Annotated in this window: 38 protein-coding genes, 2 tRNA genes and 1 pseudogene (1 of these 41 only partly in view); 25 read left to right on the top strand and 16 right to left on the bottom strand. The window is 65.6% G+C overall.

Annotated elements, in window-relative coordinates; translation table 11 throughout:
• The 8 genes and pseudogenes from G481_RS0110260 to G481_RS27030 form a co-directional block, all read left to right on the top strand.
• Nucleotides 1-223 (top strand): DUF2924 domain-containing protein (locus G481_RS0110260; protein WP_028029948.1); only part of this gene is annotated, 223 nt, incomplete at its 5' end.
• Nucleotides 220-1545 carry a recombinase family protein gene (locus G481_RS0110255; protein ID WP_028029947.1) on the top strand — a complete coding sequence of 442 codons (1326 nt, stop codon included), beginning with the start codon at nt 220-222 and terminating at the stop codon, nt 1543-1545. The genes G481_RS0110260 and G481_RS0110255, both read left to right, overlap by 4 nt.
• On the top strand, nt 1542-1922 hold the full coding sequence (locus tag G481_RS0110250; protein ID WP_028029946.1) for a hypothetical protein: 381 nt from the start codon (nt 1542-1544) through the stop codon (nt 1920-1922). Before G481_RS0110255 ends, G481_RS0110250 begins: the two co-directional genes overlap by 4 nt.
• Nucleotides 1923-2058: 136 nt before the next feature.
• Nucleotides 2059-4668 carry a Z1 domain-containing protein gene (locus tag G481_RS0110245; protein ID WP_211235195.1) on the top strand — a complete coding sequence of 870 codons (2610 nt, stop codon included), beginning with the start codon at nt 2059-2061 and terminating at the stop codon, nt 4666-4668.
• Nucleotides 4661-5674: a PD-(D/E)XK motif protein gene (locus G481_RS0110240; protein WP_028029944.1), complete on the top strand. Its 1014-nt coding sequence runs from the start codon at nt 4661-4663 to the stop codon at nt 5672-5674. Before G481_RS0110245 ends, G481_RS0110240 begins: the two co-directional genes overlap by 8 nt.
• Nucleotides 5671-7524 carry a hypothetical protein gene (locus tag G481_RS0110235; RefSeq protein ID WP_028029943.1) on the top strand — a complete coding sequence of 618 codons (1854 nt, stop codon included), beginning with the start codon at nt 5671-5673 and terminating at the stop codon, nt 7522-7524. Before G481_RS0110240 ends, G481_RS0110235 begins: the two co-directional genes overlap by 4 nt.
• Nucleotides 7521-8429 carry a hypothetical protein gene (locus G481_RS0110230; RefSeq protein ID WP_028029942.1) on the top strand — a complete coding sequence of 303 codons (909 nt, stop codon included), beginning with the start codon at nt 7521-7523 and terminating at the stop codon, nt 8427-8429. The genes G481_RS0110235 and G481_RS0110230 overlap by 4 nt, the downstream gene beginning before the upstream one ends.
• Nucleotides 8426-9130: pseudogene (locus tag G481_RS27030) on the top strand (DUF6339 family protein); the annotation flags it as partial. The gene G481_RS0110230 and the pseudogene G481_RS27030, both read left to right, overlap by 4 nt.
• A 293-nt stretch (nt 9131-9423) precedes the next feature.
• Here G481_RS27030 and G481_RS23490 read toward each other — a convergent pair.
• On the bottom strand, nt 9424-11064 hold the full coding sequence (locus G481_RS23490) for a DNA cytosine methyltransferase (protein ID WP_051294454.1): 1641 nt from the start codon (nt 11062-11064) through the stop codon (nt 9424-9426).
• Between the two features lie 67 nt (nt 11065-11131).
• Here G481_RS23490 and G481_RS0110215 point away from each other — a divergent pair, with 67 nt between their 5' ends.
• Nucleotides 11132-11599 (top strand): very short patch repair endonuclease, encoded by a 468-nt coding sequence (locus tag G481_RS0110215; protein ID WP_028029941.1) that lies wholly within the window; start codon nt 11132-11134, stop codon nt 11597-11599.
• A gap of 326 nt (nt 11600-11925) precedes the next feature.
• Here G481_RS0110215 and G481_RS0110210 read toward each other — a convergent pair.
• Nucleotides 11926-12015 (bottom strand) — tRNA-Ser (locus G481_RS0110210).
• A 167-nt stretch (nt 12016-12182) separates the two neighbouring features.
• Between G481_RS0110210 and G481_RS0110205 the strand changes: the two genes are divergently transcribed.
• From G481_RS0110205 to G481_RS0110190, 4 genes are all read left to right on the top strand, one after another.
• Nucleotides 12183-13148: a metal ABC transporter solute-binding protein, Zn/Mn family gene (locus G481_RS0110205; RefSeq protein WP_035025774.1), complete on the top strand. Its 966-nt coding sequence runs from the start codon at nt 12183-12185 to the stop codon at nt 13146-13148.
• Nucleotides 13145-13903 carry a metal ABC transporter ATP-binding protein gene (locus G481_RS0110200; RefSeq protein ID WP_028029939.1) on the top strand — a complete coding sequence of 253 codons (759 nt, stop codon included), beginning with the start codon at nt 13145-13147 and terminating at the stop codon, nt 13901-13903. Before G481_RS0110205 ends, G481_RS0110200 begins: the two co-directional genes overlap by 4 nt.
• A gap of 283 nt (nt 13904-14186) precedes the next feature.
• Entirely contained in the window at nt 14187-15296 is a 1110-nt protein-coding gene (locus G481_RS0110195) for a metal ABC transporter permease (RefSeq protein ID WP_028029938.1), read from the top strand.
• Nucleotides 15297-15503: 207 nt separating this feature from the next.
• Nucleotides 15504-16625, top strand: coding sequence for a metal ABC transporter permease (locus G481_RS0110190; RefSeq protein WP_028029937.1), 1122 nt, complete (start codon nt 15504-15506; stop codon nt 16623-16625).
• Here the strand turns inward: G481_RS0110190 and G481_RS0110185 are convergent, their stop codons facing one another.
• The 3 genes from G481_RS0110185 to G481_RS0110175 form a co-directional block, all read right to left on the bottom strand.
• On the bottom strand, nt 16626-17963 hold the full coding sequence (locus G481_RS0110185) for a TrkH family potassium uptake protein (RefSeq protein WP_028029936.1): 1338 nt from the start codon (nt 17961-17963) through the stop codon (nt 16626-16628).
• Between the two features lie 18 nt (nt 17964-17981).
• Nucleotides 17982-18644, bottom strand: a complete 663-nt coding sequence (locus G481_RS0110180; protein ID WP_028029935.1) for a potassium channel family protein — start codon at nt 18642-18644, stop codon at nt 17982-17984.
• 100 nt (nt 18645-18744) lie between these two features.
• A complete protein-coding gene (locus G481_RS0110175) occupies nt 18745-19164 on the bottom strand; it encodes a Fur family transcriptional regulator (RefSeq protein ID WP_028029934.1) in 420 nt (139 codons plus the stop codon).
• 165 nt (nt 19165-19329) lie between these two features.
• On the opposite strand from G481_RS0110175, the gene argE reads away from it, so the two are divergent.
• Both argE and G481_RS0110165 read left to right on the top strand, forming a co-directional pair.
• The gene (gene argE, locus G481_RS0110170) at nt 19330-20493 is read left to right on the top strand and encodes an acetylornithine deacetylase (RefSeq protein WP_028029933.1); all 1164 of its coding nucleotides are present in this window, start codon (nt 19330-19332) and stop codon (nt 20491-20493) included.
• Nucleotides 20490-21833 carry an NAD(P)/FAD-dependent oxidoreductase gene (locus G481_RS0110165; protein ID WP_028029932.1) on the top strand — a complete coding sequence of 448 codons (1344 nt, stop codon included), beginning with the start codon at nt 20490-20492 and terminating at the stop codon, nt 21831-21833. The genes argE and G481_RS0110165 overlap by 4 nt, the downstream gene beginning before the upstream one ends.
• Here G481_RS0110165 and G481_RS25130 read toward each other — a convergent pair.
• Nucleotides 21828-22310 carry a hypothetical protein gene (locus G481_RS25130; protein ID WP_051294453.1) on the bottom strand — a complete coding sequence of 161 codons (483 nt, stop codon included), beginning with the start codon at nt 22308-22310 and terminating at the stop codon, nt 21828-21830. The two genes, G481_RS0110165 and G481_RS25130, sit on opposite strands and share 6 nt — an antisense overlap.
• Nucleotides 22311-22556: 246 nt before the next feature.
• On the opposite strand from G481_RS25130, the gene G481_RS0110155 reads away from it, so the two are divergent.
• From G481_RS0110155 to G481_RS23475, 3 genes are all read left to right on the top strand, one after another.
• On the top strand, nt 22557-27014 hold the full coding sequence (locus G481_RS0110155) for a M10 family metallopeptidase C-terminal domain-containing protein (protein WP_028029931.1): 4458 nt from the start codon (nt 22557-22559) through the stop codon (nt 27012-27014).
• 218 nt (nt 27015-27232) lie between these two features.
• Entirely contained in the window at nt 27233-28621 is a 1389-nt protein-coding gene (locus G481_RS23480; protein WP_051294452.1) for a nucleotide sugar dehydrogenase, read from the top strand.
• 44 nt (nt 28622-28665) lie between these two features.
• The gene (locus tag G481_RS23475; protein ID WP_051294451.1) at nt 28666-30078 is read left to right on the top strand and encodes a calcium-binding protein; all 1413 of its coding nucleotides are present in this window, start codon (nt 28666-28668) and stop codon (nt 30076-30078) included.
• Nucleotides 30079-30137: 59 nt separating this feature from the next.
• Here G481_RS23475 and G481_RS0110140 read toward each other — a convergent pair whose 3' ends face one another.
• Nucleotides 30138-31742 (bottom strand): glycosyltransferase, encoded by a 1605-nt coding sequence (locus tag G481_RS0110140; RefSeq protein WP_035025731.1) that lies wholly within the window; start codon nt 31740-31742, stop codon nt 30138-30140.
• Nucleotides 31739-33064 carry an HlyD family secretion protein gene (locus G481_RS0110135; RefSeq protein ID WP_028029929.1) on the bottom strand — a complete coding sequence of 442 codons (1326 nt, stop codon included), beginning with the start codon at nt 33062-33064 and terminating at the stop codon, nt 31739-31741. Before G481_RS0110135 ends, G481_RS0110140 begins: the two co-directional genes overlap by 4 nt.
• A 321-nt stretch (nt 33065-33385) precedes the next feature.
• On the opposite strand from G481_RS0110135, the gene cysS reads away from it, so the two are divergent.
• The 7 genes from cysS to G481_RS0110100 all read left to right on the top strand — a co-directional run bounded on the left by cysS (nt 33386) and on the right by G481_RS0110100 (nt 41721).
• Nucleotides 33386-34855 (top strand): cysteine--tRNA ligase, encoded by a 1470-nt coding sequence (cysS, locus tag G481_RS0110130; protein ID WP_028029928.1) that lies wholly within the window; start codon nt 33386-33388, stop codon nt 34853-34855.
• Nucleotides 34856-35008: 153 nt separating this feature from the next.
• Complete coding sequence (gene cimA, locus G481_RS0110125) at nt 35009-36628, top strand: citramalate synthase (RefSeq protein WP_028029927.1); 1620 nt, start codon at nt 35009-35011, stop codon at nt 36626-36628.
• On the top strand, nt 36625-37620 hold the full coding sequence (locus G481_RS23470) for an alpha/beta hydrolase (protein WP_051294450.1): 996 nt from the start codon (nt 36625-36627) through the stop codon (nt 37618-37620). Before cimA ends, G481_RS23470 begins: the two co-directional genes overlap by 4 nt.
• Complete coding sequence (locus tag G481_RS0110115; protein WP_028029925.1) at nt 37617-38393, top strand: squalene/phytoene synthase family protein; 777 nt, start codon at nt 37617-37619, stop codon at nt 38391-38393. The genes G481_RS23470 and G481_RS0110115 overlap by 4 nt, the downstream gene beginning before the upstream one ends.
• A 213-nt stretch (nt 38394-38606) precedes the next feature.
• A complete protein-coding gene (gene lon / locus G481_RS0110110; protein ID WP_028029924.1) occupies nt 38607-41015 on the top strand; it encodes an endopeptidase La in 2409 nt (802 codons plus the stop codon).
• Between the two features lie 303 nt (nt 41016-41318).
• A complete protein-coding gene (locus G481_RS23465; protein WP_161630521.1) occupies nt 41319-41627 on the top strand; it encodes an HU family DNA-binding protein in 309 nt (102 codons plus the stop codon).
• Between the two features lie 19 nt (nt 41628-41646).
• Nucleotides 41647-41721 (top strand) — tRNA-Val (locus G481_RS0110100).
• 73 nt (nt 41722-41794) lie between these two features.
• Here the strand turns inward: G481_RS0110100 and G481_RS0110095 are convergent.
• The 8 genes from G481_RS0110095 to G481_RS0110065 all read right to left on the bottom strand — a co-directional run.
• Nucleotides 41795-42571: a tyrosine-type recombinase/integrase gene (locus G481_RS0110095; RefSeq protein ID WP_425402459.1), complete on the bottom strand. Its 777-nt coding sequence runs from the start codon at nt 42569-42571 to the stop codon at nt 41795-41797.
• Between the two features lie 92 nt (nt 42572-42663).
• Nucleotides 42664-42972 (bottom strand): helix-turn-helix domain-containing protein, encoded by a 309-nt coding sequence (locus G481_RS26970; protein ID WP_154664581.1) that lies wholly within the window; start codon nt 42970-42972, stop codon nt 42664-42666.
• Nucleotides 42973-42974: 2 nt separating this feature from the next.
• Nucleotides 42975-43193, bottom strand: a complete 219-nt coding sequence (locus tag G481_RS0110090; RefSeq protein WP_028029922.1) for a hypothetical protein — start codon at nt 43191-43193, stop codon at nt 42975-42977.
• The gene (locus G481_RS0110085; protein ID WP_028029921.1) at nt 43190-43825 is read right to left on the bottom strand and encodes a hypothetical protein; all 636 of its coding nucleotides are present in this window, start codon (nt 43823-43825) and stop codon (nt 43190-43192) included. Before G481_RS0110085 ends, G481_RS0110090 begins: the two co-directional genes overlap by 4 nt.
• Nucleotides 43822-44238 carry an HNH endonuclease gene (locus G481_RS0110080; protein WP_028029920.1) on the bottom strand — a complete coding sequence of 139 codons (417 nt, stop codon included), beginning with the start codon at nt 44236-44238 and terminating at the stop codon, nt 43822-43824. Before G481_RS0110080 ends, G481_RS0110085 begins: the two co-directional genes overlap by 4 nt.
• A 3-nt stretch (nt 44239-44241) precedes the next feature.
• Entirely contained in the window at nt 44242-45093 is an 852-nt protein-coding gene (locus G481_RS0110075; RefSeq protein ID WP_028029919.1) for a hypothetical protein, read from the bottom strand.
• The gene (locus G481_RS0110070; protein ID WP_028029918.1) at nt 45090-45293 is read right to left on the bottom strand and encodes a hypothetical protein; all 204 of its coding nucleotides are present in this window, start codon (nt 45291-45293) and stop codon (nt 45090-45092) included. Before G481_RS0110070 ends, G481_RS0110075 begins: the two co-directional genes overlap by 4 nt.
• Nucleotides 45290-45641: the 3' portion of a hypothetical protein gene (locus G481_RS0110065; protein ID WP_051294449.1), read on the bottom strand. Its footprint extends 344 nt past the window's final position; 352 of the gene's 696 nt are visible here — the last part of the coding sequence; the start codon falls outside the window, past its right edge; it ends in the stop codon at nt 45290-45292. The genes G481_RS0110070 and G481_RS0110065 overlap by 4 nt, the downstream gene beginning before the upstream one ends.

The raw sequence follows: 45641 nt of genomic DNA, 5'->3' as shown, positions 1-45641 counted from the left end.
GAAGAAGCGCGGCACGCGCCTCGACCGTGAGCGCCCCATCACCGGCACGCGGCTGCTCCGCGAATGGCAAGGTGTCGAGTACATCGTCACCGTCACCGCCGACGGCTTTGAATGGCAGGGGCGGCCGTACAAGTCGCTGTCCGCTATCGCGCGCGCCATCACGGGCACGCGCTGGAATGGCTGGGTGTTCTTCGGCCTGAAGAATCGGAGGGCGCGGACATGACGAAGGCCCCTACGAAATCAGGAATGGTCCGGAAACTCCGCTGCGCGATCTACACTCGGAAATCCTCCGAGGAAGGGCTGGAGCAGGAGTTCAACTCGCTGCACGCCCAGCGCGAGGCATGCGAAGCCTACATCGCCAGCCAGCGCTCAGAGGGGTGGGTGCTGGTCCGCGATCAGTATGACGACGGCGGCATCTCGGGCGGCACGCTCGAGCGCCCGGGCTTGAAGAGGATGCTGGAGGACATCGAGGACGGGCTTGTCGACGTGGTGGTGGTCTACAAGATCGACCGCCTCAGCCGCTCGCTCGCCGACTTTGCTAAGCTGGTCGAAGTGTTCGACCGGAACGGCGTAACCTTCGTCTCCGTGACGCAGTCGTTCAACACCACCACGTCGATGGGCCGGCTGACTTTGAACATCCTCCTCTCGTTCGCCCAGTTCGAGCGGGAGGTCACGGCCGAGCGCATCCGCGACAAGGTCGCCGCCAGTCGGAAGAAGGGCATGTGGATGGGCGGGGTGCCGCCATACGGTTACCGGGTCGAGAACCGGAAGCTGGTGATCGACGAGGAACGCGCGGAGCACGTCTGCTGGATCTTCGCGCGGTTCATTGAGATCGGCTCGGGCACGGAACTGGCGCGGGAGGTCGCAAAGCGCGGGCTACGCACGCCCCGCGGCAACCGGATCGACAAGAAGTTTCTTTACCGGATGCTGAACAACCGCGCCTATATCGGCGAGGCAGTGCACAAGGGGCAGAGCTATCCGGGCGAGCACGACGCGATCATCGACCGCGAGACATGGAACCGCGTCCACGCCATCCTGCAGGAGAGCCCCCGGAAGCGAGCTGCCCGCACCCGCGCCGAGACGCCGGCGCTCTTGAAAGGGCTGCTCTACGGCCCGGACGGCGCGGCGTTCTCGCCCAGCCACACCCGCAAGGGCGGCAAGCTTTACCGGTACTATGTCAGCCAGACGGTGCTGAAGCATGGCGCCGGGTCATGCCCGGTCGGCCGGGTGCCGGCGGGCGATATCGAGGCCGCCGTCATCGACCGGTTGCGCGCCGTGTTCCGCCAGCCGGAGATCGTGGCGGGAACGTGGAAGGCCGCAAAAGCGCAGGGCGGCGACATCACCGAAGCAGACGCCCGCGCGGCGCTCCAGCAACTCGACCCGCTGTGGGACGAGCTCTTCCCCGCCGAGCAGGCCCGCATCGTGGCGCTGCTGGTCGAGCGCGTGGAAGTCGGCACGGACGGGCTGAACGTCCGGCTCCGCGTCGACGGGCTCGGCAGCCTCGCGCGAGAGATGCTGGCCGGCGGGATCGGAGAAGCCGCATGACCCGCGGGGCTCCGATCCCCGAGACGGTCACGCTTCACGTCCCATTCAGGATCGTGAAACGCGGCGGGAAGAAGGAAATGCAGATGCCCGAGGGCGCCACGCAACCGCGGCGGACCGACAACGCGCTGGTCAAGGCGCTGGCCCGCGCGTTCCGCTGGAAGCGGATGCTGGAGTCGGGCGAGTTCACCACCATCGCCGAACTGGCCGAGCACGAGGGCATCGCGCCCTCCTACATGACCCGCGTTCTGCGCCTCACGCTCCTCGCACCCGACATCGTGGATACAATTCTGGAAGGGCGGCAAGGGCCGGACGTGATCTTGGCCCGGCTGATGTACGGGTTCCCGGAGGAGTGGGAGCGGCAGAAGAAGTCTTTCTGACATTCTCGACACTGCCCGTCCAATCCTCGTCTTGATCCTAAAATCATCGCGTGATTGCTTGGGCTTGATCCAGTTCTCTGGAGATTGCTCGCGTTTCAGTCGGGAGGGCGTTGTGCCGGGGCCTCAAGTTGATGGATTGGTTGAACGTATCCGCCAGGCGCTGCCACGGCATGGCAATCTCGAAAGCGCGGTTGCTGCCGTTCGCGCCGAACTCGACCTCCTCTCCCCCGGGCTTGCAGCTAATCTGTCCGGCGAGATCGACGAAGCCGCCGCCATCGTTGCCCGCGAGTTCGAACAGATCGAGATACTCCACAGCCACTCGGTGATCAGGAAACGGCCGGAATGGTACTTCGGCCCGAGACCGTCGGACCTGCACTGGCCTGCCGTGAAGTCCTTCCTTCTTAACGAGAAGAAGTGGCACGAGGACGACGTGCGCGGCATTGATGACGCATCGAACGAAGTGGTCTCACTTCTTGAGAACCCGCGGGATCCGGCGAGGAGCCAGTTCTCCTGTCGCGGACTGGTCGTCGGCCACGTCCAGTCGGGCAAGACGGCCAACATGACGGCCGTCATCGCCAAGGCACTCGATGCAGGTTACGACACAGTGATCGTCCTCGCCGGTCTGACGAACAAGCTGCGCCATCAGACCCAGCTCAGATTGTATTCCGACCTCGTGCGGCGCAATCCCCTAAACTGGCAGGTGCTCACGTCGAACGAGGTGGACAGGGATTTCCGGGCTCCGCCTCAGGGCGGTTTCCTCTCCCATTCCGACAAGGCGCAGCTGGCCGTCATCAAGAAGAACGTCTCGCCCCTTGGAGAACTGCGCAAGGCCATCAGGGAGACATTGCCGGCTGTGTTGCAGCAGCTCCGGGTCCTGGTCATCGACGACGAATGCGACCAGGCAAGCGTGAACTCGGCGCGGGGCGAGCTCGACATGACGGCCATCAACCAGCGCATCCGCGAACTTCTCGGACTTCTCCCGGCTGTTACCTATGTCGGCTACACTGCCACTCCCTTCGCGAATGTGCTGATCAACCCCTACCGTGTCGACGGCCAGGAGCTCGACGATCTCTATCCACGGGACTTCATCACGGCTCTGCCGAAACCAGATCGGTACTTCGGCACCGAGCGTCTGTTCGGGAAGACGCCGGTCGACCCAGAGGACGTGCGGCCCGACGAGGAAGGGCTCGACATGATCCGCGACGTGCCGGATGAGGACGAGGCGGGGCTGCAGCCGCGCAGCAGGAAGGAGCGTGACGCCTTCCAGCCTGCCATGACGCCGAGTCTCGAGGCCGCCATCCTCTACTTCCTCGCATGCTGCGCCGCGCGGCGCGCCCGTGGACATGGGGACCAGCACATGACGATGCTGGTGCACACATCGGCCTACGTTCGTGCGCACGAGGTGGTTGCGGCGCTGATCGAGGGCTGGGTCGACGTGCACCGCAAGGATCTTGTCGATCCGGCATCCGACATAGGATCCCGGCTCGGTCGGGTCTGGGACGAGGAGCAGGGACGACTGCCGGACGACCTGACTGATGCGAAGCCGGTCACACTGGAAGATGTCTTCCGGTATCTGCCGGAAGTGCTCCAAAGCATCGAGTTCCCGGTCGAGAACGGCGCAAGCGACGACAGGATCGATTATTCCGGCGGGCCAAAGACCTACATCGTGGTCGGCGGCTCCATCCTCGCTCGGGGCCTGACCCTCGAAGGCCTGATGGTCAGTTATTTCCTGCGAACGGCAAACCAGTACGACACGCTACTCCAGATGGGACGCTGGTTCGGCTACCGGCCCGGCTACGAGGATCTTCCGCGGATCTGGATGCCGAGCGATCTCAAGCTGCGATTCAGGGCGCTTGCCTCCGTCGAACAGGAAATCAGGGAGGACATCGAGCAGTATCGGCTCCGCGACCTCACGCCGATGGACCTGGCGGTCCGGATCAGGGCAATTCCCGGCATGGCGATTACTGCGGCAAACAAGATGCGCGCCGCGAGGCGCTGTGCTGTCAGCTACTGGGGAACCCATCGCCAGACGTTCCGTTTCGCTCACACTGACGCTGGACTGCTCGAAAGGAACTGGGCAGCAGGCAGCGAACTTGTCAGCCGTATCGAGGCGCTTGGCCTGCGCGATCGGGACGCAGGGGAGCGCAAGCTCTGGCGCAACGTGCCGAGGTCGTCGGTCCGCAGATTCCTCGAGGCCTATTCCGTCGAGTCCTCCCAGGCGGACCTGCTGCCGGCCATGCTGGTCCCGTTCATCGACGGGCCGGATCCGCGCCTTTCATCATGGAACATCGGTATCGTCGAGTCCGGCCGCGGTCGCCATTCCGATGCTCCTCTCGGCACGATCGGTTCCGTCAGGACGGTCAACCGCGCAAGGTTGAAGGACACGAGCGGGATCGCGGACATCAAGGCGCTCATGTCGAGACGCGATGTGGTTTTCGACTGCGGCAACACTGTCGGAGGCAACGGAAGCTGGGAGGAACTGAAGGCGGCGAGGCTGGACTCGGTGGGACAGGTTCCGCTTCTCCTGCTCTATCCCATCGCGCGGGACTCGCGCCCCGAGCGCGAGAGCAAGGCGAGAGTGCCGCTCGATGCCGTGCATGACGTGCTCGGCATCGGGATCGTCTTCCCCGGATCGGTCACGGAGGGCGGGAACTTCGTCTCGGTGGAGCTGCAGCCGCTGTCGGCCGAGGAACTCGCCGCGATCGAGGAAGAGGAGGCCGCGCAGACGGAGGCGGCAGGTGTCTGAAAGCGAACAGGAAAGCCCGCCGCAGGGACGCTGGAACGTCCTTCGGGCAGGCCACATCGACGGAGATGGTCTCGGCATCCCCTCGCGGCCTCTTGGCGCAACGACGAAGGCGGGGCCGATCCGGCTGGCCATCGGTTCCGGCGGGGAAGCGCGGCTGCTGGTGCCGCTTGTGACGGGCGAGAAGATCGGTGCTCTCGAGACGGGCAGTGCCTTGAAGATCGGCTTGACGACTCTCACGCATGGGCAACGCGCGATCCGGTTTCTCGATGTCATCTGCATGTCGCCGGATCTCGAAGCCGTATTCGGCGAGGTCGTGGATGACATCGTCCGCCGTCTGGCCGACCGGAAGGACGGGGTCGCGGCAGTGGCAGGTGCGCTCGATGACTTCCGCGAACTTCTCGTCCCGCCAGCAGGGAGAGAGATGGACAGATCGCGGGTTGTCGGCCTCGTGGCCGAGCTGGTCGTGTTGAACCGGCTCCTTGACATCTCGCCGTCGGCCTGGCGCTGCTGGCGCGGGCCGGCCGGAGACCGGCACGACTTCCGGGCCAGAGACGTCTCGCTGGAGGTCAAGGCATCGCTCGGCGCAGGGGCCCGCGAGGTCACTATCAACGGCATCGATCAGTTGGAACCGCCTGCGGGCGGATCGTTGCACCTTGCGCATCTGGTCCTCGAGGCGGTCGAGGGCGGCCTTCTCACAGTGGCTTCGCTCGGAGACAGGGCCTTGCTGCGCGCCGACGACCCCGCGGGACTGCGGGCGCTGCTCGCTGCAGTCGGCTGCACGGACGTGCATGACGCCGCATGGAACCGTTTCGCATTCAGGGCGGAGGCAGAACGCCTCTATCGTGTCGGCCCATGTCTTCCCCGGATCGTGCCTTCGAGCTTTGTCGGAGGGATGATCCCTGCAGGTATCGTCGATGCGACCTACAGGATCGATCTCGGGCATGCCTCTGACGCAGAATGCCCGCCGGCTGAATTCGCCTCACTCCTTCAGGAATTGTCCGGATGACCTTGAGCCCGCTTGAGCTCCATTCCGAGCCTTACGGTTCGACCGGAAACATCGGCGAGAACTTCCGCCGTCTGCTCGGTGCACCAACACTCGATCCGTTGCAGACGGTCATCCGGGAATCTGTCCAGAACATTGCCGACGCCGCGCGACCGGGCGTCGGGCCCGAGATCCTGATCAGGCTGCGGACTCTCTCGGAAACCCAGCACGACATCCTTCGGAGCGTCGTCCTTGCCGAGATTCCGGAGGAGCCGCGTTCGTCCGCCACGATCTCGGGCTTCCTCGAGGCCGAAAGTGCGGTCGTACTCGAGATCTGCGACTTCGGCACTGTGGGCCTTGGCGGCCCGACACGATCAGACCGGATCCCGGTGGGAATCGAACAGACCAACTTCATCGACTTCCTTCGCAATATCGGCACAGCTCGGGACACCGAACAGGGGGGCGGCACCTACGGCTTCGGCAAGGTCGCCCTGTATCGCGCCAGCGCGTGCAGCACGATCATCGTCGATACGCTGCCCGACGGAGCCGGTCCGGAGGGGCGGCGCCTGATGGCATGCCATGTCGGCCGCTCCTTCGAAAAGCCGGAGAACGGGATGAGGAGGCGCTTCACAGGCCGTCACTGGTGGGGCGTCAGGGATCCAGCCGACGGGATCGCCGATCCGGCAACGGGTGCTGCCGCCTCAGCACTTGCCGGCCATATCGGTCTGCCGGCACGCGGACCCGGCCGATCGGGGACATCGATCATGATCCTCGGCTTCCAGACCGACGAGGGCGATCTGACGGCAACCGGAAACCGGATCATCGAGACACTGCTTTGGAACTTCTGGCCGCGGATGATGCGCGACGCCCCCGCTAAGCACCGGTTTGCTTGCAGGGTGATGGTGGAGGATCGGGAACTGCCCGTTCCGACGCCTGAAGAATTCGCCCCGTTCGATCTTTTGTGCAAGGCGATGAGCGCGGCGCGGGCCCGCAAGGGGAACGATGTTCGGCAGATCGAGTCCCAGAGGCCACAGAAGTTCCTCGGGACGCTCGCGATCGAGAAGGGCCTGCGGTCGCTCAGGCGTCACTTGACTGCAGATGAGGACGCCCGGCTTTTCCCCGAGCAGATGCACCACGTTGCACTGATGCGCCCCGTCGAGCTGGTCGTGAAGTATCTCGAGGGCAATCCGCTCCCCGACGCGCGGCTTGAATGGGCAGGCGTATTCATCGCCAGCGACGAGGATGAGGTAGAGCAGGCCTTCGCGGATTCCGAACCGCCTGCCCACGACGACTGGGTTCCCGACAACCTGCCGAAAGGGAACGAGAAGCGCTACGTCAACATAGCGCTGAAGCGCCTGAAGGAAATCGCTTCCGAGATGGGCATGGAGCCGATCTCGCGAAGGCCGGGGGACGGATCCGGCCCGCCGCTCGCCCGCCTTGCCGGGCGTCTCGGGGCTGTGCTCGAAAACGTCGGGGGCGACGGTGCCGGTCGGCGGCGAGGTTCCGGAGGTTCCGGCGGTGGGCGTCCATCGAGGGCACGGGCAAGTCGTCCCGTCTTCCAGCGTCTCGAGGCGGGCGATGCCGGGCGAATTGCCGTCTTCCTGACGGAGGTAACGCAGGACACGCGGCGAAGCGGCGCGAAGCTGATTGCCTCGGCTTCTGTCGCCGTGGAAGGGGCTACGCTCGGATCGGCCGACGACGCCGTCGGCAGGCCCGACGTCCTGTCCGTCAGGTGGCTGGCCGGAGAGGCGGAAACCACCGGCAACACGCTCGATCTCAGCGGCCGGGAGGGATGGTTCGAGATCCGTGTCCGTGTGCCGGATGACTGCGCGGTTACGGCGGATGCGGATGTCATACCAGAGGCCGCCTCATGAACCGCCGGGTCGCGTTTCCGTTCCTCACGCTTTCCGAGGCCGCCGTGGAAGCGTCGGCATGGGAGATTTCGCTGGACGGTGTCGAATGGTCCGCGTCGGGCGAGTTCCTTCCTCACTGGGACAGCGCGACCGACATCCGAGTTCGCAGGACGATTCGCCTGAACTTCGACCAGGCAGCGTCCGATCTCGGCATTCCCGTCGATCAGCTCGCCTTTGCCGCCTCGGTTAGGATCGGGACGGGTCAGGGCAGGCTGCCACGCCTGATCCTCTCCCGCACGCACCGGGACCTCCGACCGGGCGACACGTCCTGGGAGTTCGATCAGACCATCGAGGGGCGCCGGCTTTCGATGATCCTCGATCTGCAGACGGAGTTCCTGTTGGCGAATGCCCCCACAGAGGCTTCGGCGCTGTCACCCGACCATCCCGGTGACCGGCTCTGGTCGGAGACTATTCGGGTCAGGCTCGAGGGCGAGGAGCCGCGCTTCCCCATCGAGACGGTGGACCTCGCGCAGATGCTCGGTGGCGGAATTGCGGGTGCTGCGCCGTGGCACCTGCACTGGTCGCCTGGGGACTGGACGCGAGACTTCCACGGAGCGGTTCGCCTTTACCTTAACGCGAAGTCCAGCGAGACCCTTCAGCGGATCGAGGACGAGGACCCGGCCACGATCCAGTTCCTGCTTGGCGATGTCATGAGTCAGATCTGCGAGCGTTTTCTTGCCGACCCCGAAGCCGAAACGATGATGGATGCGGCAGAGCCCGGGTCACTCGGCGCCCAGGCCGCAACGTGGCTGCGCAAGGCGTGGCCCGGCAAGGACGCTTCCTTCATCCGTTCTGTCCTTGAAGGCCGTCCGGGCGTCTTCCGCTCCACGATGCTTGCGCTCGCCGAGCCGGGAGTTCCGGAATGACGTTTCTGCTTCCAAGACTGCCCGGTCCGGCCTGCGATGTCATCGTTCGCAGGTTCCTCGAGCATGGCCCGTCGGCATGGGCCGGCTTTCGCCCCGATGCCCTTCCCGATCAGGTGCGCTTTGCCGCGACCGGAGGCGCACCCGTCCCTCCAGCGTCCCTCGCAACCGTGCGGCAGGATCTCGTCGCAATTGCCCGGAAACATGGGTTTGGACAGCAAGGTGCCCGGCAGTCCCATGCCGGCTTCGATGCCGAGACCGCAGCCTGGCTTGCTCGATCCGACCTCTTCACTACCGGCGAGGCGCTTCGGGATGATGTCTGGGCGTTTGTTGCCGCTGTCATTGCCCCGGACATCACCCACTGGCGCTTCGGCAGCTCGACAGAGCGCTACGCCGGAGGTGTGCGCAATACCTTCCAAAGGCTCTGGATGCGTGGCCGTGCACTCGATCGGGGGCCGGGGCATGCCGAGCGTTGGAGATTACTGGAGGCGCTGACCGAGGATGCCCTCGTGCAGATTACCGAGCGACCGAGCATCGGGGGCGATCACGTTCTTGCCCTTGCCGTCGCAGAGGCATGGCTCCGCGCTGCGCGCCATCATGGCAAGGGGGCCATGGAGGACATCATGCGTCGCGCGATCCTCCGCATCCGGGTCCGCAACGAGATCAGGTCCCTTGCGGACCTGCCGCGGGGCGATCTCGCCAGTTTCCTCGACGGGGTTTTCGGCGTGCCCGATCAGTCCGCCCCCACTCGAGGCGGAACGTCGGGGATCCTGGACAGCCCCGACGCCGCACCTGGCAGGCGATCGGAAGACGGCAAACAGGTTGAGGTACTTGAGGCCGAGCTCTCGATGTCGGGGTCGAGCATGGCGGATGCTGCCCGGAAAGTGAGGCAGGAATCCGGGAAGCGCGGTTGGCTTTCACCGAAGTCGCAATCCGCGCTCGAAACCCTTCAGGAAGGCCACGCTACTCTTGACCGGGGAGAACGTAACGCTCTCGACTATCTCCTCGGCAAGCTCTCTGACGCGGGCGTCCTGGCCGAAGAAATCTCGCGGCTGCGAGCAGCCATTTCGGAGGCTTCGGTCCCTGGCGGTTCGCAAGACGGCGGTCCGGAAAGGCCGCGCAAGAGAAGCTGGGCGATCTGGCGGGCGAGGTAGGGCGGCACTGCATTGCCAACCTGCACGTACTGCTGCGTCCGGTTCCCGAGGAACAGGTAGTCGTCCGGGAAGGTCTGCAGGCGCGCCGCCTCGCGCACGGTCAGGCTGCGGCACTGCATGGGATCGGGGTGGATGAAGTAGTGGCCGTCCTTCGATATGTGGCTCGTGACCGTGGTCGATGGCTCGCCGGCGAGCTGGACCCGGAAGCGGTCGTTGAAGACGCCGCTGTGCCAGTTGCGGTGGTCGGGGCTGAGCGACAGCGGGAAATCGGCGGCCTTGGGGCTGTAACCGCGTACCGCGCCGAAGACGGCTGCGAACAGATAGCGCCCGAGGTCCGAGGGCATGTGCCCGCGTGTCTCGTGCTGGGCGAAACCGCGCAACGCAGGGCGCTCCAGCCAGGCGAGGAGTTCGTCGTTCGACGTGCCGTAGCCCTCGGGGCGCCATGCCGATAGACGGGGTGCCAGCTGTCCATCCTTCAGGCCCGTCGCAACGGCGAAAAAGGCGTCGCGCAGCGGCCCGTCTTCCTTGCCCCGGTGGGTGCCTGCCAGCAACCGGGCGGCCTCGACGACCTCTCGCCGCCAGCTCGCCGGGTCATCGCGACCTCGGCTCAGGCCGCTGCGCAGGTCCGGCATCATGCCGATGGCGTCATCGACAGTCCGTGTCACCCCGGAAACCGGTACACTCGTCCCGGTGGCCCTGTCCGCCAGATCTGAGCGGATGCCGACGATGATCACCCGGTGACGCCGCTGCGGCACCCCCCATTCCTCGGCGCGGACGATGAAATCCGAAGACTGTGCGGCCTCCTGCAGACTGGCCCTGCCGTCCGCCACCCGGATCGCCCGCATCTCGTAGTGATGCCCCCGCCCGGTGCCGAGCGAGGCGAGGTCTTCCATCAGCATCTCGAAGACGAGGCGGCTTTCGACCGTCGAGGACAGCATGCCCTTGACGTTTTCCATGACGAAGGCGACGGGGCGCAGGCGGTCGAGCACGCGGATGTACTCGCGGAAGAGATAGTGCCTCTCGTCCTCCTCGGGGACGTATCCGACCTTCCCCTTCGCCCGAGCGCGCCCGACAAGCGAATAGGCCTGGCAGGGCGGGCCGCCGATCAGGATGGTGTCGTCGAAATCCCGGCGCAGCGCACCGATGGCATGATCGATGGCGGCGGCAGCCGGCTCCGTCCCGAGTTCGAGGCATTGCGCCTCCGCCGTCGCATGCTGCCAGGCCGCCGCATCCACCTCGCTCCAGTCGGGCTCCGGGATCAGTCCGGCGTGGAAGTCGATGAAGGCCTTCGGCAACGCCCCGAGACGCGCCTGATACGCCCGCAGAAAGGCGCGCAACGTCAGCGTACGATGCGCCGAGGCCTCCTTCTCGACCGAGATGCCGATCCGGAACGGCGCGTGGCCGCCGACATCGAGGGACGAAAAGCCCTCGCCCAGCCCGCCAGGGCCGGCAAACAGATCGACGATGCCGAAAGTGGCTGGCAAATCAGGGGCCTCTCGAATTCGGATTACAAGCTGTATACCAGGTCCGGACGCAGAGGCCAGGAGGCAAATGGCGGACATCGTCGACAGACAGACCCGCTCGCGGATGATGTCCGGGATACGGGGCAAGGATACGAAGCCGGAAATGGTGCTGAGGCGCGCCTTGCACGCGCGCGGCTTCCGGTATCGGCTGCATGGAAAGGGTGTCCCCGGTCGGCCGGATATGATCCTCGCGAAGCACCGGGCCGTCATCTTCGTGCATGGCTGCTTCTGGCACCGTCACGAAGGCTGCCGTTACGCGACCACGCCCGCGACCCGCCCCGAGTTCTGGGCAGAGAAGTTCGCCGCGAATGTCAGGCGCGATCGTGCGGCATGCGAGGCGCTGATTGCAGATGGGTGGCGCGTGGCGACAGTATGGGAATGCGCGTTGCGAAAGCCGAACCAGGTCACTGCGACCTGCTCTGCGCTGGTCTCATGGCTGGCAACTGGCGCGCCCAGTATCGAGATCGGCGAAGGCGACATTCGCCACACGGAATGACTGGAGTAGTGCTGAAAGCAACCCGGGCTGATCTTCCGAACGCCTCGCCTCATTGGCGAAGGTTCGATATTCGTTCCATCTCGACAGGTAGCCCCTGTCGTCGAAGTCAACAGCTTTTCATCGACCGAAACGATGATATTTCAACATCTTGCATGAACTGAACCTTTGCACGTCCAGTCAACAGGTCCAGAGAATATCGGCCCTGAGAGACCGCTTCCGGGCGCCCTGGCGCAAGGGCCAGTGCTCAGCCCGACCCGCATAACCCTCGAAAACAACGGAAAAATCCGGCCGCAGCCGGATCGGGAGAAAGCTTTCACAGGGTCAAGTGGCGGACAGTGAGGGATTCGAACCCTCGAGACGGTTCCCCGCCTACACACTTTCCAGGCGTGCGCCTTCGACCACTCGGCCAACTGTCCAGCAAGGGCGTGATAGCCATGCCGACCCGGCATTGCAAGGGGGTGTCGCCAAACAGCGGTATCTCGCGAGGGGCTGTGTCCCTTGGGGACGCGCGGAAAGGCTGAACTTGGCTCTTGCTTCTATTTTGAGAATGATTATCAATCGCAACATGGCAGTGGAGAACCCGATGAAACGTGTCTGTCTTGCTGGGCTGCTGATGGGGGTCCTGGCTTTGGCTGGCGGGGCCAGGGCGGCGGATGGGCCTGTGCCGGTGCTTGCGACTGTCGGGATGATCGGGGATCTGGCGGCGACCATCGGCGGCGATTGCGCGGCGGTCGAGGTGCTGATCGGGGCAGGCAGCGATCCGCATATCTATCAGCCGCGCGCCTCGGACATCTCGCGCCTTCAGGCCGCCAGGGTCGTGCTCTATGAGGGCTTCAATCTGGAAGGCCGGCTGGGCGCTGTGCTGGATCGGCTGCGACGCGACCGTGTGGTTGTCGCGGTTGGCGAAGAGGCGGTGCCGGCCGACATCCTGCTGACCTCGCATGGGGCGGTGGACCCGCATCTGTGGATGGATGTGTCGATCTGGGCGCGGCTGGTTCCGGTCATCGCCGATGTGCTGGGGGGCGAGCGGCCGGGGTGCAAGGCCGATATTGCGGCACGCGCGGCCCGGTTGCACAGCGAACTGTCGGCGCTTCATGCCTGGGTGCGCGAGACGCTGGCCAGCATTCCCGAGGGGCACCGTGTTCTGGTGACGGCGCATGATGCCTTTGGCTATTTCGCGCGCGCCTATGGCCTGCATCAGGTCGCCATCCAGGGATTTTCAACCGTATCCGAGGCCAGCGTTGCCGATATCCGCTCTGTCGCGGCCGAGGTGGTGACGTCGGGGGTGCCTGCGGTCTTTGTCGAAAGCACGATCAACCCGCGCACGGTTCAGGCCATGCTTGAGGCGGTGGCGGCCCAGGGCGGGCAGGTGGGCCTGGGCGGCCAGCTCTATTCCGATGCGATGGGGCAGCCGGGGACGGCCGAGGGCACCTATGTCGGCATGATCCGCGCCAATGTGCGCACCATCGTCGCGGCGCTGGGGGGCACGCCGGCGCCTTGGCCGCAGGACCTGGCCGGCTGGGCCGAACGCAACGGGGTGACACCATGATTCAGGCTGGTCTGCACGAGCCGCAATTCGCGCTGCATGTCGAGGATCTGACGGTGGCGTATCGCCATGCGCCGGTGCTGTGGGACATTGACCTTGACGTGCCGCCGGGGGTGATGTGCGCGGTGGTCGGGCCGAACGGGGCGGGCAAGTCGACGCTGCTCAAGGCGGCGCTGGGGCTGGTGCCGCCGGTTGCCGGGCATGTGCGGGTCTTTGGTTTGCCCTATGCCAAGGCGCGCCAGCGCGTGGGCTATGTGCCGCAGCGATCCACAGTGGATTGGGATTTCCCGGCGACGGCGCTGGATGTGGTGCTGATGGGGCTTTACGGCCGGCTGGGCTGGTTTCGCCGCCCCGGCCGGGCCGAACGGGCGCAGGCCATGGCCGCATTGGAGGCGGTGGCGATGGCCGATTTCGCCGCGCGGCCCATCTCGGACCTGTCAGGCGGCCAGCAGCAGCGGGTGTTCATCGCCCGGGCGCTGGTACAGGAGGCGGAACTCTACATCCTCGACGAGCCGATGGCGGGAGTGGATGCGGTGACCGAGGCGGCGATCGTCGCGCTGCTGAAAGGGCTGCGCGATGCGGGGCGCACGGTGATCGTGGTGCATCACGATTTGCAGACCGTGCAGAAGTATTTCGACTGGCTGGTCATGCTGAACGTGCGGGTGATCGCGCAGGGGCCGGTGTCCGAGGTCTATACGCCGGAAAACCTGCGCCGGGCCTTTGGCGGGCGGGTCGCGCTGGTCGGGGGGCAGGGATGAGCGGCGGGCGCTCCCGCAGCCTTGCCCGGCCCGTTCCGGGCCGCACAAGGCTTTGGGCCGTGCCGGGGGGCGCTGCCCCCCGGGCCCCCTTTGTGGCGCTGATGCCGGCGCGGCGCGATCCGTGGCAAGCCGGGGCGCGCGCCGTTGCGGCAAGCGGCCGGGCCCGCCGGACTGACGCGTTCGGACCGGCATTTGGCCAGCCGCAGGGCCGTTGCTTGGCGGCGGCCGCTGGCCATGGCGGGCGTGCTGGTCTGCGCCCCACCCCCCCGATGGGGGCCGCAGCATGACCGGTGGTCTGGATCATACCCTGGGCGTTGTCGCGCTGGGGGCGGCCGTTCTGGGCGCGAGCGGCGGGATGCTGGGATCCTTTGCCGTGCTGCGCCGCCAGAGCCTGCTGGGCGATGTGCTGGCCCATGCGGCGCTGCCGGGGCTGTGCCTTGGCTGGCTGGTGGCTGGCCGGTCGGTCGTGCCGCTGATGGTCGGCGCCTTGCTGGCAGGGGGGCTGGCGGCGCTGTCGGTTCTGGCGGTGGGGCGGTTCACCCGGCTCAAGCCCGATGCCGCGCTGGGGATCGTGCTGTCGGTGTTCTTTGCAGGCGGCGTCGTGCTGCTCAGCTATGTCCAGGCGGTCGGCGGGGCAGGGGCGGCGGGCCTTTCGGCCTTTCTGTTCGGTCAGGCGGCGGCAATGCTGACGGGCGATCTGCAGGCGATGGCAGTGGTCGGGGGGCTGGCGGCCCTGCTGGTCGCCGCCTTCTGGAAAGAGATCGCCGCCGTCTGCTTCGATCCGCCCTATGCCCGCGCGCTTGGCTTGCCGGTCGGGCTGATCGAGGCCTTGCTGACGCTGCTGATGGCCATGGCCATCGTGGTGGGGCTGCAGATGGTCGGCGTCGTGCTGATGACGGCCATGCTGATCGCCCCGGCCGTCGCGGCGCGGATGTGGGTCACACGCCTGTGGCCGATGGTGGCGCTGGCGGCGGCGTTCGGCGTTGTCTCCGGCGTCAGTGGCGCAGTCCTGAGCACCGGGGCGCGGGGCCTTGCGACAGGCCCGCTGGTGGTGCTGGTCGCAACCGCGCTGGCGGCGCTGTCGCTGCTGCTGGCCCCCGGTCGCGGTGTGGTCTGGCGGCTGCTGCGCGACCGCCGTCTGGCCGGCCAGATCGAGGGGCTGCGCGTCCTTGAAACCCTGCGCGCCCTGGCCGAGGCGCATGGCGATGCCGACTATCCTGCCGAGGCCGGCATGATCGCGGCAGCCCATGGCCTGCCGGTTGCCCGCCAGCTGCAACGCCTTCAGTCCGAAGGGTTGGTCGCCCCGGTCACCCATCCGCCCGAACAGACCCCGCATTGGGTGCTGACCCCCGAGGGGCGGGCCCGACTTGACGGGCTCGGAGGGACGAGATGATGGCACCTGCCAACCGCCGCGCCCCCGCCCGCCCCGGCCAAGGCCGGCCCCCGCCCGCCTGCGCGTCATCGCGCCGCCTGTCTGCCCCTTCCCATTCATCTGTCCGCAAATATCCTCGGGGGGTGAATTGGCCGTCAGGCCAAGAGGGGGGCAGAAGGCCCCCCTGCGCCGCCACCCGCCAGGCTCGGACCGCCGGAGGACATAGCAATGCTGGCTGAGGCCCATGTTGCCATCCTGCTGACCGGGGCGCTGGTCGGCATTGCGGCGGCCCCGCTGGGGCTGTTCCTGGTGCTGCGCGGCACGGCGATGCTGACCGACGCCGTGTCGCATTCCATCGTGCTGGGCATCGTCATCGTCTGGCTGCTGACCGGCGTGACCTCGGGCCCGGTCCAGATGCTGGGCGCGGCGCTGGCCGGGGTGGTCACTGTTGGCGTGACCGGCGCGTTGCAACGATCCGGCCTTGTGCGGTCCGATGCGGCGATCGGGCTGGCCTTTCCGGCGCTGTTCGCGGCCGGCATCTTGCTGATCAACCTTCATGCCCGCGATGTGCATCTGGATGTCGACAGCGTGCTTCTGGGCGAGATCGGCTTTGTCTGGCTGGAGACCCTGCAGATCGGCGGGGCCGAGGTGCCGGTCTCGGTGGTGACGCTGGCGCTGGTCGCGCTGGTGAACCTCGCCTTCGTCGCCCTGCTCTGGAAGGAGCTGACGCTGGGCAGCTTCGATCCGGCGCTGGCCGCCGCGCTGGGGCTGGCACCTGGTCTGCTGCATCAGGGGCTGCTGGTGCTGACCTCGGTCACGGCGGTGGCCAGTTTCGATGCGGTCGGGGCGATCCTGTTCATCGCCTTTGCCATCGTGCCATCGGCGACGGCGCTGTTCCTGACCGACCGCCCGGCACGGGCGCTGGGGATTGCCATCGTGGTCGCGGTGCTGGCGGCCGCCTTGGGCGAATGGCTGGCCTTCAGGCTGGACGTGTCCATCGGCGGGATGATGGCGGTGACGGCGGGCGGGCTGTTTGCGCTGGCGCTGCTGCTCGCGCCCCGGCGCGGGGTGCTGGCGCGGCTGGCGCGCCGGCGCACCGAGGCCGCCGAGCAAGAGGCGCGCACCCTGGTCGCCCATCTCTTCACCCACGAAGACGCCCCGGATGCGGCCACCGAATGCACCGACGCCGCCCTGTCGGATCATCTGCGCTGGACGCCCGAGCGCGCGGCGCGGATCATCCTGCACGGGCTCGACCGCGGGCTTGTGGAACGCCGGGCCGAGGTGCTGGCGCTGACCGACAAGGGCCGGGCCGTTGCGCGGGCGATCTTTGACCCGCTGGGGCGCGGCTGATCAGCCCAGGTGGATCCGCCCCGCGGGGTAACGCACGCGCGGCGTCGATCGGGTGGCCAGGAAAAAGCCCAGCGTCAGCGGCCCGACCCGGCCAAGGAACATCACCACGATGATCACCGCGCGGCCGAATTCCGACAGCTCGGTCGTGTAGCCGCGCGACAGGCCCACGGTGCCAAAGGCGCTGGCCACCTCGAAACAGATGTCGAGGAAATGCCCGTCATGCGTGGCCGTCATCAGGAAGATCGCCACGAACACCAGCGTCAGGCTGATCGCGATCAGCGCCATGACCTTGAGCACCTGATCCAGCCCGATGCTGCGGCCATAGGCATGCAACTGGGTCTGGCGGCGAAAGAACGCGACGGTGGCCATCATCATCACCACGACCGTCGTCACCTTGATCCCGCCCGCCGTCGAGGCCGAGCCCCCGCCGATCAGCATCAGCGCGATGAACATCAGCGCGGTGCTGTCGTGCATTCCGGCAATGTCGGTCGTGTTGAATCCCGCCGTTCGCGTGGTGACGCCCTGGAACCAGCTGACGGTCAGCCGGGCGGTGATGCTGTCGAACTGCCCCAGCGTGCGGGGATTGTTCCATTCCAGCAGCGCGAACAGCGCCACCGACAACGGGATCAGCACGGCCGTCCCCATCAGCATGATCCGGGTGTGCAGCGACCAGCCGCCTGGCCGTGCCGGGCCGAACACATCGTGCAGCACCACATAGCCGATGCCGCCGATGATGAAGAGCGCGGGGATCACCACATTCACCACCGGATCGGTGGCATAGCGGACCAGCCCGTCGGAAAACGTCGAGAACCCCGCATTGTTGAACGCCGAGATCGAATGGAATAGCGATTCCCACAGGCCTTGCCACACGCCGTAATGCGGCACGAAGGTCAGGGCCAGCAGCATGGCCCCGGCCAGTTCACAGACGAACACCGCCTTGAGGATCGTGCGCACCAGCCGCATCAGCTGGTGCATCGTGGGCTGGTTCAGATCCTCGCGCAGGAAGGTGTGTCCGGTCAGGCCCACGGGCACGCCAAGCGCGCCCAGGATCAGCACCGCAAAGGTCATCAGCCCCAGCCCGCCCAGCTGGATCAGAAAGGCCAGCACCATTTCCCCGAACAACGTCAGCCCGGCGCCGGTGTCGAACACCACAAGGCCCGTCACGGTGACGGCCGAGGTGGCGGTGAAGATGGCATCCGACCATGTCAGCGGGATGTTGCGGGCAATCGGCAGCATCAGCGCCGCCGCACCCAGCAGGATGAACAGCGCATACAGCCCCGCAAGCATCAGCGGCGGCGGCACGCGCGCAAGGCGCCGGGCGAACGAGCGACGTTTCATGGCAGCCGCCGCCCGGACCTACAGCACATCGCCGAAATGGCGCAGCTCGGGCCGTTTGCCCAGCACGATCAGCTTGTCATCGCGCAGCAGCGGCAATTCGCGTTCGGTGGCGGAACGGAACTCGGTCCCCCGCATCACGCCCAGCAGGCGCAGATCATGGGTCGTGCCGATCCCAAGCGATGCAACGGTGCGCCCTTCCAGCCGTTCGGGGATGACGATGTTGACCACGCTGAAGCCGTTTCCAAGGCTGACGTAATCCTGAACGATCGGGTTGTTCAGCATCTGCGCGATGTGCCGGCCCATTTCCTGTTCGGGCAAGATCACCCGGTCGGCCCCCAGCTTGGACAGGATGCGATGGTGCGTGCGGTTGGATGCCTTGACCCAGATCGTCCCCACGCCCAGCATGCGCAGGTTCATCGTCGTCAGGATGCTGGCCTGAATGTCGCGGCCGATGGCGATCAGGGCAACATCATACTGGTCGATTCCCGCCTCGCGCAGCGCAAGTTCGTCCGTCGTGTCCAGAATGACCGTCGAACTCAGCGTCGGCGCCATCGAGGCCACGCGCCGTTCGTCCAGATCGACGCCGATCACCTGATTGCCGAATCGGGCCAGTTCGGCGGCCACCGCGCTGCCAAAGGCGCCAAGGCCGATGACGGCAAAGCTGCGTGTTTCCTTGGCCATGCTCTCACCCTTGTGATGGCTGCAACCGCGCAACCTCTGCCTGGTGCCAACGCCTGTCAATCCGGCTCACGGGGGGCCGGAGAGGCCAGCAAGTTTTCGCCTATGGCTTGGCAGGCTTCATCGGCACGCCATACAGTTCCAGCCGGTGGCCCTTGAGCCGGTATCCGAGGCGGGCGGCGATGCGTTCCTGCAGTTCCTCGATCTCGGGGTCGACGAATTCGATCACCTCGCCGGTCGACAGGTCGATCAGGTGGTCGTGGTGGTCGCGGGCCGAATCCTCATACCGGGCGCGGCCATCGCCGAATTCCAGCTTGTCCAGGATGCCGGCCTCTTCGAACAGCTTGACGGTGCGATAGACCGTGGCAATCGAGATGCGCGGGTCGATGGCCGAGGCACGGGCGTGCAGCGCCTCGACATCGGGGTGGTCCTCGGCCTCGCCGATCACGCGCGCGATGACCCGGCGCTGGTCGGTCATGCGCAGGCCCTTTTCCTCGCAGCGGGCGATCAGGTTATCGGTCACGGGTGCCCCCTTTGCTTGAAGTCGTGCCAGCCCATAGCGCAGGGTTGCCAGACGGAAAACCCGTTTGCACAGCGCAGTGCGGCCATCCGCGCGAACATCGGTGCAATGCCTTGACCTTTGGCGCGCCGCCCCGCAACCCTGCACCATAGTCTGACAGGAGCCGACATGCCCGCCCTTTCCCCGCGCGAGATCCTTGACCGCCTGGTCGCCTTTCCTTCGGTCAGCCGTGACAGCAACCTGCCGCTGGTCGATTGGGTCGAAGGTTATCTGGCCGACCATGGCATCGCCAGCGTGCGCGTGCCCAGCCCCTGTGGCACCAAGGCGCATCTTTATGCCCAGGTCGGCCCGGCGGTCGATGGCGGTGTGATCCTGTCGGGGCATTCCGATGTGGTTCCGGTCGACGGGCAGGAATGGGACACCGACCCCTGGACGGTGATCGAAAAGGATGGGCGCCTGTATGGCCGGGGCTGTTGCGACATGAAGGGGTTCGACGCGCTGGCGATTGCCGCGCTGGTCGAGGGGGCAGGGCGCCCGCTGAACCGCCCGCTGCAACTTGCGCTGTCCTATGACGAAGAGGTCGGCTGCATGGCCGTCGCCGATCTGGTGCGCGCCATGGTCGATGTGCTGCCCAAGGCGGCTGCGGTGATCGTGGGCGAGCCGTCGATGATGAAGGTGGTGACCGGCCACAAGGGCGGGGTCGGCATCCGCTGCCATGCCCATGGTTTCGAGGTGCATTCCTCGCGCCTGCCCTATGGTGTCAGCGCGATCATGGAAAGCGCGCGGCTGATCCAGTGGGCCAATGACCGCAATGCCGAGAACATGGCCCGCACCCCCGCCCCGCTGGCTGCGGAATTCGATCCGCCCTGGACCACGCTGCATGTCGGCATGATCGAGGGCGGCACGGCGCATAACATCACCGCCAGGGATTGCCGGTTCGTCATGGAAATGCGCGTCGTCCCCGGCGAGAACCCCGAGACCTGGCGCGATGCGGCCCTGGCCGAAGGGGCGCGGATCTCGGCCGCCATGCAGGCGATCCATCCGGGCACGGGGATCGACATGGATCCCATGTTCCGCGTCCCGCCCCTGACCCCCGAGGCGGGCGGCGCCGCCGAACGGCTGGCCCGCCGGCTGACCGGCGACAATGGCACCCATGTGGTCAGCTATGGCACCGAAGGCGGGCAGTTCCAGGTGATCGGCGGCTATTCCACCGTGGTCTGCGGCCCCGGCGACATCGCGCAGGCGCATCAGGCGAACGAATTCCTTGATGTCGCCCAGTTCGAGGCCGGCTGGCAGTTCATGCAGGGCATTCTGGACGATCTGGCCGCATGAGCGGATTTCCGATTTCCGAAGCAACGCCGGTTGCGTTTTCTGATCCCTTGCCGGCGTCCTGCGATCTGGTGATCGTGGGCGGCGGCATCATCGGGATCTGTGCTGCGATCTTTGCCGCGGATCGCGGGCTCAAGGTCGTGGTCTGCGAAAAGGGCCGCGTCGCGGGCGAGCAATCCAGCCGCAACTGGGGCTGGATCCGCCAGCAGGGCCGCGATCTGGGCGAATTGCCCATCGCGATGGAATCGATCCGGCTGTGGAACGCGTTTCAGGCCGAACTTGGCCGCGATGTCATGGGGCTGCGCTGGTCGGGCATCCTCAAGGCCTCGCGCACGGAAGCCCATCTGGCACGCAGCGAGGCATGGTTGCGGCTGGCGCGGCCCTTTGGGGTCGATACCCGTATCCTGACGCGGACCGAGATGCAGGACATGCTGCCAGGTGCTGCGGCGCCCTTTGCGGGCGGGCTGTTCACCCCGTCGGACGGGCGAGCAGAGCCATGGGTGACGGTGCCGGCGCTGGCCCGTCTGGCGCAGGCGCGCGGCGTTGTCATCCGTGAAGGCTGTGCCGTGCGGCGGCTGGAGCTGGCGGCGGGGCAGATCGCCGGGGTTGAAACCGAACGCGGCCGCATCGGGGCGGCGCAGGTGATCGTGGCCGCCGGGTCGTGGTCGCGGCTGTTTCTGGCACAGCATGGGGTGAAGATCCCGCAACTGTCGGTGCTTGCCTCGGTCGCGGCGACCGAGCCGGTCGCCGGGCTGCCCGATCTGGCGTTTTCCGATGGCGATTATGCGATCCGCCCGCGTGCTGATGGCGGGCTGACGCTGGGCCCGGGATCCGAACATGACTTTTTCATCGGCCCCGATGCCTTTGCCAGCTTCTTTCCCTATCTGCCGACGCTGCGGCGCGATTTCCGCTCGACCAACTTTCGGCCCTGGCCGCCGCGCGGCTATCCCGATGGCTGGACGACCCCGCGCCGCTGGCAAGGCGAAAGCCCCTTCGAGGCGATGCGCATTCTGGCGCCGCGTCCCAACATGGCAACGCTTGGCCGCGCCCATGCCGCGTTCCGCAAGGCCTTTCCGGCGGCAGGGCCGCTGCGCGTCCGCACCGCCTGGGCGGGGATGATCGACACCTTGCCCGATGTGGTGCCGGTGATCGACCGCGTGGCGGCGCTGCCGGGGCTGATCCTGGCGACGGGCATGGCAGGGCATGGCTTTGGCATCGGCCCGGGGGTCGGGCGGGTGCTGGCCGACATGGCCACCGGCCAGCCTCCGGGCCATGACCTGAGCCGCTTTCGCTTTGTCAGGTTCGCAGAAGGCGGGCCGCCCGATTTCGGCGCCGCGCTATAGCAGCCCCGGATCGCGGCGCGTATTGGCCACCCGCGCCAGCCGGCGCCGGCCGTCCTTGAGCACCCTTTTGCCATAAAGCGTGCCAAGTTTGCGCCCGTGATCGAGCATCGCATCGCGCAGGAATCGTGTCGCTTCGGCCGAGGGCGCCATGAAGCCGTTGATGACGGCGCAATCGGCCTCGGTCTCGGGGGCGACGGGAATGTCGTCGTGACCGGCCAGCCAGGCTTCGGCGTCGCGGCGGCGGGCAGGAAACCAGCCGCCAAAGCCGACCGGCTGGCCGTCGTCCAGCAAGATGACGTAATGCCCGCGGTTGACCTGACCGATCAGCACCCGCGCCCATGTGCCAAACCGCTGATCCGCAAAGGCGGGCGCCTTCAGGCTGAGCTGCACCATGACCGCCAGCGCAGCATCGGGCGACTTCAGGCGGGCGGCCTGATAGCGCGATCTGCGCTGCGTCGTGGGGCTGTCGCGGTCCATCGGTTTCTCCCGCTGTTTGGCCCAAGGGTGGCGCCTTGTGCGGTGGGGGTCAACGGGCTTTCCCCTGGGTCAGCTTTTCCAGACCCGGCCTCCTTTTCACTTTGCAAACAAGGCGGCCCTGTGGTGAAATCATGGCACAATTTGTCGCAGCCGGTAACGAGTTTTTCATTCCGATGTGCCCTGGCAGGCAAGACTGACTTGATGGGCCGGCGCCTGGCCCCCTTTTGATTTACAAGGACCAAAATGATGACACTATTTCCCAAGGATCTGAGCGATATGGCCGCCGCGCTTGGACAAGAGCTTGTAGAGCCAAGCGCACAAGCGACGGCAGTGCCTGCAGACGATCTTCCGGTAGACGATCTGGGCCGCGCCCTGGCCGAAGGCGAATCGATCCTTGGTGATGGCGCCTCGCCCGAGGGGCTTGCCTGGGGCGGCGCCGCGGACCGCATGCCCGGCAGCCCGGACACGTTCGAGCTGGTCGCCGCAGCCAGCCCGGGGTTTTCGCTTGGCCAGTCCTCGGGGGACACATTCGGAACGTATGGCACGGCCTCGTTCGGGCTCGAGGTGACGGTCGGATCCGACTCGGTCGCGTTCGACACCGCGCCGATGGCCGATTGCGGCTGCCCGATGTGCAACGGATTTGATCCGAACGGAACCGGCGGCACGGTGGGGGACGGGGTCGATGCCCCTGGCCCCGCGGCCTCGCTTCAGACGCTGGCGAACTATCTGCGCGACGGCTTCTGGGCGGATTTCAACGGCGGTGATCCGCGCTGGTACAACCTGACCAACGCGGGCGCCGGCGCGAACAACGGCACGCTGTATTACAACGTGACCGGATTTACCGGCACGCGTCTTGGCATGTCGGATACCAACGGCATTTCGGCCGCCCGTCAGACCATGGTGCGCGAATCCTTCAAGCTCTATGGCGAGCTGATGGGCATCAACTTCGTCGAGACCACGTCGGATGCCACGCATGTGGACTTCTTCTTCATCGACACGGTCTATACCTCAACCGGCGGCGAGCGGGCCTTTTGCTCGACCGAGCTGGTCTCGGGAACGGGCGGTGCGATCGATTACAACGTGATCAACGTCACCCCCGGCTGGAGCGGCAGCTCGTCCAACATTGGCGGCACCAACGGCTATACGTTCCAGACCTTCCTGCACGAAATCGGCCATGGCATGGGCCTGGGTCACCAGGGCATCTACAACGCCGGCAGCGGCAACCCGACCTATTCGACCGATGCCCAGTGGGTGAACGACACCTGGCAGCAGACGATCATGTCGTACTGGAGCCAGAACAACTGGGCCGCGAGCGGTGCGGAATATGCGCAGCTGGTCTCGCTGATGGGGGCGGACTGGGTCGCGCTGAACGATCTTTATGCCTCGCAGGGCTATGGATCGTCGAACGCCTTCAACGGCAACACCATCTATGGTGTGGGCACCAACATCACCACCACCGTCAGCACGGCGATGGCGAACCTGGCCGATTATGCCGATACCAACGCCTTCACCATCGTGGACGGCAGCGGTGTCGATACGGTCGATTTCTCGAACTACAATGTGGCGCAGCGCATCGACCTGACGCTGTCCTCGGCCAGCAACACGCAGGCGACCCTGTCGGATGTGGGCGGGCTGACGGGCAACATGTCGATTGCCGTCGGCACCATCATCGAGAATGCCACGACCGGCGGGGGCAACGACACGCTGACCGGCAACCAATATGCCAACACGCTCAGGGGCAATGGTGGAGCCGACCTCATCTCGGGGGTCAACGGCAATGACGATCTCTACGGGGGCGATGGCAACGACTCGGTCTATGGCGGCGGTGGCAACGACACCATGTGGGGCGAGGCCGGCAACGACTTCCTCGTGGCCGATTCCGGGGACGACTATGTCAAGGGCGGTGCTGGCGCGGATTCGCTGTATGGCGGCACGGGCGTCGATACGCTGATCGGCGACGATGACAACGACTGGATCATCCTGCAAAGCGGGCATGGCTCGTTCGCAGGCGAGACGCATTATGGTGGCAACGGGACCGACTGGTACTGGCTCTACAACGATGCTGCGGCAGCCTCGGCCACGTTCGATCTGCGCGACACGACCATGGGCACGATGGAAGCGTTCTCGCTGTCGCAGGGCGCCGACATGGACAAATACCTGTACCTGACCGGGGCACAGGTGGCATCGGACCTGCCGACCAACCTGACGATCAGCGGGAACAACTATTCCGGCTCGACGGATCTGGTCTACATCTACATGTCCCACAACGGGACCAACACCCAAGCCGTCGACCTGTCCGGCTGGAGCCTGACCGGCTGGCAGTCTGGCGGGGACCAGAATGACCGCATCAATATCTATGGCACCACGCTGGCCGACACGATCTCTGGCAGCTCGCAGAGGGACAATGTCTACGGTGGCACGGGCAACGACTCGATCCTGGGCAATGCCGGTGACGACTATATCGACGCCCTGGGGGACAACGACATCGTCTATGGCGGAATCGGCAACGATACGATCCTGGGCTACGACGGGAACGATTCGCTCTATGGCGACGAGGGCAACGACAGCCTGTCTGGCGAAAACGGCACCGACCGTCTTTACGGTGGCGACGGCGATGACACGCTGAATGGTGGCATCGGAACCGACTTCCTCTATGCGGGCGAGGGGACCGACTCGCTGTATGGGGGCGACGGGATCGGCTATTTCTACGGCGGGGTCGACAACACGGCCAGCAGCTACTTTGGTGGCACGTCGGTGGACTACTTCCACAAGAATTCGACGACGTCCGGCATCAACGACGAATCCTACTATGGTGGCGATGGCGTCGACTGGCTCTATTGGGACAATATCAGCGCCGGCAACTCTCGTGTGGTTAACCTTGCCACCGGGTTCATCACCTTCAATGGCGCAAACCGTGATGTTCTGAGCGGCATCGAGAATGTCGGCGTCTACAGTGCGGCCGGGATCATCGGCGATGCGAATGCCAACTACCTGTTCGCCTCGGGCGCATATGACAACGTCATCGAAGGCGGGGCCGGAGACGACACGATCGATGGCGGCGACGGGAACGATTCCCTCTATGCCGGCGATGGTGTCGACCTGGTCTTTGGCGGAAGCGGCCACGACGTTCTTGAAGATGGCACCTCGAACGCGCCGGGCAACGACACCTTCTATGGCGGGGACGGCAACGATATCCTGCGCAAGGCGTCGGACACCTCTGCAAGCGTGATCAAGGTCTGGGATGGCGGCACCGGGATCGACACGTTCGAGGACATCTTCGGCAACGCGGCCGGCGCCGCGCGGGTGATCAACCTGGCCCTGGGCCGGATGCTCTTCAACGGCGCCGACCGTGACATCGTGACCGGCATCGAGAATGTCACGGTCAACAATGGCTCGGGCGTCGTCGGGGACGACAATGCCAACGTGATCACCGGCGTCGGCGTGTTCTCGAACACCTTCGCAGGCGGCGGCGGTGATGACACGATCTATGGCGGTGGCGGGAACGACGCCCTGAACGGCGATGCAGGCAGTGACTGGCTGTATGGCGGTGATGGCGATGATGTGCTGAGTGTCGCAGGGGCAGAAGGTTGGGATAGCATTTACGGCGGCGCAGGGACCGACTCGGCCCAGTTTACAAGTGCCCTGAACCTGAACATCGACCTGGCTCTCGGTGTCTATACGGCCGGAAAGAGCAAGATCGCTTATGCGATCGAGGCGGTCGAGGTCGTCTTTGCCAGCGCCAAGAACGATACCGTCGTCGGCACCGCCGGAGACGAGACGATCTATGGCGGCGACGGCAGAGATCGACTCTATTCGGAGGGCGGTGCCGATATTCTGATGGGCGACGCAGGTGGCGACTACCTGTATTCTGGAACCGGCTCTGCAGGCGCATATGGCGGGGCCGACAATGACCGCATCTTCATCGACGATGGCCTGACCAGTGCCATGATCGCCGACGGCGGCGATGGGGTGGACTGGCTGGATCTGTCGCTGCAGGGCGCTGCGGTTGATGTCAATCTTGCACTTGGTACCGCTGTGGGCAGCACCTTCAGCATCACGCTTAACAGCATCGAATCCGCTCTTGGGTCGGCATATGCTGACGAAATCATCGGCAATGATCTGAGAAACAAGATCAATGGTGGCGGTGGTGACGACAGCATTTATGGTGGTGCCGGGGCTGACGTGCTGAATGGCGCCGGTGGCGATGATCACCTCGAAGGTGGCATCGGTACTGATCATCTGTCAGGCGGGATCGGAAACGATACCATCTACGGCGGCGGCGGGGACGACAGCCTCTACGGTGAGAATGCGCGGGATCTTCTGATGGGTGATGCCGGCGCAGACCTGCTGGATGGTGGAGGGGCAGCTGATACGCTGATTGGCGGCATGGGAACCGATACGCTCATCGGTGGCGATGGTGGTGACACCTTCCTGTTCAACAGCGCGGCCGAGATCGGCAACGGGGCGAACAGCGATCAGGTGCTGGACTTCACCTCGGGCACCGACATGATCGACCTGTCGGCGATTGGCGGGCTCAGCTTCATCGGGACCACCGCCTTCTCGGGATCGGCTGGCGAGGTGCGCTACTTTGCCCTTGCGGGGGTCGGGTATCTGGTCGGCGATCTTGATGGCAACCAGGTCGCGGACTTCCAGCTGCTGCTGATGAACGGTGCCAGCGTGCTTGCAGGCGATGTGATCCTCTGATCTGCAAATAAATCTGTGGTTGCATGGGCCCTCGGTAATTCACCGAGGGCCTATTGCATTTGAGACAAGATTGCGGCGTTGGGGCACAGACTTGCCATACCCCCCCCTGATGCGGTCGCAAATTACCTTTGCACCGCCTGAATCCGGCCCGCTTCGGCGGCGATTGGTTAACTCATCAGAAACCAAGACCGGACTCCGGTTCATCAGGACGATTAGCCATGCATTACAATGCCGTCCCCCATGGATTTGCGCCCTTCACCGTCGTCGAACCGCGTGCTGCGGTGTCCGTGATCGGCCTTGGCTATGTCGGCGCGGTCTCGACCGGCTGCCTGGCCAGCCTGGGGCATCGGGTGATCGGGGTGGATGTGGACCCGGTGAAGATTGCCCAGATCGGCGCCGGTCACGCGCCCCTGCACGAGGCGGGCCTTGAAGAGCTCTTGACCCAGGGCGTGGCCGACGGGCTGGTCAGCGCAACCGACGACATCGTCGCGGCCGTTGCCGATACCGATGTGACCTTCGTTTCGGTCGGCACTCCGACGGCGCCGGACGGGGGCTGCGACATGCGCCATATCGTTTCGGCCGCGCGCGGGATCGGCAAGGCTCTGGCGATCAAGGACAGCTATCATGTCGTGGTGATGCGCTGCTCGATCCCGCCGGGCACCACGCTCGGTGTGATGGTGCCGGAAATCGAGGCGGCCTCGGGCAAGGTGGCGGGCCGCGATTTCGGCATCTGCTTCAACCCGGAATTCCTGCGCGAAGGCGTTGCCATCGCCGATTTCCATGCCCCGCCGAAAACCGTGATCGGGGCCAGCGACGAGCGCGCCGCCAATATCGTGGCCCGCATCTATGAAAAGGTCGATCCCAAGATCATCCTGACCACGATCGAGGTGGCCGAGATGGTCAAGTATGTCGACAACGTCTGGCACGCGACCAAGGTCACCTTTGCCAATGAAATCGGCCGGCTGTGCAAGCCGCTGGAGGTCGACAGCCACGAAGTGATGAACATCTTCGTTCAGGACACCAAGCTGAACCTGTCGCCCTATTACCTCAAGCCCGGCTTTGCCTTTGGTGGCTCGTGCCTGCCCAAGGAAGTGCGCGCGGTCACCCATCTGGCCGAGGAACTGGGCGTGTCGGTGCCGCTGATCGGATCGCTGACGCAATCGAACCGCACCCAGGTTCAGACGGCGCTGGACATGGTGCGCGCGACCGGCGCGCGCAAGGTGGCGGTGCTGGGTCTGGCCTTCAAGCCCGGCACCGATGATCTGCGCGAAAGCCCCATCCTTGACGTGATCGCGGCGCTGGCTGACGAAGGTGTCGAGGTGGTGGCCCATGACGCGGCTGTCACCCCCGAAACCCGGATCGAGGCGCAGCTGGCCTATGTGGAACATGCGGCCCCCGGCCTGAAACGGCTGGCGCCGAAGCTGGCCGGGATGCTGGCCGCCAATGCCGAAGCTGCCGTTGCTGGCGCCGACGCCGTGATCGTGACCCATGCAAGCGATCTTTACCGCAAGGTTGTCGCCCCGTTGGCGCAGCCGGTGATTGATGTGGTGCGCCTGTTCAAGGCCCGCGCCGAACAGCCCGCCGCCCTGTGCGGCATCGGCTGGTGACCCCAAGACTGGCAAGCCCCAGGTTTTTTCGATTGGAGACAGTTATGACTGCGTTATTCACCACGTTCTGGGGCAGCGACAAGACCGATGCCATCCAGGGCAGCGACGGCGACGACCAGATCCATGGCTATGCCGCCGTGCCACCTTCGGGCGGCAAGACCAAGCCGGGCAAGGGCAACGATCCGGCCAACGACCATGACGTCCTGATGGGACGTGGTGGCGATGACACGATCTATGGCGGAACCGGCGACGACAACATCTTTGGCGGCGAAGGCACCGACGATCTTTACGGCGACGAGGGCGACGACAGGATCAAGGCCGACATCGGCAATGATCGCGCCTGGGGTGGCCTTGGCAATGACCGCATCCATGGCGAGGCCGGTAACGACACGCTCAAGGGCGGCGAGGGGAACGACACCCTCTATGGCGGCGACGATCAGGACTTCCTTGAAGGCAATGCCGGCGATGACGAACTGGTCGGCGGCGGCGGGCGTGACTGGCTGGATGGCGGCGACGGCAATGACCAGCTGTTCGGCGGCACCAACAAGGACACGCTGTTCGGCGAGTCGGGCGATGACAGCCTGGTCGGCGGTGATGGCGATGACCAGCTGTTCGGTGGCAGCGGCAATGACCAGCTGTTCGGCGGCTCGGCCAATGATCTGCTGAACGGCGGGTCGGGCGATGATGAGCTGGTGGGCGGCACCGGCACCGATACCTTGCTGGGCGGGCAGGGCAAGGATGCGCTGTTTGGCGGCGATGGCGATGACAGCCTGGATGGCGGCTCTGGCGATGACTGGCTGGAAGGCGGATCGGCCAACGATACGGTCCTGGGCGGATCGGGCAATGACAGCCTGTTCGGTCAAAAGGGCGATGACCTGCTGTATGGCGGCGCCGGCGATGACAGTCTTGATGGCGGCGATGGTGCCGATCTGATCTGGGGCGACAGCGGCAACGACACGATCAACGGCGCGGCCGGCTGGGACAGCCTGCATGGCGGCGAAGGCGATGACATCGTCAACGGTGGCGGCGGCTTTGACAGAGTCTATGGCGGGCGCGGCAACGACACGCTGAACGGTGACGCTGGCAACGACCTGCTGGACGGCAGCCATGACGCGGACGTTCTCTATGGCGGCACTGGCACCGACACGCTGATCGGCGGCGAAGGCAGCGACATCCTGTATGGCGGGGCAGGGTATGACACCTTTGTCTGGCGCACGCAGGATGTGGATGCCTGGACCGATACGGTTGCCGATTTCGAGGCCGGGCGCGACAGCATCGACCTGACGAACCTGTGCCTGCTGGACAAGGGCTGGACGGCCGACAGCTTCCTGTCGGATGCCATGAGCCTGACCGGCGCCGGCGCGGTCGAGATTGCCATCGGCGATCTGACGATCTCGGTGCAGGCCTCGGCGGCGCTGATGGTCGAGGATGTCTGGGCCTCGATCCTGTTCGCTTGACCGGCCGCAGATCCGAACACGCGGCCCGGCGGCTTTCCAGCCTTCGGGCCGCAACCCGTTCAGAACGGCGTCGGCAGCACCCCGGCATAGATGCCAAGGAAGGTGGCAAAGGCCGCAACCGAGGTGATCAGCTGGAACAGCGCGAAATGGTCGCGCACCGCATCCATCCGGTTGCGCCGCCCCCCGACGCTCTGGCCGCCCCGGTTGAACCATTTCTGCTTGGCCAGGTGGAACAGCATGTAGATCTTCACGCCCGCATTGATCAGCTGGTTGAAATACAGGATGAACGGCCAGGCCAGATCGGGTTCGCGCGCATAGCGCCACAGCCAGGCCGACAGGAACAGCCGCGAGGCGATGACCCACAGGAACACGTTGGTCGCATAGAGCGGGTCCATGATCGTGCCATAGATCGCCAGGATCGGGCTGACCAGCATGGTCCACATGGCAATCCGCTGATCGACCACGCACCACCAGATGAAGGGCGGCACCACCGCCGGCCCCAGCGCGATGGCCCGGCTGCCATTGCGCAGCATGTTGCCCGACCAGCGGCGGAAGTTTTCCACCATCCGTTGCAGGCCCGATCCCTTGATGATCTCGATCGTATAGACGCAGGCATCGGGGACATAGGTCATCTTGGCCCCCTTGGACAGCAGGTGATACCAGGTCGACTTGTCATCGCCCGACAGGAACCGGAACCGGCCCCACAGCCAGTGATCCAGGTGATCGGCCTCGATCGTGCGGATGAACTGGGGGTCGATGATGTGGCGGGCGCGGAACACGCTGAACCGCCCCGTCAGCGTCAGCACCCGGTCGCTGACCGCATGGCTTTCCATCGCCAGACGGCGCTGGGCAAAGCGCATGGTCAGCCATTTCTCGATCCAGGCCGGGCCAAAGCACATGACCTCTTCGTCGGTGGTCAGGGCCTGCAAGTCGGGGTCGGCGCCGAACATCGACAGGGTCTTTTCCAGCACATCCGGCCCATAGACCGCATCGCCGTCCATGAAGATCACCAGATCGTCCGGTTCGACCCCGTGGCGCGAGATGCCGCGCAGGATGAGGCCAATGGCCATGCGCTTGCCCGGCTGGTTCTGGCGCACAAAGATCACCTCGGCCAGATCGTCGGGAATGTCGCTGGCATAGGTCTCGATCACCTCGCGGATGTTCACCTCGTCCTGCGCGCTGCCAGTGCCGATCCAGATCGAGGTGGGCACCCGCTCGCGCCGGATCTGCGCCAGGATCGAGATCAGGACCAGACGGGTGATCGCCTTTTCTTCCTTGTAGGTGGTCATCTGGACGTGCAGCCGCCGGGGCCGCCAGCCCTGGTGCCAGATCCGGTCTGCCGCTTCGCGCTTGGGCGGCCACAACATCCGGCGATAGGCGTCCGAGCGCAGCGCATGGTTGAACCACCAGCCGAACCGCCATGTTCCCAGAACGCCAAGCGCCAGCGTGATATGCAGCGTGTCGGGGCCAAGGAAGCGGTTGGGCAACAGCACAGCCACCCCCCAGAGCACCGCCAGAAGCAGCCCCAGCCGCAGCAGGAACACCGGGGGATAGCGCGCCATGCCGACCGGGGCAGGGGCCAGCTGATGGCGCAGGCGGCGGACGATTTCCTTTTCCAGCGGATAATCGCCCTCGGGCGCCTCGCCACTGCTGGCCGTGGTCATTGCGACCAGCTCCGCAGCCAGCGCGACAGAAGTTCGGGGCGCAGGACAACCGATACCGGCATCCCCTCGATGAACAGCCGGCGGCTTTCGTCGGGGGTCAGACCCGGCACGTCGATGGCCGCGACCAGAAGCTGGTTGGCCCCGGTTCCGTCCACGGTCAGGCGCCGAACCTCGCCCTGAAGGGCGACGCGGGTGCCATCGCGCATGTAGGCGATGTCGGCGCGCATCCCCGTCCAGACCTTCAGCGTCGAGCTCGAGGGCAGGTGCGCCACGATGCTGCGCGGCTGGTCGAGTTCGAACAGCACCAAGGGATCGCCAGGGCGCACCATGTCAAAGGGGCGCACCAGATGGTCGGTGACGGTTCCGTCGCCGGGCGCGGCCAGGGCCGTTGCCTCGGCCCGCTCGCGCAGGCTGGCGATACGGGCCGTCAGCCGCTCCAGCTCTGCGGTCTGGGCATTGGCCTCGGCCTCCAGCTTCAGGCGGATATCGTGGTAATCGCCGGTATTGACCGAAATCCCCTGATCGAACCGTTCGGTGCCGCCGCGAAAGGTCAGGCGGGCCTCGGCGCGCTGGGCGGCATGGGCGGCCAGGCGGCCCTGGGTGGCCGACAGCATCTGTTCGGTTTCGCTTCGGGCGGTCTCGGCCTCGGTCAACAGGCGCAGGGCCTCTTGATCGTCAAGGCGCAGCAAGATGTCGCCGCCTTGAACCTTGGCCCCGACCGGCACCGGGATTTCGCGCACATAGCCGGCGACCGGCGCGATGATCTGGCTGGTCGCCGCGGCGACATGGGCCGACAGCACCGGCACCGTGCTGAGGCGGTTCCAGGCGACCATGCCCAGAAAGCCCGCGACCAGCAGGAACAACGTGCCGTAATAGGCCAGGTTGACCAGCGTGCGCGAGCGGCGCGAGGAAACGCGCGCCTCGCCGGCCTTGCGCTCGGCCTCGGTCTCGCCCATCGGGACCAGATCGACGGGCGTATCCAGCGCGACGATCATGTCCGCGGCGGTGGTCATCCGCCCCGACAAGAGGTTGCGGTAGAACAGCGCCAGCGTCTCGCGCTGGCGGCCGGTCAGGTTGCGAAACAGGTATTCGTTTTCACCCTCGCCCTTTTCCAGCTCGATCGGGAAATAGACCCCGACGCCCTGAAACGGCACCGACAGCATCAGCCCGTCCAGATCGCGCCCCGCAAGTTCGCTGGTGTAAAGCGCCTTGAGCGACCAGTCGTCCACCTTGACCGCATGGCCATCAGGAAAGCCGACGTGCAACGGCGCGCGCAGGCGGAACATGGTTTCTGCGCTGGGCGGTTCGTGGCGGACTTCCACGCGGCGGCTCTCCGGTTTGAATGGGGGCAGGGTAAATCAGGCGGGCGCGTTTGGCTAGCACGGGCAGACAGTCAGCCGCAAGATTTGCACATCCGGCGCGGGCTTACCCCAATTTGTAGGCGCGTGGGGCACCGCGACGTGCTGGACGCGGCAGGGCGGCGATGCTAGACAGGGGCCATGAACGGACACACGATCATCTGCATCGGTTGCATTACCTGCTGACATTCGTCAGGCGGGCCGTTCCAAGCTGTTTTCAAGAACACGCGAAGTTGGTAAGGCCCGCCCGGGGTAATGCCGTCGAGGCATCAGGGAAGGACTGCCATGGCCCGCATCCGCTTGCGCAATACTATGACCCGCAAGGTCGAGGATTTCGTGCCGCTCGATCCGGCACATGTGCGGATGTATGTCTGCGGCCCGACGGTCTATGACCGCGCGCATCTGGGCAATGCCCGGCCCGTCGTGGTGTTCGACGTGCTGTTCCGCCTGCTGCGCCATGTCTATGGCGAGGCGGCGGTGACCTATGTGCGCAACTTCACCGACGTTGATGACAAGATCAACGCCAAGGCGGCCCAGACCGGGCGCCCGATCCGTGACATCACCGATGAAACCATCGGCTGGTATCATGCCGACATGGATGCGCTGGGGGCGCTGCGCCCGACGGCGGAACCCCGCGCGACCGAATGGATCCCGGCGATGATCGCGATGATCCAGGGGTTGATCGACGGCCGCCATGCCTATGCTGCCCAGGGGCATGTGCTGTTCCGCGTCCGGTCCTTTGCCGCCTATGGCGCGCTGTCGGGCCGGTCGGTCGATGACATGATCGCCGGCGCGCGGGTCGAGGTGGCGCCCTTCAAGGAAGACCCGATGGATTTCGTGCTGTGGAAGCCGTCGTCGGGCGATCTTCCGGGCTGGCCATCGCCCTGGGGCTATGGCCGTCCGGGCTGGCATATCGAATGCTCGGCCATGTCGGATGGCCTGCTGTGGGAGGCGATGAAGGACCGCCTTTCGGCGCAGGCGCTGGCAGCCCCGCATGTCTTCGACATTCACGGCGGCGGGATCGACCTGCAATTCCCGCACCACGAAAACGAGGTGGCGCAAAGCTGCTGCGCCCATGGGGCGAGCGATCCGGCCAAGGGCTTTGCGCGCTACTGGCTGCACAACGAGATGTTGCTGGTCGAGGGCAAGAAGATGTCCAAGTCCTTGGGCAATTTCTTCACCGTGCGCGAATTGCTGGATCAGGGCATCCCGGGCGAGGTGATCCGGTATGTGTTCCTGATGACGCATTATTCGAAACCGATGGATTGGACGGCCGACAAGGCACGCGAGGCAGAGGGCGTGTTGCGCAAGTGGAGGGGGCTGTTAGGGGGCGTTCGTCCATCCGTCCCCGCCGATCGAGTTGTGGCAGCACTGGCCGATGATATGAACACGTCAGCGGCACTTGCCGAGTTGCATGCGATGTTCAACCTTATCAACGCTGATTTTCACGGCGCGGATATTCCTGGTTTTGATGCAGGCGCTGCGGCTGATGAGTTTATTGCTTCTGCACATCTACTCGGCTTGCTTGGTGATGATATGGGGGCTTGGGTGGACGTAAATACCCCGGATCTCTCCGGCTACATCGAGCGGCTGGCCGCACTTCGCGCTGAAGCCATGGCCACCAAGGACTTTTCTGCCGTCGATGCGATGAAGGCGGCGCTGGTTGCTGCCGGGGTCGAGGTCCGGATGTCGAAGGCGGGGGTGGAACTGGTGCCGGGGGCCGGGTTCGACGCGGAGAAGCTGAAGGATATCTGAGCGGTCCACGGGGTGGCTGACCCCGGGGGGCTGTCTGCCCCCCGGCCCCCCCGAGGATATTTGCGGACAGATGAAATACAGGTGCCAGTTCCCTTCGGGAGCGGCGAGGGATGGTCGGGCCATCCGGGGGACGAGGCGAGAGGGAGGCGAGGCGTGAGGGAACGTCTTTACCTATACGATACCACGCTGCGCGACGGGCAGCAGACGCAGGGCGTGCAGTTCTCGGTGGCCGACAAGGTGCAGATCTGCGCCGCGCTGGATGCCTTGGGGGTGGATTACATCGAGGGGGGCTGGCCCGGCGCCAACCCGACCGACAGCGATTTCTTTGCGGCCCGGCCGCAGACCCGCGCGACCTTTACGGCCTTTGGCATGACCAAGCGGGCCGGGCGATCTGCCGCGAACGACGATGTGCTGGCGGCGGTGATGAATGCGGGCACGGCGGCTGTCTGCCTGGTGGGCAAGACGCATGATTTCCATGTCAGCACCGCGCTTGGCGTGACGCTGGACGAGAATGTCACCGCGATCCGCGAGTCGGTTGCGCATATGGTGGCTTCGGGCCGCGAGGCACTGTTCGATGCCGAGCATTTCTTTGACGGCTGGAAGGCGAACCCGGCCTATGCGCTGGCCTGTCTGCAGGCGGCCCTGGGGGCCGGGGCGCGCTGGATCGTGCTGTGCGACACCAATGGCGGCACCTTGCCGGCCGAGGTTGGGCGGATCGTTTCCGAGGTGATCGTGGCCGGCATTCCGGGTGATCGGCTGGGCATTCACTGCCATGACGATACCGGCAATGCGGTGGCCTGTTCGCTGGCTGCCGTCGATGCCGGGGTCCGGCAGATTCAGGGCACGCTGAACGGGCTGGGCGAGCGGTGCGGCAATGCCAACCTGACCACGCTGATCCCGACGCTGCTGCTCAAGGAGCCCTATGTCAGCCGCTATGAGACCGGCGTTGCCGCGGAAACGCTGCCGCAGATGGTGCGCATCAGCCGGCTGCTGGACGATATCCTGAACCGGGTGCCGCTGCGCAGCGCGCCCTATGTCGGGGCCAGCGCCTTTGCCCACAAGGCAGGGCTGCATGCCAGCGCGATCCTCAAGGATCCCTCGACCTATGAGCATATCGAGCCGGGCCTTGTGGGGAACGAGCGCATCATCCCGATGTCGAACCAGGCGGGGCAGTCGAACCTGCGCGCCCGTCTGGCCGAGGCGGGGCTGGAGGTGCCGCCGGGCGATCCGCGTCTGGCGCAGATCCTCGACCGGGTGAAGGAACGCGAGGATCAGGGCTTTGCCTATGATGGTGCGCAGGCCAGCTTCGAGATGCTGGCGCGGCGCGAACTTGGCTTGGCACCGCGGTTCTTCGAGGTGGAACGCTACCGCGTCACCGTCGAGCGCCGCCGTAACCGCGAGGGGCGCAATGTCAGCCTGTCCGAGGCGGTGGTCGTGGTGAACATCGGCAGCCAGCGGGTGCTGTCGGTGTCGGAATCCATGGATGAGACGGGCGAGGATCGTGGCCCGGTCAATGCGTTGTCGACGGCGCTGGGCAAGGATCTGGGCCCCTATCAGGCCAGTATCGACGACATGAAGCTGGTCGATTTCAAGGTGCGGATCACCCAGGGCGGCATCGACGCCGTGACGCGGGTGATCATCGACAGCGAGGATGGCCAGGGCCGGCGCTGGTCGACGGTCGGGGTCAGCCCGAACCTGGTCGATGCTTCGTTCATGGCGCTGCTCGATGCGGTCAACTGGAAGCTGATCCGCGACGGGGTGGCGCGGGCATGACGCTGCTTGGCCGCCTTGTCCTGACGGTTGCGATCGGATTGGGCGGCACGCTGCTGGTCGCGGGCGGCCTGATCCTGTCGGATCGGCAGCAGCCCGATCTGCGGGCCGCTGACGGCCAGGGATTGCGGTTCGAGGTGATGGCCGCCGCAGCACCGGACGTGCCGCTGCGGCATTGGACCGCGCGCGATGGCGCGCGGCTTGGCTATCGGCAATGGTCCTCGGGGCGTGATGGGGCGCCGCTGGTGGTGGCGGTGCATGGGTCGGGCTGGCATGGCGGGCAGTTCCGCGGGCTGGGTGCCCGGCTGGCTGCCGAAGGGCTGGCCGATGTGGTGGCCCCCGATCTGCGCGGCCATGGCCCCGCGCCGCAGCGCCGCGGCGATCTGGACCATATCGGCCAGTTCGAGGAAGACCTTGCCGATCTGATCGCGGCAGTCGCCCGGCCGGGGCAACGGGTGGTTCTGCTGGGCCATTCCTCGGGTGGCGGGCTGGTCGTGCGCATGGCGGGCGGGCCATATGGCGCCCTGATCCAGGGCGCGGTGCTGCTGGCGCCCTTTCTGCAGCACGATGCCCCGACGGCGCGGCCCGGATCGGGCGGATGGGCGCGGGTGATGGTGCGGCGCATCATCGGGCTGACCATGCTGAACGCCCTGCGCATCCGGGCGCTGAACCATTTGCCGGTGATCCAGTTCCGCTTTCCGTCCAGCGTGCTGGATGGCCCCTCTGGCGCCGAGGCGACGCGCGCCTATTCCTATCGGCTGAACACCTCCTATGCGCCGCGCCGTGACTGGCGGCGCGATGTGGCGGGGCTGCCGCCCTTCCTGCTGGTCGCGGGGCAGGACGACGAGGCCTTTGTCGCCGCGGCCTACGAGCCCGCCATGGCGCCGGCCAACCCGAATGGCCGCTACCGGCTGGTTCCGGCCGGGCACCTTGATGTGGTCGACAGCCCAGATACCTTCGATGCAATCCGAACCTGGCTGGGGGAGGTCCGATGAGCCTTGCACATTGCCGCGATCTGCTGGCCGGCGCCGATCCCGACCGTTTGCTGGCCACGTTGCCCGCCCCGCCCGCCGCACAGGCGCGGCTGATCCCGCTTTATGCGCTGAACGTCGAGATCTCGCGCGCCGCCTGGGCCAGCAGCCAGCCGCTGGTGGCCGAGATGCGGCTGCAATGGTGGCGCGACGTGCTGGAGGAACTGGGGCAGGGCGCCCCGCCACGGTCTGGCCATCCGGTGCTGGAAGCCTGCGGGTTCCTGTCGGGCGACGCGCCCGCCACCGCCCTGCTGGATACCCTGGTCGAGGCGCGGCGCTGGGACATCTGGTCCGAACCCTTTGCCGATGAGGCCGCGCTCTGGGCGCATCTCGATGCAACCGGCGGGGCGCTGATGTGGCTGGCCGCCCGCGCGCTTGGCGCGCCGGACAGCGCTGAGGCCGCAATCCGCCTCTACGGGGCCGGCACCGCCCTTGCCAGCTGGCTGCGCGCGGCGCCGGAGCTGGTGGCAAGGGGGCGTCACCCTCTGCCCGATGCCTCCCCCCAAGGTATCGCACAGCTGGCAAAAGCCGGGCTTGCCCGCATCACATCTGCCCGCGCCCGGCGCAATGCAGTGCCCGCCACCGCACGGCCCGCCTTGTTGCCCGGCTGGCAGGCCGCGCCCCTGCTGCGCCTTGCGGCACGCGAACCTGACCGGGTGCCTGGCGCCACCTTGCAGCTAAGCGAATTTGCCCGCCGCGGCCGCCTGGCCTGGGCTGCCACCACGGGGCACTGGTAGGCTGTCTTTCGCCTTGATCCAAATATCCTCGGGGGGTGAATGCGCGCCTGCGCGCAGAGGGGGGCAGACGGCCCCCCTTGCCCTTCATCACCTGCAGGTGCGTGCAGTTGACTTGCGCCCACTGTCACACCATCTACACTGTCTTGACAGGGGAAGGTCGGGGCTGCCGAACTTGCTCGGGGCCGGTGCCTTCCTGCCAGCTAAGGAACGATGATGAACGAAACCCTTTCCCCCAGCTACCCGGTGCTGCCGCTGCGCGACATCGTGGTGTTCCCGCACATGATCGTGCCGCTCTTCGTCGGGCGCGAGAAATCGGTGCGTGCGCTGGAAGAGGTCATGTCCGAAGACCGGCAGATCCTTCTGTCGTCGCAGGTCGATCCCACGGTGGACGACCCCAAGACCGATGGCATCTACAAGGTCGGCGTTCTGGCCAATGTGCTCCAGCTGCTGAAACTGCCTGACGGCACCGTCAAGGTGCTGGTCGAAGGCCGCTCGCGCGTGAGGATCGAGCGGTTCCTGGACAACGATCAGTTCTTCGAGGCCGAATGCGCTCGCCTGACCGAACTGCCGGGCGATGAGGCCACGGTCGAGGCCCTGGTGCGCACCGTCTCGGACGAATTCGAACGTTACGCCAAGATCAAGAAGAACATCCCCGAAGAGGCCCTGTCCGCCGTCGCCGAGACGCGCGAATCCGCGCGGCTGGCCGATCTGGTCTCGGGGCATCTGGGCATTACCGTTGCGCAAAAGCAGAAGCTGCTGGAAACGCTCGATGTCGCCGAACGTCTGGAACAGGTCTATGGCCACATGCAGGGCGAAATGTCTGTCCTGCAGGTCGAGAAGAAGATCAAGTCCCGCGTCAAGTCGCAGATGGAGCGCACGCAGCGCGAATACTATCTGAACGAGCAGATGAAGGCGATCCAGAAGGAGCTGGGCGACGGCGAGGACGGTCAGAACGAGATCGCCGAGCTGGAAGCCCGGGTTGCCGCGACCAAACTGTCGAAAGAGGCCAAGGACAAGGTGGATGCCGAGCTGAAGAAGCTCAAGTCCATGAGCCCGATGAGCGCCGAGGCGACGGTGGTGCGCAACTATCTGGACTGGATCCTGGGCGTGCCGTGGAACGTCAAGTCCAAGGTCAAGAAGGATCTGGGCAAGGCCGAGGATGTGCTGAACGCCGACCACTACGGTCTGGAAAAGGTCAAGGAACGCATCGTCGAATATCTGGCCGTTCAGAACCGCTCGACCAAGCTGAAGGGCCCGATCCTGTGCCTGGTCGGCCCTCCGGGCGTGGGCAAGACCTCGCTGGGCAAGTCGGTCGCCAAGGCGACGGGGCGCGAATTCATCCGCATCAGCTTGGGCGGGGTGCGCGACGAATCCGAAATCCGCGGTCACCGGCGGACCTATATCGGCTCGATGCCTGGCAAGATCATCCAGGCGATGAAAAAGGCCAAGACGACCAACCCGCTGATCTTGCTCGATGAAATCGACAAGATGGGTCAGGACTTCCGCGGCGATCCGGCGTCTGCCCTGCTCGAGGTGCTGGACCCGGAACAGAACGGGACCTTTGTCGATCACTATCTGGAAGTGGAATATGACCTGTCGAACGTCATGTTCCTGACCACGGCCAACAGCTACAACATGCCGGGCCCGCTGCTGGACCGGATGGAGATCATCAGCCTGGCCGGCTACACCGAGGACGAAAAGCGCGAGATCGCGCGCCAGCACCTGATCCCGAAACAGGTGACGGCGCATGGTCTGAAGAAGACCGAATATAGCATCACCGATGCCGCGCTGAACGACATCATCCGCTACTATACCCGCGAGGCGGGGGTGCGGAACCTTGAACGCGAGATCGCGAAAACCGCCCGCAAGGCGGTGACCGAGATCGTCAAGGGCAAGGAAAAGTCGGTCGAGGTGACGCCCGAGCGGCTGGAATCCATGCTGGGCGTGCGCCGCTTCCGCTTTGGTCTGGCAGAAGCGGAAGATCAGGTCGGCGTGGTGACGGGCCTGGCCTGGACCAGCGTGGGCGGCGATCTGCTGCACATCGAGGCGCTCAAGCTGCCTGGCAAGGGCCGCATGAAGACGACCGGGAAACTGGGCGATGTGATGAAGGAATCGATCGACGCGGCCTCCAGCTACGTCCGCTCGATTTCGCCGCGGATCGGGGTGAAGCCGCCCAAGTTCGACACGCTGGACATCCACGTCCACGTCCCCGATGGCGCGACGCCCAAGGATGGCCCCTCGGCCGGTCTGGCGATGGTCACCGCCATCGTCTCGGTGCTGACGGGCATTCCGGTGCGCCGCGACATCGCGATGACGGGCGAGGTGTCCTTGCGCGGCAACGCCATGGCGATCGGCGGGCTCAAGGAAAAACTGCTGGCGGCGCTGCGGGGCGGCATCACCACGGTGCTGATCCCCGAGGAGAACGAAAAGGATCTGCCCGAGATCCCGGACAACGTGAAGGAGGGGCTGAAGATCATCCCCGTCAAGCACGTCTCCGAAGTGCTGAAACTGGCACTGGTGCGCCAGCCCGAGCCGGTCGAATGGGACGAGGCCGCCGAGGAAGCCGCCGCCCTGGCCCGCAAGGCCGAGGCCGCGGGCCGCGAAGGCCAGATGGCGCACTGAGCCATCACCGACCTTGTGAAAGGGCCGCCGAAGGGCGGCCCTTTTTTCATGTCGAACCTGTCATCCGGGCTCATCCCCTGTGCGGGGCCGCAATTTCAGCGCAATTCGGTGGCAGGCCGTGCGGAATTCTGCTGAGGCCGCGAAATTCGCTTGTTGATGCCGCGCAGAGGCCTATTCTGCGCAAAATCATTGTCAGAAGGGTGATTTCCCATGGCCAAGACCACGAAACCCGCAGCCGGCACCCCCCGTGCCAAGAAGCCGGCCGGCGCTGCACGAAAGCCCAAGGCGGCTGCCCCCGCGCCCATGCCGATCGAGGGACCGATCGAAGGCGGCGTGCTGAAGGTTCGCAGCCTGCTTGAGCGCGTCGTCGCCCGCGCGGGTGCCGACAAGAAACAGGCCAAGGCCGTCATGGATGCCGTGCTGCATGAGCTTGGCGCCTCGCTGAGCCGCGGTGAAGCGTTCATCCTGCCGCCGCTTGGCCGGGCCAAGGTCACGCTCAAGGGAGACGATGAAACGGGCCGCAAGACCCTGATCAAGCTGCGGCCGGCGACCGGCGGGAAAGCAAAGGCGAAAAAAGAGGGTGAAACCCCTCTTGCGCCTGCTCAGGAGTGAGGGTAAACCCCCCGGCATCGGGCGATTAGCTCAGCGGTAGAGCGCTTCGTTCACATCGAAGATGTCAGCGGTTCAAATCCGTTATCGCCCACCATTATCGCATTGAAAAGCCTCGGAGAAATTCGGGGCTTTTTCATTTGTGCGAAGTGCCCTGCGGTTCATTGAACCTACTTTCTCGCGCGAAGCCTGACGAAATCCAGCACCTCGGCCGCCTCTGTCAGGTGATCAGGGGCGAATCTGCCGTAGGTCGAATAGGTGATCGTCGTGTTGCTGTGGCCGAGATATTGGGCGACCTGGGTGATCGGGATCCCGTTCGACACCATCGCCACGGCAGCCGAATGGCGAATCGTGTGCAGGGTCACGTCGCGCAGCCCGGCGCGGGTCACGGCGGCTTCAAAGCCCTTGCGGATGCTCGCCACCGGCTTTCCGCCCCACTCAACGACGTGATCGGACAGGGCTGCATCGCGGGCCGTCTGCAGCGCCGCCAGCAGGCCACGGTTGATTGGCACGATAGCGCGCCCCTTGCGCGTGCGGGCATCGTCGAGCCGCAGGTTGATCACGCCGCGATCCAGATCGACACGATCCCAAGTCAGCTGCAGCACGGCCGACACCCGGCCAGCTGTTGCGAACAGCAGGTGGATCGCCAGCGCGATATGCGGGGCTTCGGCGTGGTCGATCAGCCGCGCAACTTCCTCTTTCGTCAGGAATCGCTCCTTGGGTGTCGGCTTGGCTGGTCGCTCGATATGCGGCGCGGCTTCGATCATCCTGTTGCGCTCTGCCCATGTCATCGTGCTGCGCAGGTGGCCTAGTTCGGTGTGGACCGCGCCCTGAGATATGCCGGCGGCCATCCGTGCGCGGGCGTAGCTGCGGCACAGCTCGGTCGTGATCTGGTCAGGGCGGTAGTGCCCGAAATGCGCCAGAACCGCCTTGCCGGTATAGCCCATGGTCTTCGCCGTGGGCTTGTCGCCCAGATCGCGGCGGTATTCGTCCCACAACTGCGCCACCGTCGCGCCGGTCTGCGCCTGAGCGAAGTGCTTCAGGCGGTAGACGTCGATTGCCTCGGCTTCCGCTTCCGCTCTGGTGCGTGCCTTAAGCTGATGCCGAACGCGGCGGCCGTCGTCGGACCAGAAGACGCAGTAGCCACCTCTGAGCCTGCCGATGCTGATGTCTGGCACTGTTCGAACTCCTCAACGACGCGAGCGGGGATGCGGTAGAGCTTGCCGAACCGAAAGTGCTCCAGCTCGCCAGCGGCACATTTCTTGCGAACGGCATTTGCGGTCACGCCCCAGCGCTCTGCAAGTGTTTCTGGGGTATATGGCGGCTTGATCGCGTCATGCTTCCCCATGGTCAGCCCCCCTCGACTGCGATCAGCGCAGCCCTCGCAGCGCCCATGCGGCAATGCATTTCGTCGCCGCAGAGCCACGCGCCGCCTGCGTCCATAGCGTCAACGTCCACGTCTGCGCGGGCGTCGTCCACGAGGGACATCAGGTCGCGCAGGGCCTCCACCAGCGCCTGCACCACATCGGCGCGGATGTCTTCGGTGCATGTCCGTTCCGGCGCGCTCATTCCCCGCCCTCCGGTTCCAGCGTGGCGAGGATGGAGGCTTCGTATTCGGCTTGGGCTGCGGCTTTGGCGGCCTCGACTGTTTGCACAAAAAGCCAGGCGCCCATATGGCTTGTCTTGTATCGCACTTCACCAGTGTGCCCGTTAGCCCACACTCGATAGATGGTTCTGAAACCAGCGGCATCTTGGATGGTTCCGGTTTCATTTACATCTTCCCAAACCAGCGGCTTAACCTTAACCGACTTCCGCCCCTCGTTGCGCATCGCGGCGTCACGGGCGGCGAGGGCTGCGGTGGCGTCGGGTGTGGTGAGGGCGCGGATGTCATCAGCTATATCTTCCGCCAAAACATCAGCAACCCCATCTGTCATTGGGAGACCCAACACCAAATTCGCAGCAGCTTCATACGCCACAGCCACCTGAGCGCGGGCCTCGTCGCGCTCGGCCTCAAGCGCGGCAATCCGATCACAAGCGGCAACCCACGCGGCGTTGTGGTTATCAGCGGCGTCGGTCAGGCGGGCGATTTCGGCGGCGAGGGCGACAACATCGTCAACGTCAAGCGTCATGCCGATTTGTTGACCTGCCGCCCAGTGCAGCGCCGCGATGGCCTCGGGTGATGTGTCGATACGGGCGGTCATTTGGTGGCCCCCTTCCGCTCAAAGTGAAATATCACAGGCTCATCAACGACGCGGATCAGCCCGAACCGGACGGCGGCGCGAAAGATAGACTTCTCTCGGGCCACGATTTCTGCAGACCGAGCCAGCAGCGCGCGCCACTCCTCCAGGCCGTATCCGCCCTTACTGATGTTGCATGGTCCGCAGCACGGCATCACGTTCGCAACAGTGTTCAGTTCTGGTCGGACCATGCGCTGTTGGTCTACAGGGAGCCTTTCCCCCCCTGGATCGGTCGTCACCCTGATGACAGGCTTGATGTGATCGGCATGCATCTTCTGCATGACTTCTCCGCAATAGCCGCATCTGCCGTCAAACCTCGCGCGAAGGGCGGCTCGTTGCGTTTTGGATCCGGTCCAGATTTCGTCGGCGCGATCCATCCCTCATTCCCCCTTCATCTTGGCGAGGTCGGACAGGGCGGCGCGGGCATTATTCAACTGGCGCTGCACGAAACCCTTCACATAAAGCGTGTTGTACTCTTGATCTTCGACGATGGTTTCCATCCCATCCAACGCCTCCCCCAGCCGCTCGGCCATCGCCTTCCAGTCCGGCTGCGCGCGCAGGGCGGTGATGGCGTCGGCGGCGGTGTCGGCCCAGTAGCCAGGACCGCCGATACCGCGCAGTTCATCCACCAGCGCATCAAGTTGCGCCCCGCCGATGGTGGGCTGCGCCTCGGCCACAGGTGCGGCGGGGAGTGCGCGGATTGCGTCATAGTCCTGTTTCGCCTGATGCCGTGCCCCAGCGTCCATGCCTGCGCTATATGCGTCCGTCCCTTGATGCTTCCATGCAGCAAACCCAAGAGCCTCAATCGCAGCCGCTCGGCTGATCAGGTCGCCCGGCTGGCAGCTACCAGCGTTGACGGCAGGATCGGGCGCGCGACTGGCGGCAAATTCCTCTGGATGCAGCGTCCGATAGGCTTCGGCCGCCTGTGCGACGGTGCGCGCGTCCAGGGGGCGGCGGCCCTCCTCGATCTTCCTGCGCATGTCATCGTCGGTGATGACCTGGATCCCCATCTTGGCAAGCGCGGCCTCTGCGGCTCCGGCGCGGTCTTGCCAGTAACCACGTCTCCAAGCTGACGCGGCCAGTCGATGCTCATATTTCAGGCGCTCTCCCACGGAGCGTTCCAGCGTTGCCTTCATTTGCACCCGCAGCCGCGCGTTCTCCCTCCGCAGCGCCTCGGCCTCGCCGTGCGGGTCCGTCAGGTCGGTGTCGGGGTGGTCGTGGTCGGTGGTCATGTCTCATCTCCATGTGCTTCGGCGCAGGTTTCGCACCACATGAACGCAACGGCGTCCTGGACAACGCAGTCCGGGTCATCGTCAGGGTCGCCGAAGGGCGCGCCGCACTGGTCGCAGCAGTCGTGATCGGTCGGCGCGGGCTGGTCGTAATGGCGGTCTGCGGCAATCGCGTTGCCGTCCAACGGATGGCGCGGGGTCATGCTGTCCTCTCGATCTGTTGCAGGGCCGCGCGGCCCCATTGGTCGGCGCAGGCGGCGGCCACGCCCTCGAATGTGCGGCTGCGGAATTTCCACCGATCCGGGCCGGGGCTGGCGCGGTGAACAGCCTGCCACCGCTTGTCTTCGTCGCTGCCCCTCTCCGGCAGCGGCAGGCGGTTCGTCGGGGTCAGCGGCGGCAGCCCGCGCAGGTAGAACCCGGTCGCCTTCTTCGCAGGCTCGCCGAACCACCACGGCTGCACGATCTGCGGGCGCGGCAGGTCAGCGGGCATCCGCTCGCGGGCGTGGCGGTGCATGATCGGGTTTTCGACCGCCACGCGATCAACCGGCGCA

It is taken from the genome of Gemmobacter nectariphilus DSM 15620, assembly GCF_000429765.1.
In the GTDB taxonomy this organism is placed as follows: Bacteria; Pseudomonadota; Alphaproteobacteria; order Rhodobacterales; family Rhodobacteraceae; genus Wagnerdoeblera; species Wagnerdoeblera nectariphila.
Note: the sequence above shows the minus strand (reverse complement) of the source record. Positions and strands in the feature narration are given on the sequence as shown.

Excerpts from the sequence above, each read along its gene's own strand:
- G481_RS0110255 (WP_028029947.1), top strand. The coding sequence starts at position 220 with ATGACGAAGGCCCCTACGAAATCAGGAATGGTCCGGAAACTCCGCTGC.
- G481_RS0110250 (WP_028029946.1), top strand. The coding sequence starts at position 1,542 with ATGACCCGCGGGGCTCCGATCCCCGAGACGGTCACGCTTCACGTCCCA.
- G481_RS0110235 (WP_028029943.1), top strand. The coding sequence starts at position 5,671 with ATGACCTTGAGCCCGCTTGAGCTCCATTCCGAGCCTTACGGTTCGACC.
- G481_RS0110230 (WP_028029942.1), top strand. The coding sequence starts at position 7,521 with ATGAACCGCCGGGTCGCGTTTCCGTTCCTCACGCTTTCCGAGGCCGCC.
- G481_RS0110215 (WP_028029941.1), top strand. The coding sequence starts at position 11,132 with ATGGCGGACATCGTCGACAGACAGACCCGCTCGCGGATGATGTCCGGG.
- G481_RS0110205 (WP_035025774.1), top strand. The coding sequence starts at position 12,183 with ATGAAACGTGTCTGTCTTGCTGGGCTGCTGATGGGGGTCCTGGCTTTG.
- G481_RS0110200 (WP_028029939.1), top strand. The coding sequence starts at position 13,145 with ATGATTCAGGCTGGTCTGCACGAGCCGCAATTCGCGCTGCATGTCGAG.
- G481_RS0110195 (WP_028029938.1), top strand. The coding sequence starts at position 14,187 with ATGACCGGTGGTCTGGATCATACCCTGGGCGTTGTCGCGCTGGGGGCG.
- G481_RS0110190 (WP_028029937.1), top strand. The coding sequence starts at position 15,504 with ATGCTGGCTGAGGCCCATGTTGCCATCCTGCTGACCGGGGCGCTGGTC.
- G481_RS0110185 (WP_028029936.1), bottom strand. The coding sequence starts at position 17,963 with ATGAAACGTCGCTCGTTCGCCCGGCGCCTTGCGCGCGTGCCGCCGCCG.
- G481_RS0110180 (WP_028029935.1), bottom strand. The coding sequence starts at position 18,644 with ATGGCCAAGGAAACACGCAGCTTTGCCGTCATCGGCCTTGGCGCCTTT.
- argE (WP_028029933.1), top strand. The coding sequence starts at position 19,330 with ATGCCCGCCCTTTCCCCGCGCGAGATCCTTGACCGCCTGGTCGCCTTT.
- G481_RS0110165 (WP_028029932.1), top strand. The coding sequence starts at position 20,490 with ATGAGCGGATTTCCGATTTCCGAAGCAACGCCGGTTGCGTTTTCTGAT.
- G481_RS25130 (WP_051294453.1), bottom strand. The coding sequence starts at position 22,310 with ATGGACCGCGACAGCCCCACGACGCAGCGCAGATCGCGCTATCAGGCC.
- G481_RS0110155 (WP_028029931.1), top strand. The coding sequence starts at position 22,557 with ATGACACTATTTCCCAAGGATCTGAGCGATATGGCCGCCGCGCTTGGA.
- G481_RS23480 (WP_051294452.1), top strand. The coding sequence starts at position 27,233 with ATGCATTACAATGCCGTCCCCCATGGATTTGCGCCCTTCACCGTCGTC.
- G481_RS23475 (WP_051294451.1), top strand. The coding sequence starts at position 28,666 with ATGACTGCGTTATTCACCACGTTCTGGGGCAGCGACAAGACCGATGCC.
- G481_RS0110140 (WP_035025731.1), bottom strand. The coding sequence starts at position 31,742 with ATGACCACGGCCAGCAGTGGCGAGGCGCCCGAGGGCGATTATCCGCTG.
- cysS (WP_028029928.1), top strand. The coding sequence starts at position 33,386 with ATGGCCCGCATCCGCTTGCGCAATACTATGACCCGCAAGGTCGAGGAT.
- G481_RS23470 (WP_051294450.1), top strand. The coding sequence starts at position 36,625 with ATGACGCTGCTTGGCCGCCTTGTCCTGACGGTTGCGATCGGATTGGGC.
- G481_RS0110115 (WP_028029925.1), top strand. The coding sequence starts at position 37,617 with ATGAGCCTTGCACATTGCCGCGATCTGCTGGCCGGCGCCGATCCCGAC.
- lon (WP_028029924.1), top strand. The coding sequence starts at position 38,607 with ATGAACGAAACCCTTTCCCCCAGCTACCCGGTGCTGCCGCTGCGCGAC.
- G481_RS23465 (WP_161630521.1), top strand. The coding sequence starts at position 41,319 with ATGCCGATCGAGGGACCGATCGAAGGCGGCGTGCTGAAGGTTCGCAGC.
- G481_RS0110095 (WP_425402459.1), bottom strand. The coding sequence starts at position 42,571 with ATGGGCTATACCGGCAAGGCGGTTCTGGCGCATTTCGGGCACTACCGC.
- G481_RS26970 (WP_154664581.1), bottom strand. The coding sequence starts at position 42,972 with ATGGGGAAGCATGACGCGATCAAGCCGCCATATACCCCAGAAACACTT.
- G481_RS0110090 (WP_028029922.1), bottom strand. The coding sequence starts at position 43,193 with ATGAGCGCGCCGGAACGGACATGCACCGAAGACATCCGCGCCGATGTG.
- G481_RS0110085 (WP_028029921.1), bottom strand. The coding sequence starts at position 43,825 with ATGACCGCCCGTATCGACACATCACCCGAGGCCATCGCGGCGCTGCAC.
- G481_RS0110080 (WP_028029920.1), bottom strand. The coding sequence starts at position 44,238 with ATGGATCGCGCCGACGAAATCTGGACCGGATCCAAAACGCAACGAGCC.
- G481_RS0110075 (WP_028029919.1), bottom strand. The coding sequence starts at position 45,093 with ATGACCACCGACCACGACCACCCCGACACCGACCTGACGGACCCGCAC.
- G481_RS0110070 (WP_028029918.1), bottom strand. The coding sequence starts at position 45,293 with ATGACCCCGCGCCATCCGTTGGACGGCAACGCGATTGCCGCAGACCGC.